At 59.4% G+C, this 57,671-nt stretch carries 49 protein-coding genes, 1 tRNA gene and 1 pseudogene (1 of these 51 running past the window's edge); 27 read left to right on the top strand and 24 right to left on the bottom strand.

Translation table 11 applies throughout. The annotated features are described in order from the left end of the window. The 6 genes from ABRP86_RS07375 to ABRP86_RS07350 all read right to left on the bottom strand — a co-directional run. Window positions 1-516, bottom strand: partial view of a TrmH family RNA methyltransferase gene (locus ABRP86_RS07375; protein ID WP_349863476.1) — the 5' portion only. The gene continues 246 nt to the left of window position 1, outside the view; the window shows 516 of its 762 coding nt (coding positions 1-516); it begins with the start codon at window positions 514-516; the stop codon falls past the left edge of the window. Next, on the bottom strand, window positions 497-1,051 hold the full coding sequence (gene pyrE, locus ABRP86_RS07370; RefSeq protein WP_023024087.1) for an orotate phosphoribosyltransferase: 555 nt from the start codon (window positions 1,049-1,051) through the stop codon (window positions 497-499). The genes ABRP86_RS07375 and pyrE overlap by 20 nt, the downstream gene beginning before the upstream one ends. A gap of 75 nt (window positions 1,052-1,126) precedes the next feature. Further along, window positions 1,127-2,839, bottom strand: a complete 1,713-nt coding sequence (locus ABRP86_RS07365) for a TtfA family protein (protein ID WP_302519122.1) — start codon at window positions 2,837-2,839, stop codon at window positions 1,127-1,129. A gap of 70 nt (window positions 2,840-2,909) precedes the next feature. Then, entirely contained in the window at window positions 2,910-3,767 is an 858-nt protein-coding gene (locus tag ABRP86_RS07360; RefSeq protein WP_239269999.1) for a sulfurtransferase, read from the bottom strand. Between the two features lie 44 nt (window positions 3,768-3,811). Continuing rightward, window positions 3,812-6,367, bottom strand: a complete 2,556-nt coding sequence (gene clpB / locus ABRP86_RS07355) for an ATP-dependent chaperone ClpB (RefSeq protein WP_349863455.1) — start codon at window positions 6,365-6,367, stop codon at window positions 3,812-3,814. Between the two features lie 402 nt (window positions 6,368-6,769). Next, entirely contained in the window at window positions 6,770-8,146 is a 1,377-nt protein-coding gene (locus tag ABRP86_RS07350; RefSeq protein WP_349863452.1) for a sodium/glutamate symporter, read from the bottom strand. A 132-nt stretch (window positions 8,147-8,278) separates the two neighbouring features. Here ABRP86_RS07350 and ABRP86_RS07345 point away from each other — a divergent pair, with 132 nt between their 5' ends. Further along, window positions 8,279-9,439 (top strand): NAD(P)-binding domain-containing protein, encoded by a 1,161-nt coding sequence (locus ABRP86_RS07345; RefSeq protein ID WP_349863450.1) that lies wholly within the window; start codon window positions 8,279-8,281, stop codon window positions 9,437-9,439. Between the two features lie 56 nt (window positions 9,440-9,495). Beyond that, a complete protein-coding gene (locus ABRP86_RS07340; RefSeq protein ID WP_023024099.1) occupies window positions 9,496-10,734 on the top strand; it encodes an FAD-binding oxidoreductase in 1,239 nt (412 codons plus the stop codon). Here ABRP86_RS07340 and ABRP86_RS07335 read toward each other — a convergent pair. After that, window positions 10,731-11,546 carry a carbon-nitrogen hydrolase family protein gene (locus tag ABRP86_RS07335; protein WP_349863448.1) on the bottom strand — a complete coding sequence of 272 codons (816 nt, stop codon included), beginning with the start codon at window positions 11,544-11,546 and terminating at the stop codon, window positions 10,731-10,733. The genes ABRP86_RS07340 and ABRP86_RS07335 overlap by 4 nt on opposite strands. Window positions 11,547-11,637: 91 nt before the next feature. On the opposite strand from ABRP86_RS07335, the gene ABRP86_RS07330 reads away from it, so the two are divergent. Further along, a complete protein-coding gene (locus tag ABRP86_RS07330) occupies window positions 11,638-11,901 on the top strand; it encodes a hypothetical protein (protein ID WP_034659553.1) in 264 nt (87 codons plus the stop codon). After that, the gene (locus tag ABRP86_RS07325; RefSeq protein ID WP_023024105.1) at window positions 11,898-13,076 is read left to right on the top strand and encodes an alpha/beta hydrolase; all 1,179 of its coding nucleotides are present in this window, start codon (window positions 11,898-11,900) and stop codon (window positions 13,074-13,076) included. The genes ABRP86_RS07330 and ABRP86_RS07325 overlap by 4 nt, the downstream gene beginning before the upstream one ends. A gap of 28 nt (window positions 13,077-13,104) precedes the next feature. Here ABRP86_RS07325 and exaC read toward each other — a convergent pair whose 3' ends face one another. The 5 genes from exaC to dnaK all read right to left on the bottom strand — a co-directional run bounded on the left by exaC (window position 13,105) and on the right by dnaK (window position 19,449). Next, a complete protein-coding gene (exaC, locus tag ABRP86_RS07320) occupies window positions 13,105-14,625 on the bottom strand; it encodes an acetaldehyde dehydrogenase ExaC (protein WP_349863445.1) in 1,521 nt (506 codons plus the stop codon). 369 nt (window positions 14,626-14,994) lie between these two features. Then, complete coding sequence (locus tag ABRP86_RS07315) at window positions 14,995-15,540, bottom strand: heat shock protein transcriptional repressor HspR (RefSeq protein WP_304504142.1); 546 nt, start codon at window positions 15,538-15,540, stop codon at window positions 14,995-14,997. A 20-nt stretch (window positions 15,541-15,560) separates the two neighbouring features. Continuing rightward, window positions 15,561-16,766, bottom strand: a complete 1,206-nt coding sequence (gene dnaJ, locus ABRP86_RS07310; RefSeq protein WP_349863443.1) for a molecular chaperone DnaJ — start codon at window positions 16,764-16,766, stop codon at window positions 15,561-15,563. 98 nt (window positions 16,767-16,864) lie between these two features. Then, complete coding sequence (gene grpE / locus ABRP86_RS07305) at window positions 16,865-17,587, bottom strand: nucleotide exchange factor GrpE (RefSeq protein WP_239275825.1); 723 nt, start codon at window positions 17,585-17,587, stop codon at window positions 16,865-16,867. Further along, window positions 17,587-19,449 carry a molecular chaperone DnaK gene (gene dnaK / locus ABRP86_RS07300; protein WP_005279388.1) on the bottom strand — a complete coding sequence of 621 codons (1,863 nt, stop codon included), beginning with the start codon at window positions 19,447-19,449 and terminating at the stop codon, window positions 17,587-17,589. Before dnaK ends, grpE begins: the two co-directional genes overlap by 1 nt. Before the next feature lie 461 nt (window positions 19,450-19,910). On the opposite strand from dnaK, the gene ABRP86_RS07295 reads away from it, so the two are divergent. The 6 genes from ABRP86_RS07295 to ABRP86_RS07270 all read left to right on the top strand — a co-directional run bounded on the left by ABRP86_RS07295 (window position 19,911) and on the right by ABRP86_RS07270 (window position 28,032). Beyond that, window positions 19,911-20,096, top strand: a complete 186-nt coding sequence (locus tag ABRP86_RS07295; protein WP_023024121.1) for a hypothetical protein — start codon at window positions 19,911-19,913, stop codon at window positions 20,094-20,096. Between the two features lie 204 nt (window positions 20,097-20,300). Beyond that, entirely contained in the window at window positions 20,301-21,479 is a 1,179-nt protein-coding gene (locus ABRP86_RS07290; protein WP_349863440.1) for a sensor histidine kinase, read from the top strand. A 91-nt stretch (window positions 21,480-21,570) separates the two neighbouring features. Beyond that, the gene (locus ABRP86_RS07285) at window positions 21,571-21,726 is read left to right on the top strand and encodes a hypothetical protein (RefSeq protein WP_284771664.1); all 156 of its coding nucleotides are present in this window, start codon (window positions 21,571-21,573) and stop codon (window positions 21,724-21,726) included. Continuing rightward, window positions 21,711-22,385 carry a response regulator gene (locus tag ABRP86_RS07280; RefSeq protein ID WP_349853635.1) on the top strand — a complete coding sequence of 225 codons (675 nt, stop codon included), beginning with the start codon at window positions 21,711-21,713 and terminating at the stop codon, window positions 22,383-22,385. Before ABRP86_RS07285 ends, ABRP86_RS07280 begins: the two co-directional genes overlap by 16 nt. Before the next feature lie 602 nt (window positions 22,386-22,987). Next, window positions 22,988-26,428, top strand: coding sequence for a bifunctional proline dehydrogenase/L-glutamate gamma-semialdehyde dehydrogenase (locus ABRP86_RS07275; protein ID WP_349863438.1), 3,441 nt, complete (start codon window positions 22,988-22,990; stop codon window positions 26,426-26,428). 143 nt (window positions 26,429-26,571) lie between these two features. After that, window positions 26,572-28,032 (top strand): AI-2E family transporter, encoded by a 1,461-nt coding sequence (locus tag ABRP86_RS07270; RefSeq protein WP_349863436.1) that lies wholly within the window; start codon window positions 26,572-26,574, stop codon window positions 28,030-28,032. Window positions 28,033-28,089: 57 nt separating this feature from the next. On the opposite strand, the gene ABRP86_RS07265 is transcribed toward ABRP86_RS07270, so the two are convergent. From ABRP86_RS07265 to ABRP86_RS07255, 3 genes are all read right to left on the bottom strand, one after another. Further along, on the bottom strand, window positions 28,090-28,680 hold the full coding sequence (locus tag ABRP86_RS07265; protein ID WP_349863434.1) for a nucleosidase: 591 nt from the start codon (window positions 28,678-28,680) through the stop codon (window positions 28,090-28,092). Window positions 28,681-28,856: 176 nt separating this feature from the next. Next, window positions 28,857-29,111 (bottom strand): hypothetical protein, encoded by a 255-nt coding sequence (locus ABRP86_RS07260; RefSeq protein WP_349863431.1) that lies wholly within the window; start codon window positions 29,109-29,111, stop codon window positions 28,857-28,859. A gap of 334 nt (window positions 29,112-29,445) precedes the next feature. Continuing rightward, complete coding sequence (locus tag ABRP86_RS07255; RefSeq protein ID WP_239269247.1) at window positions 29,446-29,706, bottom strand: hypothetical protein; 261 nt, start codon at window positions 29,704-29,706, stop codon at window positions 29,446-29,448. A 375-nt stretch (window positions 29,707-30,081) separates the two neighbouring features. Here ABRP86_RS07255 and ABRP86_RS07250 point away from each other — a divergent pair, with 375 nt between their 5' ends. The 3 genes from ABRP86_RS07250 (at window position 30,082) to ABRP86_RS07240 (ending at window position 32,694) form a co-directional block, all read left to right on the top strand. Then, the gene (locus ABRP86_RS07250) at window positions 30,082-31,167 is read left to right on the top strand and encodes a hypothetical protein (RefSeq protein ID WP_349863428.1); all 1,086 of its coding nucleotides are present in this window, start codon (window positions 30,082-30,084) and stop codon (window positions 31,165-31,167) included. Window positions 31,168-31,253: 86 nt separating this feature from the next. Continuing rightward, window positions 31,254-31,976, top strand: coding sequence for a hypothetical protein (locus tag ABRP86_RS07245; protein WP_239269250.1), 723 nt, complete (start codon window positions 31,254-31,256; stop codon window positions 31,974-31,976). A 46-nt stretch (window positions 31,977-32,022) separates the two neighbouring features. Next, window positions 32,023-32,694, top strand: a complete 672-nt coding sequence (locus tag ABRP86_RS07240; protein WP_349863425.1) for an LppP/LprE family lipoprotein — start codon at window positions 32,023-32,025, stop codon at window positions 32,692-32,694. 222 nt (window positions 32,695-32,916) lie between these two features. On the opposite strand, the gene ABRP86_RS07235 is transcribed toward ABRP86_RS07240, so the two are convergent. The 3 genes from ABRP86_RS07235 to ABRP86_RS07225 are packed head-to-tail and all read right to left on the bottom strand — an operon-like array spanning window position 32,917 to window position 35,884. Beyond that, window positions 32,917-34,200: a sulfate adenylyltransferase subunit 1 gene (locus tag ABRP86_RS07235; RefSeq protein ID WP_349863422.1), complete on the bottom strand. Its 1,284-nt coding sequence runs from the start codon at window positions 34,198-34,200 to the stop codon at window positions 32,917-32,919. Continuing rightward, a complete protein-coding gene (gene cysD / locus ABRP86_RS07230; protein WP_349863419.1) occupies window positions 34,200-35,099 on the bottom strand; it encodes a sulfate adenylyltransferase subunit CysD in 900 nt (299 codons plus the stop codon). Before cysD ends, ABRP86_RS07235 begins: the two co-directional genes overlap by 1 nt. Continuing rightward, complete coding sequence (locus ABRP86_RS07225; protein ID WP_349863417.1) at window positions 35,099-35,884, bottom strand: phosphoadenylyl-sulfate reductase; 786 nt, start codon at window positions 35,882-35,884, stop codon at window positions 35,099-35,101. Before ABRP86_RS07225 ends, cysD begins: the two co-directional genes overlap by 1 nt. Before the next feature lie 172 nt (window positions 35,885-36,056). Between ABRP86_RS07225 and ABRP86_RS07220 the strand changes: the two genes are divergently transcribed. The 3 genes from ABRP86_RS07220 (at window position 36,057) to ABRP86_RS07210 (ending at window position 40,301) form a co-directional block, all read left to right on the top strand. Continuing rightward, entirely contained in the window at window positions 36,057-36,473 is a 417-nt protein-coding gene (locus ABRP86_RS07220) for a methylenetetrahydrofolate--tRNA-(uracil-5-)-methyltransferase (protein WP_349863414.1), read from the top strand. A gap of 121 nt (window positions 36,474-36,594) precedes the next feature. Then, window positions 36,595-38,337 carry an ABC transporter ATP-binding protein gene (locus ABRP86_RS07215; protein ID WP_349863411.1) on the top strand — a complete coding sequence of 581 codons (1,743 nt, stop codon included), beginning with the start codon at window positions 36,595-36,597 and terminating at the stop codon, window positions 38,335-38,337. Then, complete coding sequence (locus ABRP86_RS07210; RefSeq protein ID WP_349863408.1) at window positions 38,337-40,301, top strand: ABC transporter ATP-binding protein; 1,965 nt, start codon at window positions 38,337-38,339, stop codon at window positions 40,299-40,301. The genes ABRP86_RS07215 and ABRP86_RS07210 overlap by 1 nt, the downstream gene beginning before the upstream one ends. 21 nt (window positions 40,302-40,322) lie before the next feature. Here ABRP86_RS07210 and ABRP86_RS07205 read toward each other — a convergent pair whose 3' ends face one another. The 3 genes from ABRP86_RS07205 to ABRP86_RS07195 form a co-directional block, all read right to left on the bottom strand. Next, on the bottom strand, window positions 40,323-40,850 hold the full coding sequence (locus tag ABRP86_RS07205) for a hypothetical protein (protein ID WP_239269257.1): 528 nt from the start codon (window positions 40,848-40,850) through the stop codon (window positions 40,323-40,325). 98 nt (window positions 40,851-40,948) lie between these two features. Further along, on the bottom strand, window positions 40,949-41,716 hold the full coding sequence (locus ABRP86_RS07200; RefSeq protein WP_349863406.1) for a DUF6114 domain-containing protein: 768 nt from the start codon (window positions 41,714-41,716) through the stop codon (window positions 40,949-40,951). Beyond that, window positions 41,706-42,284, bottom strand: a complete 579-nt coding sequence (locus ABRP86_RS07195; RefSeq protein WP_023024166.1) for a DUF6230 family protein — start codon at window positions 42,282-42,284, stop codon at window positions 41,706-41,708. Before ABRP86_RS07195 ends, ABRP86_RS07200 begins: the two co-directional genes overlap by 11 nt. 410 nt (window positions 42,285-42,694) lie before the next feature. On the opposite strand from ABRP86_RS07195, the gene ABRP86_RS07190 reads away from it, so the two are divergent. The 9 genes from ABRP86_RS07190 (at window position 42,695) to ABRP86_RS07150 (ending at window position 55,026) form a co-directional block, all read left to right on the top strand. Beyond that, window positions 42,695-43,771 (top strand): oxygenase MpaB family protein, encoded by a 1,077-nt coding sequence (locus tag ABRP86_RS07190; RefSeq protein ID WP_023024168.1) that lies wholly within the window; start codon window positions 42,695-42,697, stop codon window positions 43,769-43,771. Window positions 43,772-43,849: 78 nt separating this feature from the next. Continuing rightward, on the top strand, window positions 43,850-45,436 hold the full coding sequence (locus tag ABRP86_RS07185) for a succinic semialdehyde dehydrogenase (RefSeq protein WP_349863403.1): 1,587 nt from the start codon (window positions 43,850-43,852) through the stop codon (window positions 45,434-45,436). Window positions 45,437-45,602: 166 nt separating this feature from the next. After that, window positions 45,603-46,409, top strand: coding sequence for an NAD(P)-binding protein (locus tag ABRP86_RS07180; protein ID WP_023024172.1), 807 nt, complete (start codon window positions 45,603-45,605; stop codon window positions 46,407-46,409). Continuing rightward, window positions 46,409-47,308: an oxygenase MpaB family protein gene (locus tag ABRP86_RS07175; protein ID WP_023024174.1), complete on the top strand. Its 900-nt coding sequence runs from the start codon at window positions 46,409-46,411 to the stop codon at window positions 47,306-47,308. Before ABRP86_RS07180 ends, ABRP86_RS07175 begins: the two co-directional genes overlap by 1 nt. A gap of 106 nt (window positions 47,309-47,414) precedes the next feature. Continuing rightward, complete coding sequence (locus tag ABRP86_RS07170; RefSeq protein ID WP_349863400.1) at window positions 47,415-50,291, top strand: (Fe-S)-binding protein; 2,877 nt, start codon at window positions 47,415-47,417, stop codon at window positions 50,289-50,291. Between the two features lie 34 nt (window positions 50,292-50,325). Beyond that, window positions 50,326-51,633: a cation:proton antiporter gene (locus ABRP86_RS07165; protein ID WP_023024178.1), complete on the top strand. Its 1,308-nt coding sequence runs from the start codon at window positions 50,326-50,328 to the stop codon at window positions 51,631-51,633. 74 nt (window positions 51,634-51,707) lie between these two features. Continuing rightward, window positions 51,708-52,358: a DUF1707 SHOCT-like domain-containing protein gene (locus tag ABRP86_RS07160; protein WP_023024180.1), complete on the top strand. Its 651-nt coding sequence runs from the start codon at window positions 51,708-51,710 to the stop codon at window positions 52,356-52,358. Window positions 52,359-52,413: 55 nt separating this feature from the next. Next, on the top strand, window positions 52,414-53,643 hold the full coding sequence (locus tag ABRP86_RS07155; RefSeq protein ID WP_349863396.1) for a pyridoxal phosphate-dependent aminotransferase: 1,230 nt from the start codon (window positions 52,414-52,416) through the stop codon (window positions 53,641-53,643). A gap of 255 nt (window positions 53,644-53,898) precedes the next feature. Continuing rightward, complete coding sequence (locus tag ABRP86_RS07150; protein ID WP_349863474.1) at window positions 53,899-55,026, top strand: YibE/F family protein; 1,128 nt, start codon at window positions 53,899-53,901, stop codon at window positions 55,024-55,026. Here ABRP86_RS07150 and ABRP86_RS07145 read toward each other — a convergent pair. Continuing rightward, window positions 55,023-56,345, bottom strand: coding sequence for a UDP-glucose dehydrogenase family protein (locus ABRP86_RS07145; protein WP_349863393.1), 1,323 nt, complete (start codon window positions 56,343-56,345; stop codon window positions 55,023-55,025). The genes ABRP86_RS07150 and ABRP86_RS07145 overlap by 4 nt on opposite strands. Before the next feature lie 36 nt (window positions 56,346-56,381). Then, on the bottom strand, window positions 56,382-56,951 hold the full coding sequence (gene dcd, locus ABRP86_RS07140; protein ID WP_349863391.1) for a dCTP deaminase: 570 nt from the start codon (window positions 56,949-56,951) through the stop codon (window positions 56,382-56,384). Window positions 56,952-57,014: 63 nt separating this feature from the next. On the opposite strand from dcd, the gene ABRP86_RS07135 reads away from it, so the two are divergent. Then, window positions 57,015-57,088, top strand: a tRNA-Gly gene (locus ABRP86_RS07135). Between the two features lie 80 nt (window positions 57,089-57,168). Here ABRP86_RS07135 and ABRP86_RS07130 read toward each other — a convergent pair. Beyond that, a pseudogene (locus ABRP86_RS07130) lies at window positions 57,169-57,486 on the bottom strand (IS481 family transposase); the annotation flags it as partial. 60 nt (window positions 57,487-57,546) lie between these two features. Here ABRP86_RS07130 and ABRP86_RS07125 point away from each other — a divergent pair. Further along, a partial coding sequence (locus tag ABRP86_RS07125; RefSeq protein ID WP_349863472.1) for a transposase occupies window positions 57,547-57,671 on the top strand: 125 nt, incomplete at its 3' end.

Here is a 57,671-nt window from a genome sequence, read left to right as displayed (position 1 = left end):
CAGGTCTTCCTCGGCTGCCCAGGCAATGAGCTTATCGACGCTCTCATGATGCCGCAGATGCTGATACCTATCTGTCACCATGGCACCGCGGCGGTTCCACCGGCGCCGCCCCACAATGTGGACGGTATCGACGGCAAAGGCGTTGGCGGTGCGCACGACGGTGCCGATATTGGCGTCATTTTCAAAGTTCTCGATGGCGATATGCAGGCTGTGCCGCCGCTTATCGATATCCCCCTTAATCGCCTCCCTTCGCCAATACCGATACGCGTCGACGACATTGCGCCGGTCGCCCTCGCGCAGGAGCTCCGGATCGTATTTGTCCGCCTCCGGGCCTTCCGGCCAGGGACCTTCCCAGGGCCCCACGCCGTGGCGGCCCTCGTTCCATTCGGTCGGACCCTTCGCCTCCTCGGGCTGCTCTCGCTGCTCCTGCTGCTCTGGTTGCGCAGAACTCTCGGCCTGCCCAACCGGATCCGCCTGGCGTGCCTGGTCCACCTCGTTACGCGAGCCCAAGGTCATCCAAGCCAAGCAAAGAACGGTACTCAAGGCCCTCGGCCGAGATGACGTCCTCGGCGCCGGTAGCGCGGTCAACGACGGTAGCCACACCGACCACCTCTGCTCCAGCCTCGCGCAATGCGGCGACTGCCGTGAGCGGCGAGTTGCCGGTCGTGGTGGTGTCCTCGACCACCAGCACCTTCTTTCCGGTCACATCCGCGCCCTCGATGCGGCGCTGCATGCCGTGCTTTTTAGCTTCCTTGCGTACGACGAAGGCGTCGATATCGCGGCCCTCGGCATGCATGATGGAGGTCGCTACCGGATCCGCGCCAAGGGTTAGTCCTCCCACGGCCGCGAAATCCCAATCGGCGGTGAGCTCGCGGAGCAAGGACCCGATGAGGCGGGAGGCTTCGTGGTGCAAGGTCGCACGGCGCAAATCAACGTAGTAATCGGCCTCTTTGCCCGAGGACAAAGTCACCTTGCCGTGCACAACGGCAAGCTCCTTGACCAGTTCCGCGAGGCGCTTTTTCTTGTCTTCTTGCAGTTGCACTTCAGTCATCGCATTGCTCCTTCTTTAGAGATTTTCGGCACATGAGGAAAGTCCTGGCTATGTGGGCCAACGCAACATTCTAGGCTACTCTCCCTGCTGCGACCCGGAATCGTCATGACGGTCTGTATCCTCTTTCTCCCGTGCAGCGGCCGTGCCACTGGCGTCTTGGGAGCTGCCTCGAGAAGAATTTCTGGTTGAGCCGGTGGACGAGTCTTTGGCCGCATTTTTGTCCGCGTCACCGAGGCCGTCACCAAAAGCATCATCGGAAGCGTCGTCGAAGATGGAAGCCTCCCCGAATTGCTGGCGCGGCAGGCGGGCGGTGCCCGAGTCGGGGGTGGGGCGTTCATTGCCATCGGCAATGGCATCGACTTCGTCCGCCCCAATCGCCGTGTGCTCAACTGGGCCGCGGGTCTCAGAATACGTGCGCGAGGGCATATCCAACGGTTCCTCCGGCCGTTGAATGACCGGCCGGGAAAACTCCGGCTGCCCCGCCGCCGCTGTTCCACCCACCGCGTCGACCACAGGCGCAGCGGGAATCTCCCTGGCCGGGTCCAAGTCCTCAAGGTGGATGGTATGCACGGAGGAGGACCGGGGTGGGAGAACGCGGGAAGCATCGGCAAGTAAAGCCAAGGGCGGGAGCATTGCCTCCCAATCCGCGGTGCGCGAATGCTTGGTGGTTTGTGCCAAAACCCACTCGGTTTCCAGCCACAGCGCCGACACCACCTCCGGCATGCGCTGCAACGCAATTCGCACGCGCTCGTCCACCATCCGCTCCGCCACGCCGCGATCGGAGGAATATACATCAAACCCTTCGATGCTCATGGCCATCAACAGGTCCTCGGACATCTCGGCCTCCTGGCTGCCGAAGCGCTGGAAATCAATGACCACATCCGATGCCGCTCCCGTCCGCATCGCCATCACATTGACGCCGTCAATATCCATCAGCAGCATTTCGTGGCCGTACACGTTGCCGGCAACGATATCTTTCGGCGCGGCGCCGGAGGAGGCCACTCCCCTCGTCCATTCATCGACAAGATACTGGTCCGACTTCATGTACTCAAAGCCCCGGGTTTCCGCCCAGTTCTTGCGCTCCCGACGAATGGTGCCAGGGATTAGCGGCCGCGGCCGCCCTACCGGCTTGGACTTAGCGTGCCCTTCCGATTGCTCTTCAGCTCCCTCCTGGACTGCCTCTTCGGGGGAGTCATCCCCACCCGATTCCGTTTCTGCGTCCGAGTCCGCATCCTGGTTAACGTCAGAATCTGCGCCAATTTCCGACGTCTTTTCAGTGTTGCCTGCAGTGTTGGCGCTACCTTTTACAACGTCATTGTCAGAAAGAGCCTCAGTCTCGCTGGCGCGGGTTTCGGCTCTGCCTCTATCGGCGTTGGCTTTGTCTTTACTTATCTTGTCGTCACCGCTGCCCTTGTCGTCATCGCTGCGGTCTGAATCGTCTGCAGTGCGATGGTGACGGCCTGAAGAGACTGCGGAGGAAGAATCGGATTCAACATCGGGAAACGGCGAGTATTTCGCCACGAAACCGGGGTGGGCCTCAGTACCGCCTTCGCTCTCAGGATCTGTCACTGCTTCGGAGCCTGTGGTGTCTTCCGCGCCCTCTTCAGTTTCGGGGCTTGCGTGGGAAGGCGCATCCTGGTCTTCCCGGGTGTCCCAGTCTTTCGGGTCGTGCTGGGATGCGGTGTCTCGCTGGGCATCGGCTGCGCGCTGCGTGCGATCGTAGTACAGCAAAAAGCCACCGGCGATGCCGAGCACGAGTGCGAAAATCAGGAGTAAAGAAGCCATCATCTCCTGATAATAATAGGTACCGGCACCCCACGGTGCCGGTACCAGTCGGAGTCGGAGCGATTAATTGGAATTAATCGTTAACCGAAGTCCTATCCCCGCGTTCTACCGGGTTGGTCGGGTCTGCCGACCACTGCGACCAGCCGCCGATGTAGTGGCGCAGGCCGGTAAATCCTGCGTTCTCCATCGCCGCGAGTGCAAGAGCGGAGTGGTTGCCCGAACCGGAATAGATGATTGCATCCTTGGTGTTTTCTTGAGTCAATCCGGCAGCGGCCAGCACTTCACGGATTTCATCCGGCGACTTCAACGTGCGCACCCCATCGTTGTGGAAGAGGCGCTCGGGAACATTGACCGCACCGGGGATGTGGCCCGCCTTCAAATCTAGGTTCTCGCGGCGGCCGGCGAAGCGGTTACTCGAGCGGGTATCGATGAGCACGCCATCGTGCTCGCGGACGTCTTCAATCGTGGCGGTAGGCAGCTGGCCGGGAGTGACCTCGAATTTCGAGCCGACCGCGATATTGCCCGGACCCGTGAGGGTTTGGTAACCGTTCGCGAGCCAGTTTTCCAGGCCGCCATCGAGGATGCGCACATCAGTTAGGCCGGCCCAGCGCAGCGTCCACCACGCGCGGCCGGCAAAAAGCCCGCGGCCCTCGTCATAGACCACCACGGGGCGGTCTTCCTGCAGGCCCCAAGAACGGATCCAGGCTTGCAGCTTGTCTTCGTCCGGAAGCGGGTTGCGGCCATTGCGCGAGCCGGGAAGGCCGACGAAGGCCGCACCGGTATCACCGAAAAGTGCGGTGGGGATGTGCTGGGACGCAAAGTCGATGAAACTCTGGCCCGTCTTGGGGTGCCAGTGGGTGCCGAGAAGAGTGAAACGATCGCCGTGGTAGATGGATTCTTTGAGTTCCTGCGGGGAAACTAAAATGCTCATGCCTTCCAGTCTAAAGGCATGAGCATTATTTTTCGCCCGGTAATTTAGCGAGCGGAAATGTCCAGCTCCGCGCCGCCATCGGCGACGTCGACGTGGACGGTATCGCCATCGGCAATATCACCGGCCAAAAGCTTCTTCGCCAGCTTGTCACCGATAGCCTGCTGGATGGTCCGGCGCAGCGGACGGGCGCCGTAGGCGGGGTCATAGCCGCGGTCGGCCAACCAGGACTTGGCGGAATCGGATACCTGCAGCGTCAGGCGGCGGGCCTCCAGGCGTTCGGTGAGACCGCGCAGTTGGATGTCCACGATGCCGCGCAGCAGTTCCTCCGACAGCGGCTCGAACATCACCACGTCATCGAGGCGGTTGATGAACTCCGGCTTAAACGCCCTCTTCACGGCCTCCATCGTCTCGTCCTTCGTACCGCCGGCGCCCAGGTTGGACGTTAGGATGATGACGGTATTGCGGAAGTCGACGGTGCGACCCTGGCCATCGGTAAGCCGCCCCTCATCCAGGACCTGGAGGAGGACGTCGAAGACGTCGGGGTGGGCCTTTTCCACTTCGTCGAAAAGCACGAGCGTATAAGGCCGACGCCGCACGGCCTCGGTGAGCTGGCCGCCGGCTTCGTGGCCGACGTATCCCGGAGGGGCACCGACGAGCCGGGAAACGGAGTGCTTCTCGCCGTACTCGGACATATCGATGCGCACCATGGCGGATTCATCGTCGAAGAGGAAGTCCGCCAGCGCCTTAGCCAGCTCCGTCTTACCCACGCCGGTGGGGCCGAGGAAGAGGAAGGATCCGGTCGGGCGGTTGGGGTCAGCCACGCCCGCGCGGGAGCGGCGCACGGCATCGGAAACAGCGGTCACGGCCTCGCGCTGGCCGACAACCCTCTTGCCCAACACCGATTCCATGTTCAGCAGCTTCTCGGTCTCGCCCTGCAGCATCTTGCCGGCGGGAATGCCGGTCCACGCGGAGACGACCTCCGCGATGGTATCCGGGCTGACCTCCTCATCCAGCATGGTATTGCGCTGGGCGGCGGCCTTTTCCTCGGCTGCTGCCAGGTCCTTTTCCAGCGGCGGGATCTTGCCGTAGTTGATCTCGGAGGCTAGGGCGAGGTCGCCGTCGCGCTCGGCAATTTCTGCTTGGCGGCGGAGATCGTCGAGCTCTTCCTTAATATCCTGCACGTCATCGATGGCCTTCTTCTCGTTGGCCCAGCGCGCCTTGAGCTCGCCGAGCTTTTCGCGCTGGTCCGCGAGCTCGCCTTGCAGGGCGGCCAGGCGGTCCTTGGAGGCGGCGTCGGATTCCTTCTTCAGCGCGAGCTCCTCGATCTCCATGCGGCGAACGATGCGCTCGAGCTCATCGATTTCCTGCGGCGAGGAGTCGATTTCCATGCGTAGGCGGGAGCCGGCTTCATCGACTAGGTCGATGGCCTTGTCCGGCAGGAAGCGGTTGGTGATGTAACGGTTCGATAGCTCCGCCGCAGACACCAAGGCGGAGTCCATGATGCGCACGCCGTGGTGCACCTCGTAGCGCTCCTTGAGCCCGCGCAGGATGCCGATGGTGTCTTCCACGGACGGCTCTGCAGCATAGACCTGCTGGAAACGGCGCTCGAGGGCGGCGTCCTTTTCGATGTACTTGCGGTACTCATCCAGCGTGGTTGCACCGACGAGGCGCAGCTCACCGCGGGCCAGCATGGGCTTAATCATGTTGCCGGCATCCATGGAGCCTTCGCCGGTGGCGCCGGCACCGACGATGGTGTGCAGCTCATCGATGAAGGTGATGATTTCGCCCTCAGATTGCTTGATTTCATCCAGCACAGCCTTAAGGCGCTCTTCGAACTCGCCGCGGAACTTGGCGCCGGCGACCATGGAACCGAGATCCAGGCTGATAAGCGTCTTGCCCTTCAGGGACTCAGGGACGTCGCCAGCCACGATGCGCCGGGCCAGGCCCTCAACGATCGCAGTCTTGCCGACGCCCGGCTCACCAATCAGCACCGGATTGTTCTTCGTCCTGCGCGAAAGCACCTGGACGACGCGCCGGATTTCCTGATCGCGCCCGATGACCGGGTCGATCTTGCCCTCGCGCGCCCGCGCGGTGAGGTCGGTGGCGTACTTTTCCAGCGCCTGGAATTGGTCTTCCGGGTTCTCCGAGGTCACCTTGGCGGCCCCGCGCACGGAGGGGAAGGAGCCCTTGATGGCGTCGTAGGTTGCGCCGCAGCCGGTCAGCAACTCGGCGGCGTCGGTCTTCGAACCGGCGATGGCGGCGAGGAGGACTTCGGTGGACACGAACTCATCGCCAAGCTCGCCCGCCAATTCCTGCGACTTGGTCAGTACGTTTAAGCCATCCCGGTTGAATTGCGGGTTGGACATATTGGCACCCTCGGCGCTGGGATAAGAGTTAACCAGCTCGCGCGCTTCTTTCAGCACGGTATCCGGGTCAACGCCGGTGGCCTTGAGCACTGGCGCGGCGATGCCGCCTTCCTGCCCAAGGATGGCCGCCAGCAGGTGCGCCGGGCGGATATCCGGGTTGCCATTCGCGGAAGCGGTCTGCAGGGCTTCCTGCAGCGCCTCTTGTGTTTTGGTGGTGGGGTTAAAAGAACTCATCTGTACGTTTCTCCTTCTAAGATTTATTCATCCATTTTAAGGATTCACTTGGTATAACGCACATAAAGTTGAGCCTATTCCACTCAACCCAAATTTTTTGAGTCCACCCGGCTCAACTTCGCGCTTTACCCCGCAGATACCTCCTGCTACCTCCTGCGCCCCTACCGCACTGCCACAACAGCCCTATCGAAGTTCGGCCACCCCAGGAGTGAGCGTCCCACGCTAATGAGGACTGGACCCCTCCATGACGCGAAAGACTAGGCCGCGAAACGGGGCGCCCAGCGCTAATGAGGGCTGGGGGTAGACGGGCATCGGCAAGCAAGCGAATTGGCGGTACGCCAAAGCCGGGCCGCCACAGCAGAAGTGTGGGAGCCCGGCTTGCGCAGAGTGGATTTGTGAAGGCTAGGTTTCTTGTTTCTGGCCCACGTGGCCGATGCCCTCTTTGAAAATCGTGCCGCGCGGCGGAAGCAAGCCCATGAATTTGAATGTCAGGTACACGCCGATGGAAATGGCCAGCGAGACGGCACCGAACGCGCCGGTAAATCCGTACATCACGGCCATCGGCGCGATGATGGTCCACGAAATCTCGAACGGGCCGAAGCCGATGTAGGCCATGCCGTATTCGGAAAGCGTGCCGGACTTCAGCTTCGGGTCGACGATCTTGAGCACGGCGATGCCGGTAGCCACGGTGGCCGTCGCCCAACCCCAGCCGAAGATACCGCGCTCGATCCAGCGCTCGCCAAAGAACTCGGCGGGGAACCACATCAAGAAGAAGGTACAGAAGATGGTGCCCAGAATGAACAGAACGAGCAGCGCCTGCCAGTAGGAAGCGATAGCGGCAGGAACGATGGCGGCCACGCCGAAGGCGATGAGGTAATCGGTAGCGGCACCGGAGATGGAGGATACGGAATCCTTATCCAGGTAGTCCTCGGCGCCGACGAAGTTCATGATGGCGCGAAAGAGGAGACCGATAACCATGGACATCGCAAAGAGCGGGACGGAAACGTTTTCCCAAATGCTGGAAATACCCTGATTGACGCCATAAGCCGTCATGACCGTGAGAATGATGAAGCCGAAGTGCAGCGCGAGCGGCTCGATGGAAGAAGGGTTGGTGGTCGCGCGGCCGAGAGAGGGGCGATCATCGAGGTTCTTAATGTAGCCGCGGCGAATCTCCTCAGGCAGTTCCTTGGGCACGTAGGACACCTTGCCCTTGCGGATGCCCCAGTTACCAGCGATGACACCGCCGATAATCGCGGCCAGCGTGCCGACGGTCGCAGACGTAAAGCCCAGGGACGCTGCCGCATCGGCGCCGACGCCCTCCAGCGCGCCACCCACAGCGGCGGCCGTGCCGAAGCCACCGGTAAAGCCAACCGGCAGCATCATGCCGAACCAGTTGGGGGTATCAAAGACTGGGGCGAAGAAGAGCAGGCCGAGCACGATGAAAAGGCCCCACTGGCCGGTAAACATCATGGTGGAATAGCCCCACATATGGCGCGCGCCCTTGCCCATGTTGCCGCCAACCTCCATGGAATACGCCATCGAGGCAAAGACCACGGCGATGAGGATGGAGGTGTAATCGCCGAGGTTATCGGAGAAGTTGATCCAACCCAGCACGTTGGGCCCGACCAGCAGACCAAGCAGGCCGGCGGTGATGGGGGCAGGCAGCAATAAGTCCTGGAAGATGAACTTCACTTGGTGGCGCAAAATATTGCCGATGACCATGAGTAAGGAAATCCAACCCACGTCCAGCATGAGCGTATAAGCGGAAAAATCTTCCATGGGAATCCTTTCTAGCTGTGCAATTATGGCAGGCTGCTCACGAGTAGCGAGCGCGCAGATAAAAAGTACATTACCTATCATGTAGTGAGCCACAACATAAGGCGGATTTTTCACCCCCGCTACAATGGCACGGTGGAGCACTACCTCAGCATCATCATCGGCGCGGGCCAGGCAGGCTTGGCAACTGCCCAGCAGCTCACTTCCCGCGGCCTTATCCCCGCCCAAGACTTTTTGCTTATCGATGCCAACCCCGCCCCCGGCGGCGCCTGGCGTCACCGGTGGGATTCCCTGACACTGGGCAAGGCCCATAACATCGCGGATCTGCCGGGCATGCCCGCCCCGCTTGCCGATGCCTCCTCCCCCGCCTCCCACGTAGTCGCCGCCTACTACGGCGCCTACGAGGACAAGTTCCAACTCCGTCCCTACCGCCCGGCGCGCGTCCGCAGCGTCCGTGCCCTGCCCAGCGCGCACGGCACACACGGCGCGCGCAATCCCCGCGGCACACGCGGCGCATTCCTCGTGACGTTGGAGTCCGGCGAGCAGTTTTCCGCGGACACCATCGTTAACGCCACCGGCACGTGGGATAGGCCGTATATTCCTTATATTCCGGCCATCAGCAGTTTCGGCGGGCGCCAACTGCACACTAAGGATTATTCGGCGGCGGAGGATTTTGCAGGCCAGCACGTGTTGGTCGTTGGCGGTGGGCTATCCGCGGTGCAGTTCTTATTGGAGCTTGAAGGCATCGCGCAAACCACTTGGGCCACGCGGCGAGCACCGGATTTTACGGATACGGAGTTTGATAAGCAGTGGGGCTTGGATGTGGAAAAGAAGGTCCGCGAGCGGGTCTTTAGCGGAAATCCTCCAGCCTCGGTGGTCTCGACCACCGGGATTCCGCCCTGGCAGGAATACCTGGATGCGGTCGAACGCGGCGTTCTGGTCTCGCGCGGCATGTTCGAAGCCATCGATGCGACCGGCGTGCGGTTTGGCGAGTCTGCGAGCGGTGAGGTGGCGGGGGCATCGGAAAGCGTGGCGGCATGGCAGCCGTATCCGGCGGGCATGCACTTGGCGGTGGACGTCATCTTTTGGAATACCGGTTTCCGCCCGGTGCTGGACCACCTGACGCCGTTGCGATTGCGCTCACGCAAGGGCGGGATTGTCATGCGCAACGAGGTCTCACCTGTCGCGAACCCGCGGGTTTTCCTCGCCGGATATGGATCGACCGCTTCGACGGTGGGGGCGACGCGCGCGGGGCGCTTGGCGGCGCGCGAGGTTATCAAGGTGCTGGGACTGTAGCGCGGGGCGATAATGCGCACGCTAAAAGGCAGGCAAGCACACTAGGATGGGAAAACATGTGGGAATTGGGCGAGCACTTCCGGAAGTACGCAGACGACTACCGCGATGCGGTGCATGAGCAGTTTTTCCTCATGGTGCCGGAGGCGCGGCAGGTCTTTTCCCTCTCTATGCAGGACACCCACCGGTCCATGGTGCACGCACTAGCATGGGTGATTGAACACGCAGAGCCCAGCAGCGCCGGCGCGAAGGCAGGGTCCGGGGTTGGGGCTGCGCTGCCCGAGGACGTACGGGAGAAGATCGCGCAGCTTGGCCGCGATCACCGCAGGCACGGCTTCCCGGCCGAGGTGTACGCGCGGTTCGAGGAGGCGCTCATCAAAGGCCTGCGGGTATTGGCGCTGACGCGGTACCAATACGACTTCGCTTGTGCCGTCATCCACCAGGTTTGCGAGGAAATGGCCAGTGCGGCGCGCGAGGCGGACCTGGCTGGGGAGGCGCCGGCGTATTCGGGGCAGGTGGTCGCGGTGGAGCGGCCGACGCGCGAAACCGCGGTCATTCGCGTCGTGGCGGGCATGCCCGCCACCTTTGAGCCGGGGCAGTATTTCCCCGTCACCACCCAGTACCTTCCCGGCCAGTGGCGCATGCTCACCCCAGCCCAGCCAAGCGATGCCACCGGCCAGCTGGTCTTCCACGTCGCCGCGGTGGGCGAGGCTTCGCGGTCGCTTGCGCATACCAAGCCGGGTGATTGGTGGACTTTGGGCCGGCCCACCGGGTCCATCTGGCAGGACCTGCGCGCGTTGCGCGGGGGCAGGCTGGTCATCGTGGCCTATGGCACCGGTTGGGCGGCGGCGCGGTGCTTGGCGCTGGCGGCCCGCCAGGCCGCGGATGCGGGCGAGGAGGGACTCGCGAAGAACCTGGACCTGCAGATTTTTGCCGTTGCGGATAGCCCCGGCGCGCACTATGACACGCATTTCCAGCAGAACCTTGCGGCCCTCTACCCCGATCTCAACCTGCGCCGCATCATCCGGCAGGAAAACGACCCGTGGTTGCTGGGGGCACGGCCGCTTGCCGATGCCGCCACCCACACCCTCTCCCCCGACCCGACCGATGTAGTAGTCAACGAGGTCGAGTTATCCACAGGCACACCCACTTACTTCGCCCTCTTCGGCAGCGCCGAGGAGGTAGCGGAAGGAAGGAGGGGGTTGGAGAAAAGGGGCATCGGCAAGCAGTGGATCTTAAGCCACAGCTGGGGCCGCGACCGGGAGTGGCTGCCGAAGGATTATGCGGCGCAGTCTTAGTCGTTAAGTTCTAGCACCGGCAGGGAGCGGCGCGTCTTCGCTACTTCTTGCGGGTCGATATCGGCGTAGAGGATTTCGTCTTCGTAGCCGGCCTCGGCCACGCGCACGCCGTTGGGATCGACGATGGTGGAGTGCCCGATGCCGGTCGGGCCCGAGGGGGATCCGGCCTCCGCGTTGCCGCCTGGCCGGGATTGGCCCGCGGCGAGGATATAGCTGGTGGAATCCAGCGCCCGCGCGGCCGTGAGCAGGCGCCACTGCTCTAGCTTGCCGGGGCCATCCGCCCAGCTGGTGGGGACAACGATGAGCTGCGCGCCCTCGCGCGCCAAGTCCTTGAACTGCTCTGGGAAACGGATATCGTAGCAGACCACGACGCCGACGGTAAGGTCATCAACGTCGAAGGTCACCAAGGATTCCCCGGGCTGCACCGTATCGGATTCGCGGTAGTCAAAGGCATCGTAGGTGTGGATTTTCTCGTAGCCGCCCAGCACGCCTGGGCCTGCGACGAGCGCGGTATTGGATACGCGGTTGATGGTCTTTTCCTCGCGCTCGATGGTATCGGCTGGGCAGAACATGCCGACGACCACGGTGACCTCCAATTCCTCCGCCGCTTCCTGTATCGCGGTGGCGAACGGGCCTTCGAGGTTCTGCGCCTGCTCGTCTAGGCGGCCCGAGCGGAAGTTCTGCGAGGTGGCCTCGGGCAGCACGATAAGGCGTGCGCCCGCCGCCGCGGCCTCGCGGATTTTATCCAGGGCGAGTTCTTGGTTTTCCTCGATGCTGCCGGTGGAGGTCAATTGCACTGCTGCTACTTTCATAAATCCCAACTTAGTGCAGCGTCACCTAGTTATCCACAGGTTGGCGGTTTTGCCCTCGCGGCCACAGCCCGCAGCGGCCACGCTTAAGGCCATGAGTTATGTAGATATTCCTGAATACCTTCCCGCACATGTACGCACGTTGAGGGCGCGGCCGGCGGCGGCTATGCCGGGGGCACGCTTAAGCGTGGCTTCCCGGACGTCTGCCGCCCTGCAGCGCGCGGTGGCGCAGTGGTCTGAGACGCAGCAGCTTAGCGATGCCACCGTTTCCGAGCGCCTGCGCAGCCTCCACGTCTTCCTGGACCGCAGCGGCGCGCTCGATTCCTCGCTCGCTGCGAGCTTGAGGAGGGCGCGATGAATTTATCGACTGCCCTGCGCCACAGCGCCGCGCAGCTCGCCGCGGATCGCTCTGGCCTGCACACTCACTATGTGGACTCGCACCACGATTGGCACTCGCTATCGCTGGGTGGGCCCGCGGGCGTGGCGGCGCGATCCGGGTTAGCGGAGGCGACCGAGTGGCTGAGTAGCCCCCTTGGGCAGATGGAGCAGGTCATCGAGGTGCTTGACCGGCACGCGGACCTGCAGGCCTGGCGCGAGGGGGTGGAGGCGCGGATCATTTCCTTTTTGGGCAAGGTCGATGAGTTTTCTGGGCCCGCCGCACTGGCCGGCGGCGTGCTACTGCGGGAGGTACGTGCGCTTGGCGATGCCCTCGATTGGCTCTGCTCCCAAGAAATCGACGCCCTCTGCACGCCCGCCGGGGTGGAACCGCCGCGGCGGCTCGAGGATTTTGCCGATCTCCCCCTCGATACCATCCACGAAATCAACCTCGCCCAGGCCAGCGACCGCGTGGCCCAGCTGGCCGCAAATAACCCCGATATGCGCATCGTGGAGACAAGCCCCGGCCGGCTGGTGGCGTTGGTGGATCCGGCGGGTTTTCGCACCGAGCCTGCGTCTGTGACCACGTTTGTTGAAGGCGTACATTCCTCCGACCCCACCACCTGGCAGCGCGCCGTGGACCGCGGCCGCAATATCGCCACCGCGAGCGGTGGACCGGCCGCCGTGTGGTTGGGCTACCAGGCGCCATCGAGCCTGCCGCGCGCCGTGCACGCCGATCCCGCGCGTGCGGCGGGGCAGAAGTTGGTGCGGTTTCAGCGGGGCATCGGCAAGCGGTATCCAGGTGCAAAGCGAACGGTGGTGGGTTATTCCTATGGCTCCGTCGTGACTGGATACGCGGCGCGCGAGGAGGAAATCGCCTCCGATATTGTGCTGGTGGGAAGCCCCGGTACGAGTGCTCAGCATGCCCGCGAGCTGCACGGCACCGTGTGGGCGGCGACCAATGACAATGACCCCATCGCTATCGCGACGGGGCCACTGAGCGGGATCCACGGACCGGATCCCACCGTCCAGTCCTTTGGTGCCACTCCCCTCCCCGGCGCGGATGGCCTGCCCGGGGACCACGGGTCCTATTGGGAGGACCCACAGTTCCTGCACGGGCTGGGCACGGTGGCTGCTGGGGAATCGAGGACGGATTAGCGCAGGTTGGGGAACGCCAGTTGTGGGTTTAGAACAGGCCTGCGGGGGCGTCCGAATACGAGACCAGCATGTTCTTGGTTTCCTGATAGTGGCCAAGCATCATCAAGTGATTCTCGCGGCCCAAGCCTGATTCCTTGTAGCCACCGAAGGCGCTGTGTGCTGGGTAGTCGTGGTAGTGGTTGACCCACACGCGGCCGGCCTGAATATCGCGCCCGGCGCGGTAGCAGATGTTTTGCTGGCGCGACCACACGCCGGCGCCGAGGCCGAAGTTGGTGGTATTCGCGATCTCGATGGCCTCATCGTAGTCCTTGAAGGTTGCCACTGAGAGCACGGGCCCGAAGATTTCCTCTTGGAAGATGCGCATCTCGTTGCTGCCCTTAAATACCGTGGGCTCGATGTAGTAACCGTTTTCGAGACCCTCCACCTTGTTCACGTGGCCGCCGATGAGCGTTTCCGCGCCTTCTTCCGGGCCGATCTTGAGGTACTCGGTAATCTTGTCCATCTGCTCCTGGGAGGCCTGGGCACCCATCATGGTTTCGGTATCCAACGGGTGGCCAATCTTGATCTTCTTGACGCGCTCGATGGCAAGCTCCAAGAACTTATCGGCAATATCCTCATGGACCAACGCACGCGATGGACAGGTGCAGACCTCGCCCTGGTTAAGGGCGAACATGACGAAGCCTTCGACGCACTTTTCCAGGTAAGAGTCATCTTCATCCATGATGTCCTTAAAGAAGATGGACGGCGATTTACCGCCGAGCTCCAGGGTGACCGGGATGACCTTGTCCGCGGCGGCCTTATTGATGAGCTTGCCCACCGGGGTGGAACCGGTAAATGCGATTTTGGCAATGCGGTCCGAACCCGACAGTGCCGCACCGGCCTCCTCGCCCACGCCGTTGACGATATTGAGTACGCCATCTGGGAGGAGGTCTCCGATGATGTCCATGAGCAAGAGGATGGATGCTGGCGTTTGCTCCGCAGGCTTGAGCACGATGCAGTTACCCGCAGCCAGGGCCGGTGCAATCTTCCAAGAGGCCATGAGCAGCGGGAAGTTCCACGGGATGATTTGGCCAACCACGCCGAGCGGCTCGTGGAAGTGGTAGGCCACGGTGTCTTCGTTGATCTGGGACAGACGGCCCTCTTGTGCGCGGATGGCGCCCGCGAAGTAGCGGAAGTGGTCAACGGCCAGCGGGATATCGGCGGCCAAGGTCTCGCGGACGGCCTTGCCGTTTTCCCAGGTCTCCGCCACAGCGATCTTTTCGAGGTTTTCTTCAATCCGGTCCGCGATGCGGTGCAGCAAGAGCGCGCGCTCTGCTGGCGTGGTCTTGCCAAAGGTAGCAAACGCCTTTTCCGCGGCGTCGATGGCCGCATTGACATCGGCTTCCTTGCCGCGGGCCACCTGACAAAATACTTCACCGGTCACGGGGCTGATGTTGTCCATGTATTCGCCATCGACTGGCGGGACCCACTTACCGCCAATGTAGTTGTCATAGCGGTCGCGGTAGTTAACGATAGCCCCTTCGGTTCCGGGCGCTGCGTACAAAGTCATGATGGTGGTGTCCTCTCGTGTAGAAATTCTGACTGTGGCTCTTGCCAGGTATGGCCCTTGCCGGTTATGGCTCGGACCACTGCAGGCGCTCTACTGTGGTGTACCTCACCTGCTTTCCGGCCATAGTAATGCAATTTTTCGCATCTCGCACAAAATAGGGGTGGGGAATTAACATTTCTTCACAGGCCAAAGTCCGGTTATGCGGGTGTGGCATTGCCAGGGTGAGGGACTTTTGGGCAGAGATAAACCCTCCATACCTGTGCGGGCGCTACGCCGTGAAAGGTATGGAGGGTTTAAGTTGAGGTTTCTCGTCCGCAGGACGAATTAGGCGGTTTAGCCGGTTTAGCCGGTTTAGCCGGTTTAGCCGGTTTAGCCGCCGTTGTTTCGGCGATTGCGTTTGCGATCGCGCGCGGTGCGCGGGCTCCACATCACCACAGAGGTAGACCGCGGAACGTGGACGAGCTCGCCGCTGCGTTGGGAGCGCACCGGGACCTGCGAGCCTTGTGGGCCTTGTGGACCTTGCGGGCCTTGTGCGCCGCGGGTGTGCTGCCCCTGGGCTTGGGGGTGCTGCGATCCGGAGCGCTGCCCGGCGGCGAGTTGGTCGCGGAGGGCACGGACTTCATCGGCAAGCGCATCGCGTTCGGCTTCGAGCCGATCGCGTTCTTCGGTTAGCTCGATAATGGATTTGATGCCGGCGAGATTGACGCCATCGTCTTGCGACAGCGCCTGAATCTTGCGGAGCAATTCAATATCGCGATCCGAATAACGGCGGCCGCCACCCCGGGTGCGGGCCGGGGAAACCAAACCCATGCGGTCATAGGTGCGCAGGGTTTGGGCGTGCATCCCGGAAAGCTCGGCGGCCACGGAAATAACGTAGACCGCAGTGGCGGAGCCTTCTGCCTTTCCAGTACTCATTGTGCAATGCACCTCCTGCCTTAATTGCTCTCCGCGCCGGCCCAGCCTGCGCGGGGATTAAAGCCAGAGTCCTTTTCGGCTTGTGCATAGGTACGCAGGGCGCTGGAGGCCGCAGCATCGAGCTTGGAAGGCACGGTGACCTGCACGCTCACCAAGAGGTCGCCGTCCTTGCCGGCGCGCTTGGCAATGCCGCGCCCACGCACGCGCAAGGTGCGGCCATCCGGGGTACCGGCGGGGATCTTCACGCGGACCGGGCTGTCCAAGGTGGGAACCGTGATGGTGTCACCAAGGGCGAGCTCGGCAAACGAGACGGGGACGGTGATGTGGATATCGTCGCCGTCACGGGTGAAGACCTTGTCAGGCTTCACGGTGACCGCAACGAAGAGGTCACCGGCCGGGGTGCCATTCGGGCCTGCCTCGCCTTGGCCGGCGATACGGACCTTTTGGCCGTCGATGACGCCGGCGGGGATGCGGACCGTGATGTTCCGGGTGCGGTGCACCGTTCCGGTGCCGTTGCAGTCTGGGCACGGATCTGTGATGCGGCGGCCCGTGCCATCGCAATCCTTGCATGGGGCGGAAAAGCCGAACGCACCGCGGTTTTCCGAGGTGTATCCGGAGCCATTGCAGGTCCCGCACGTTGAGGTCTTGCCGGAGGAAGAACCCGAGCCATGGCACGTGGTGCACGGCGCGTTACCGCTTAAGGCCAGCGGGATGGTGGTCCCCTTGGCGGCCTCGCGGAAATCGAGGGTTATTTCCGTTTCGACGTCGGCCCCCCGCGACGGTTTAGCTGAGTGGCCAGCACTACCGCTGCGGTTGAAAACGCTACCGAAGATATCCCCAAAACCGCCGCCTTGAGACGATCCTCCAGTGGCGCCTCCGAAGAGGTCCGAGAGGTCGAAGTCTTGCGCACCTTGTCCACCCATGTTCGTGGATCGAAACCCGCCGGGAAAGCCGGCGCCTCCGTTCCGTCCGAAGCCACCGCCATTGCGCAGCATGGCCTTGAACTGGTCGTATTCTTTGCGTTCGGAGGCATCAGAAAGCACATCGTATGCTTCCGCAACCCGCTTGAACCGGTCCGCTGCCGCAGGGTCATCGGGGTGGGTATCGGGGTGGTTTTCGCGGGCAAGCTTGCGGTACGCGCGCTTGATCTCGCTTTGGTCTGCGGACGAGGAGACCCCCAGATCCGCGTAATAATCTTTGTCTGCCCATTCGGGTTTAGCGCTCACTGGGCATCTCCTCCTTTCAAGAAGAATCGGTTGTAATTAGTAAAAAGGGCGCCGGGGGAAGTTGAATCAGTCAGTTCCCAAGGCGCCCTTTTCCCGGATTAATCGGCTTGTTCGGTGCCTTCCGAACTGCCGGAATCCTCACCGGGGTCCGCGATGATGACCAGCGCGTTGCGCACCAGCCTCTCGCCTACGCGGTAGCCCTGGCGCAGCACGGTGCCGAGCACCTGCTCATCGCCGGAGGACAAATCCTGCACGGCCTCGTGCATCTCTGGGTCGAAGGGTTCGCCCTCTTCACCAAAGGCGGTGAGGTTGTGCTGCTCTAGGCCCTTGCGGAGCTTATCCGCAACCGCCTTGAGCGGGCCCTCCAGGTCACCGTGCTGCTTGGCCAAATCGAGGTCATCGAGGACCGGCAGCAAGTCACTAATGACCTTTGCCTTCGCGGTTTCGATAACGGATTGGCGGTCACGCTCGGTGCGGCGGCGGTAGTTGGTGTATTCCGCATTCAGACGCTGCAGGTCTTCGGTGCGTTCTGCCAACTGCGCCTCCACATCGTTGGTGGCAGCGCCGGTGGAGGTGGGCTCATCGCCCTCCTCCTCGGCCTCGACCTCATCGGCGTTGACATCAGCCAGCGCGTCTTCGAGGTCAGCATCAAGGGTGGGATCCAATTTGGCTTCTTCGGAGGCATCAGCCTGTGCGTCGTTGGCAGCCTGTGCTTCCTCGGCCTTTTCGGCGGCAGCCTCAGCGCGGTCAGCCGAGGTAGCCTCCGGATCCGTGTTTTCCGGGTCGCCTGGGTTTTGCGGCATTCCGCTGTCCTGAGTCATTACTTGTCGCCGTCCTTGTTGTCGTCGGAGTTCTCGTCTTCGTCCACAACTTCAGCGTCGACCACGTTTGGGTCGCCCTGTGCGGCGCCGGCATCGCCAGCACCCTCGGCGCCGCCCTCTGCAGCCTGTGCCTCGTAGATCTGCTTGCCCATCTCCTGGGATTCGGTGGACAGCTTCTCTACTGCGGACTTGATGGCATCGAGGTCATCGCCCTTCAGTGCCTCGTCCACGGCGTCAGCAGCCTCGGTGACCTTGGTCTTGGTGTCCTCAGAGACCTTGTCCTCGTTATCCTCCAAGAACTTGCGGGTCTGGTAGGAGGTGGACTCTGCGTTATTGCGCAGCTCCTGTTCCTCGCGACGCTTCTTATCTTCCTCAGCGTGCTGCTCGGCGTCCTTGACCATGCGGTCGATCTCTTCCTGGGAAAGGCCAGAACCTTCCTGGATCTTGATGGTGTTTTCCTTGCCGGTGCCCTTGTCCTTGGCGGTCACGTGGACGATGCCGTTGGCGTCGATGTCGAAGGTGACCTCAATCTGGGGCACGCCGCGAGGTGCCGGTGCGATGCCGCCGAGCTCGAAGGAACCCAGCAGCTTGTTGGCGGTAGCCATCTCGCGCTCACCCTGGAAAACCTGAATCTGCACGGAAGGCTGGTTGTCTTCTGCGGTGGTGAAGGTCTCGGACTTCTTGGTCGGGATGGTGGTGTTGCGCTCGATGAGCTTGGTCATCACGCCGCCTTTGGTTTCAATGCCGAGGGAGAGCGGGGTGACATCGAGAAGCAGCACGTCCTTAACCTCACCGCGCAGCACACCTGCCTGGAGTGCAGCACCCACTGCAACGACCTCATCCGGGTTAACGCCCTTGTTCGGGTCCTTGCTCGTCAGCTCCTTGACCAGGTCAGATACGGCCGGCATACGGGTGGAACCGCCGACCAGCACAACGTGGTCGATATCGCCGACGGAAAGGTCAGCATCCTTGATGACCTGGTTGAACGGAGCCTTGGTGCGGTCCAGCAGATCCTGGGTGATCTTCTGGAACTCGGTACGGGTCAGGGTCTCGTCCAAGAACAATGGGTTCTTGTCGGAGTCAACGGTGATATAAGGCAGGTTGATGTTGGCCTGCTGGGAAGAGGACAGCTCAATCTTGGCCTTCTCTGCAGCCTCGCGCAGACGCTGTACGGCGCGCTTGTCCTTGGTCAGGTCAACGCCCTGGGAGCTCTTGAAGCGGTCCACCAGCCAGTCAACGATGCGCTGGTCCCAGTCATCGCCGCCCAAGGTGTTGTCACCTGCGGTAGCCATAACCTCAACGACGCCATCGCCGATTTCCAGCAGGGACACGTCGAAGGTGCCGCCGCCCAAGTCGAAGACCAGGATGGTCTGCTCTTGCTCGCCCTTTTCTAGGCCGTACGCAAGTGCTGCCGCGGTGGGCTCGTTGACAATGCGCAGGACGTTCAGGCCGGCAATCTGGCCGGCTTCCTTGGTGGCCTGGCGCTGTGCGTCCTCGAAGTATGCAGGGACGGTAATAACGGCGTCCGTAACATCCTCACCCAAGTAGGACTCTGCATCGCGCTTCAGCTTCATCAGCGTGCGAGCGGAAATCTCCTGGGAGGTGTAGTCCTTGTCATCAATGTTGACGGTCCAGTCAGTACCAATGTGGCGCTTGACGGAGCGGATGGTGCGGTCCACGTTGGTCACGGCCTGGTTCTTGGCGGACTGGCCAACCAGGATTTCGCCGTTCTTAGCAAACGCTACAACGGAAGGCGTGGTGCGAGAGCCTTCGGAGTTAGCGATAACGGTGGACTCGCCACCTTCCAGTACGGAAACGACGGAGTTCGTCGTACCAAGGTCAATACCTACTGCGCGTCCCATGATTCATTCTCCTTTTTGTCGAGTGCAGTTAATAAAGTTGATTGTGAGTGACTCAACTTCTCGTTGCGTCCGAGCGCTACTCTAACAGAAGTTGCGAACTCGTTCATAAATTCTTGAGCCTGTGTCACTCAATCTTTATAACCTCCCACACTCAAATCTTATTCCCGCCGGCTCGACCCTCCTCAAAAATTGTTCCATTTTCCCAGCTCTTAGCCTCAAACTCCGCTCCCTCCTACTGCTTCAAACAGGAGTGAACTACCTTTTAAAACAAACTCTTCCACACCCAAAAGCTCCCCAAAGGGCCGTAAAAAGGTGGCCAAAAGTTACCTCACAAAGGATCCAAAAGAGGCTTGGCAGGCGTATTTAACTCGCACATACTGGAAACCACAGCAGCCACTGGTTGCTACCCAGAGAGAGATTGATTTGTAGTTTCACTCCGCCAACTCGAAAGGAAACGTCCAATGCTCGACACCCTCGTAAACCTCAGCTCCTCCCTCGATTTCGAGGCAATCTTCAAGGCCATCAAGGGCGCTGCTGAGCTGTCCTCCGAGTCCAACTCCGACTCCGTGGACCTGTCCTCCGTAATCGAGGGCCTGTCCTCCAAGGACAACGCTGACGCTGCTACCGAAACCGCAGCTAACGCTTAAGTAAACCTTCGCGTTTACACTCCTTCATGAAGACCGACTAAACCCCCGCACTTTTCCACGCAGGTTTTAAACCTCGCACCGGAAGGTGCGGGGTTTAGTTGTTTTCATTTGCTGGTTTCACGCTTCCAGGCCTTAAGCTAGGTGCGAGACGCCACAAGCTTTTCACAACTATTCAGCCTGAGCACCAAAGAAGCGCATTCCACCGTGACTTTCACCCCGCCACTACCATTTCGCCACCGCCTTCGGGCGGCGATGACCCTACAGCGCACCGCAGCGCTGATCGCCATCATTTGCTTGGCCCTTACCCTTTTCGCCGCATTTCTCACCCCAACTAAACACCAACTTTCAGCGGCAATCGTCGGGTTAATTTTGACGGCCATCACTACATCTGCCTATCGATACCCGAAGACCATGGCAGTGGGGTTTCTGGCAATTTGGATTATTGCCATCCTTACCGTGGGAATCCCCTACGCCAGTTCCGTTTTCTTAGCCCCGGTATTCCTTGCCGTATTCGCTTTTCGCAGTACCAAGTGGCAGTCGATTCTTCTCTGCGTAGTGTTTTGGCTGGTAGGACTGGTAGATCCTAGTACGTTGCGGCTAGTCCTCAATCCAACACCGGCACTGGTCTGGGGAATTTTCTTGGTCATTAGCACCTTCATCGGCAGCTCACTCGCCCATTCCGCACGGCGCTATAAAACCGCCATGGTGGAGTGGAATAACGATGTCAAGCGCCGACAGTCCGACCTAGCTGAAACCCTGCATAACTCGGTAATTTCCAGCCTTACCGTCAATACCATGCAGTTAGAAGCGCTCAGTTTGGAATACGCCACCACACCGGAGCTCAGCCGCCGCCTCGATGAATTAAGCGATGCGATGCGCTCGTCGATGTCTGAAATACGCGCTTTAACTAAAGTCTTGCGTTCCAATATTGACGGCATCAACGACGAATTTAGTTTTAATCAAGCACCACGCCCTACAAGCCTTGCACAGGTACTGGCCTGGGAAGAAGAACAGCTACCAAAGCTCAACCGCACGCCAATCATTAAGGTAAGCGGAGAAGATTTTTGCCCCCAGTTTTCTCCTTCTGTTCTTGACTCGGTCGCAGCCATCACCAGGGAGGCTTGCCTCAACGCCGTCAAGTACTCGCCGCCTGGGGCGGAAATTAGCGTATCGGCACAACCACATTTGGGATGGACGATTCTTACTATCCGCAACCCTATTGCCAAGCCAACGAGCACCACGCCGGAGACTTCCTCCGGCATAGGAATTAATTCGATGACGCGCCTTGCGGCAACTATCGATGCTCGGCTGGAGGCAGGTCGTGTCGATGAATACTGGGAGCTCACGCTCGCGCTGCCCCCGTCTGCGCATGAAGAACGTTAGTTCAGCCACCTTCGCTGGCAGCGCCACCATTCCTTTACTACACTTACGTATGTTTCTTATAAATCCGGTTTTTATATAAAGGAGTCGTGCAATGCAGGCTGCCCTCGCTAGCTTTCTCGCGCCCCTCATGCTGTCCGCCTCTCTCTTTGGCGCAGACCTCACCCCTGGCGACCTCCCGCAAAACAATAAATACGAGTCCTCGGCAGAGCTCGTCTTCGGCTGCCCAGCCCCATGGTGCTTCAAGTAAAAACTTCGCTGCTCCTAGTCGATGATGACCCACTAGTCATCGAGGCACTCGGCCACTATTTCGCTGCGGCCGAAGATATGGAAATCAGCGCCGTCGCAGAAAATGGGAAAGCCGCATTACAGCAGCTAGAACAACACGATGTCGATGCCGTCATCGCGGATATTCATATGCCGGAGATGGACGGCACAGCACTGCTGCGCGAGCTTAATGAGCTGCCTAATCCACCGGTATTCATTGCTATGACCGCAATGGATAATGACGACACCCTAAGGGAAGTCCTGTCCAATAAGGCGGCAGCCTATATCCTCAAAAGCTCGAAGCCGGCCTATATTTTGGATACGGTGCGCGAGGCCGTCCGCGGTGGCACGGTCGTGGCTCCCCAACCTTTAACGCGCTTATTCCAACAAATGCCTGGCTGGAGCGAAAACGATGCTCAATCTACGTCTGCGGTTTCCGCCCCTGAGCACCATATTTCGCCTGCTCAAGCTCAGATCCTCGATTTAGTATGCGAGGGAAAATCCAACGAAGAGATCGCAAAAAGCACTCACTATGCTCCGGGAACGGTAAAGAAATATGTTTCTAGCCTGTTAACCGAATTTCACGCCAAGTCTCGTCTCGAGCTAGCGGTCAAGGCGCTAAAAGCGGGGTACGGCAAATAGCTGCATAGGCGCGAATAGCGCTCACCCCTAATCGTGGCCCCACCCCCTTAAAACCCCACATGCTGGGGTTTTCTTTTTTACCTTTATACCCCCACTGCCGATTTTGCTAACGAGACTAGCATCACTATATCGACAACCCTATAATTGATTTCACACACAACTACATAGCATTTCCCGCGCATCATTCGGCGTCATTCGGCCACTGATGCCTGTGCTAGGACCGGATTAGGAAACCACTACTGGGCTTTCATTCCTGCCCCCTAGCTCCACATCGCCACAGTGTAGAAAGCAGGTGAGTGTTGAACACCAACTTGGCACGCGTCCGCCGCCATAGCGACAGGCCCCCGGTCCCCCACTACCGGTAGCACTATGGCTTGTTGATTCGCTTGGTTTAAACCTCCGAGCAGCGGCGCGCGCATCCCGCGTGTTCCACTCATTGCCAGGTATGCGGAGACCTAATCGCCGCATGCTTTCTAACTTTCATAGACTTACCAGCCACTTTCTGCCCCCGGCGCTAAAAGTCACAGAACAAAGGCCACACCGCGGTGTGGGTTGGCCACCAACCTGGAAGTACACGTTTCGAAAAAGAGGTTGAATTTCACATGACTTCTCCCGCATACACCCGCACGCCACTATCTGATGATGTTGAGGCCGTACTGCCTGCCGCCATTAAGCGCGCACAAGGCTGGCTCGATTCCACCGCGGATGAAAAGGATAAGGCCACCGAGCAGCTCGCGGAGCTGTTACGCGATGACAATGGCGTGAAGTTCACCATGGACTTCGTTGACCGCGTCATGCGCCCAGAGGATGACAAGGTTGCGGCCAAGGCACTGAAGGACATTTCTTCCCAGTACGATCCTTCCTTCTTGGGCAGCATCAATGGCGCGCTCGTCGGTGCCGGCGGTTTCTTCGGCCCGATCCTGCCTAACCTGGTCATGCCGGTAGCGCGCCTGTACATGCGCAAGATGGTTGGCCACTTGGTGCTGGACGCGGAATCGGATGCACTCAATGACACCCTGGAAAAGGCCGCCGCTTCCGGTGAACAACTGAACCTCAACCTCCTGGGTGAGGCCGTCCTTGGTGAAGAGGAAGCACAGTCCCGCGCGCGCCGCACGCTGGACCTCATCAAAAACCCGCGCGTGACCTACGTATCCGTCAAGGCGTCCTCGATGGTGGCGCAGCTGAACAACTGGGACATCGGCAGTTCCGTGGAGCGTTTGAAGGACCGCCTGCGCCCGCTCTACCAGGAGGCCGCTCGCCGCAACCCACAGGCCTTTATCAACATGGACATGGAGGAATACCACGACCTCCACCTGACGCTGCGCCTTTTCAAGAGCCTTTTGAGCGAGCCGGAGTTCAAGAACCTGGAATCCGGCATCGTGTTGCAGGCCTACCTGCCCGATACCTTCGACGCCCTCCAGGACATCGCGGAATTTGCCAAGCAGCGCGTGGCAGAGGGCGGCGCCAAGGTCAAGGTGCGCATTGTAAAGGGCGCCAACCTGTCCATGGAGACCGTAGAGAGCGAAGTCCACGACTGGCCGCTGGCTACCTACACCAACAAGCTGGACGTTGACGCTAACTACTACCGCCTGCTGGATTACATCCTCCAGGAGGAATTCGCGGACTGCATCCGCATTGGTGTGGCCAGCCACAACCTGTACACCGCCGCCATGGCTTATGAGCTGGGTGTAAAGCGCGGTGTGCTGCACATGCTGGATTCTGAGATGCTGCAGGGCATGTCCCCGGCGCAGCAGGCAGCGGTGCGCAAGGTCTACGAGGGCCGCCAGATCCTCTACACCCCGGTGGTCCACGCAGATGACTTTGACGTCGCCGTGTCCTACCTGGTGCGCCGCTTGGAGGAGAACTCCGCGCCGCAGAACTTCCTCTACGCCCTCTTTGCCCCGGGCGAAGAACCGCTGGCAAGCCAGGAAGAGACGTTCCGCAAGGCCGTTGCCAAGCGCTGGGATACCTTCGCTGGATCGCGCCGCACCCAAAACCGCCTCGAGGATTCCGGGCGCCAGGCACCGGATTCCGGACGCTTCAGGAACGAGCCCGATACGGACCCGGCAATTACCCCGAACCGCACCTGGGCCAAGCGCGCGCTTGCGAATGACCCTGGTGAGCACGGCGTCCAAGAGGTCACCGACCCCACCGCTGTTGAAAGCTACGTCGCCCGCGCCAAGGAATTGGGCACCGAATGGGGTAAGCGCCCCGCCGCAGAGCGCGCCGCTGCCCTAGACGCCGTTGCGGACCAGCTGGCCGCCAAGCGCGGAGACTTCATCTCCGTGGCAGCCTACGAGGCAAATAAGACGGTCACCCAGACTGACCCGGAGGTCTCGGAAGCCATTGACTTCTGCACCTACTACGGCCAGTCCGCCCGCTTCTTGGAAGAGGCACACTCCGAGTTCCACCCGCACACCGTCACCGTGGTGACCCCGCCGTGGAACTTCCCCATCGCCATTCCTACCGGCGGCATTGCTGCTTCCTTGGCGGCGGGCTCGGCGGTCATCGTCAAGCCTGCTCCCCAGGTGGTCCACTGCGGCAAGATGGTGGTTGAGGCCTTCCGCACCGCACTCGAAGCAGAAGGCTTGGACCCGGATCTGGTGCAGCTGGTGCTTACTGATGAAGGCGATGCCGGCAAGGCCCTGCTTTCCCACGATGACGTGGACAACATCATCTTGACCGGTGCGTCCGATACCGGCGCGCTCTTCCGTTCCTGGAAGCCCAAGATGAACCTGATGGCGGAGACCTCCGGTAAGAACGCGCTGGTCATCACCCCGGCCGCCGACCCGGACCTGGCCATCCAGGACCTGTACAACTCCGCCTTTGGCCACTCCGGCCAGAAGTGTTCGGCCGCCTCGCTGGTGATTTTCGTTGGCGCTGCGGGCAAGTCCAAGCGTCTGCGCGAGCAGCTGCTGGATTCCGTCAAGACCTTGAAGCCTGGCCCGGGCTATGACATCACCACCACGATGAATGGCCTGGCTGAAAAGCCGAGTGAGAAGCTGCTGCGCGGCCTGACCCAGCTGGAGCCGGGCGAGAAGTGGCTGCTGAAGCCGGAAAAGCTCAACGAAGAAGGCACCCTGTGGTCCCCGGGCATTCGCGATAATGTCCAACCGGGCTCTTGGTACCACAAGAACGAGTGCTTCGGCCCCATCCTTGGCATCATGTACGCCGATACCTTGGAAGAGGCCATCGCTTGGCAAAACAGCACCGGCTATGGCCTGACCGGCGGCATCCACTCCCTGGATGACAAGGAAATCGAGTACTGGATCGACAACGTTGAGGTGGGCAACGCCTACGTCAACCGCGGCATTACCGGCGCGATTGTCCAGCGCCAGTCCTTCGGTGGCTGGAAGAAATCCGTCATGGGACCGGGCGCCAAGGCCGGCGGCCCGAACTACGTAGCCCAGATGGGTACTTGGACCGATGGCGAACTCAAGCCGCGCGACGTGGATATCGCCCCAGCCAGCGTAAAGATTCTGCAGCGCCTGCGCGATGAGCTTTCTGATGAGCTCAGCCAGGACGATCTGGAATGGCTCTGGCGCGCCGCCGAGCTGGACCGGATTGCGTGGCTCGAGGAATTCGGCCGCACCCACGACCGCACCGCGCTGGTCGCTGAAGCCAACCGCTTCCGCTACCGCCCGCTGCTCACCAAGCTGCGCATCCGCGTGGGCGAGGACTACAAGCTGCGCGATGTTGCCCGCCAGGTACTGGCTTCCGGGATTACCGGCACCGAGACGGAAATCTCCGCCGCCCCAGAGGTTGCCGCCCAGCTGCAGGAGCGCGGCTTCGACGTGAAGTCCATTTCTGATGGTTCCTTCGCTGCCGCCGTGGCCAATGACGAGTCCTCCCGCGTGCGTGCCCTGGGCACCGTACCGGATTCCGTCTACGAGGCAGCGGTGCGCTCCAACTCCGTGGTACTGGACCAGCCCGTGCTTGCCGATGGCCGCCGTGAGCTCATGCCTTACCTCCTCGAGCAGGCAGTCTCCGTGACCATGCACCGCTTCGGCATCATCCGCAACGTGGGCAACCTGCGCGACTAATACGCCGATTGCTGCCCGCCGCGGCACAGTGACTAAGCGCCCCACCTTCTCCCGCTTTCTTGCTGGGAGTTGGGTGGGGCGCTATCTTTTTCTCTGCTTTTCGTGCGCTATCTCTAGGTGGTTTCGTATGGCATAGTAGATGAATGACTACGCCAGATAACCACTCTTCCAGCGGCACCGGGCAGCGCTCGGGCCAGGACTCGGCGCAGGGCGCGCAGTACCCGTCAGCGCTCGAGCAAAACTCCGTCAACCGCAAGGCTGACGCGAAGAACCCCTTTGTCGCGCCGCTGGTCTCCCCCGATGAATCCCAATTGGGCGCTGAGGTAGCCACCGCCGATCCCGCCGATCGCGATAATAAATCCGCCGTGCTGGCCAAGGACTTCCGCAGCATGGCCAAGATTTCGGTGTGCTTTATCCTCATCGTCGCAGGATTGGGCCTGGCGGGTTTCCTGCTGCGCTTTATTTGGGTGGGCCTGCTGCCGGTTATCCTCGCCATCTTGGTCTCGACGGTGCTTTATCCAGTGAGCGCCTGGCTGCGCTCCAAGGGCTTGCCCCGCACCCTGGCAGCGGTCACGACGCTTTTGGGTTTGGTGGTTATTTTCGGCGGCATCTTTGCCGCCATGGCGCCCATGGTCACCGCACAGTCCAAGGTGCTTATTAATGAGGCCGAAGCCGGCATTATGCAACTGACCAAGATGGTCAATGATTCCCCACTGGATATTGAGGTGGACCAACTGCAGTCGGTCCTCGAGGACATCGTGTCCTTTGCCAAGGGCCAGGCCTCCACCATCGCCACCGGCGTGCTTTCTGGTTTCTCCATGGCCAGCTCCATTGCGGTAGCCACCGTCATCATGCTCTTTATCACCTTCTTCATCATTAAAGACGGCGATAGGTTCCTGCCCTGGTTGCGCAAATACACCGGTAACTCCGCCGCCTGGCACATCACGGAACTTACTTCCCGCGTCTGGAAGACGCTGTCTGGCTTCATTCAGGCCCAAGCCCTAGTCGCGCTTGTCGATGCCGTCTTTATCGGCCTCGGCCTCTGGGTTCTCCAGGTCCCACTGGCACTGGCCATCGCCGTCATCACATTCTTCGCGGGCTTTATCCCCATCATCGGTGCCGTCACCGCTGGCGCCTTAGCCGTCATTATCGCCTTGGTATCCAACGGCCTGACCAATGCGCTGCTCGCACTGGCGCTCATCATCATTGTCCAGCAGGTAGAAAGCAACGTCCTCCAGCCCATCCTGCAATCCAAGGCCATGGGCCTGCACGCGGCCATCGTCTTGCTCTCCATCACCGTGGGCTCCACTCTGGCCGGCATCGTCGGTGCTTTCCTCGCCGTGCCAGTCGCCGCCACCATTACCGTTGTCCTGCGCTACCACGCAGAGATGGCCGCCCTGCGCGCCGGTGAGGTCTCCCCCGATGACATTGAAATCGTCACCGGTTCCAAGTCCACGTCCAAAGACGAAGAAGCTGAGGACGCGGACAATACAGACCCCGAGGACAAGCGCACCGGCGAAGAAGGCGACAGCGACAGCCCCCTCGAAGAGTCTCCTCGCGAAAAGGTAAAGCAGCTTTTCGCGGCCATGAGCCCGCTAACCTAAAAAGCCCCGCTCTTCCTCCGCCGTGCGAAACGGCGAGGAAGGCGACGGAGGCATCGGCTAGCGCAAGAAGCCTAAATCGGCTGCGGCAGCGGCCAGCTGGCGGGCGCTGCGGTCCAAGACGCCAGCCCAGGTGCCCATCGATTCCTCATTAGCGGAATCGGAGACCTGCTTCAGCAGTGTGCAGGGCACACCAAAGCGCTGGCAGGCAGCGGCAATAGAATAGCCCTCCATATCGCATAGCTGGGATTTTTTCACCAGCTCATTGCGCAATGCGGTAGTAGAGACAAACATGTCACCGGTGGCCAGCCCGCGCGCCGGAAGCTCGCCGGAGGTCTCCAGCTCGATGAATTCTGGGAGGAGGTAACGGCTGATATCGGTCAGCACTTCTAGCTTAAAATCGTGCTTGGTCACTTTATTGATCTCGAAGACGCCATCCATGCCATCGACAAGCGCGCCTGCCGTACCAATATTGACCACGCGTTCAGGCAAAGCATCGTTTGCGCGAGCCTCTGCCAATACCTCCGTCAGGGAAATCGCGGCTGGAACCGTGCCGATTCCGGTAATGAGCAGCGCTTCGCCGTCTGGAATGTGCGCAGCTTCGGCGTCCACGGCGGCGACGAAAAGTGTGCGTCCGTTGAGATTCTCCATGTCTGCGAGAATACCTGCTCGCCCTAATCAAAGTTCAACGTGTGGTTCCTTTGGTGCAGGCGAATCGTAATATTTTTATGCCCGGCGCCCACGGCGATGATTCGGCCAGTAAGCGTACTTGCGACGGCGAGGTCTTCCTCCGTCGTCGCCTCCGCCGCCTCCCGTGCCGTGGGCAACTAAGCACCACCCGGATCTGGGCTGTCAAGGTGAATGAAGCGTTCGCGATCCACATCTATCAAATACCTTTCCGTGACCTTGAAACGACCGTGGCTCTCGTCGAAGGAATCGCGGCGCCAACTGCCCTCGGCCACGCGGCAGACAAAGGGGCAATAGCCAAAGCACGAGAGCACGATATAGCGCGTCTGCGGGCTCACGTGCCACTGGCCGCGCACGGAACTCCAGACTTGGCGGTAGGTTGCGGCCAGGCTCATCCCCAGCCGCAACCCTTGCTGTCAGTTCTCATCCAACCCGGCACCTTCTACCTGAGTGTTTAGCTCTCCGAGCCGCGTCGCATTGGCCACGTACATCCCCAGCCACACCTCCTCCGGCAATGGTGTAGGGACTGGTGATATCGCAATGGAAAACGACTCTGGGAATGCCCTTTCCACATCCTTGGGAAGGCGCTGACGTCCGGCAAGGTCCACAGGCGAACGCCCCACGCGATACCCGCACCACAGTCGCACGCAGCTGGCGGTCATAAGTCTCCTAATGCGTAGCCCCCGCACTGATTCGCCCCAGCAGCTTCTTGGCGTAGTCTCTCTCCACCTACTGCTCCACTCCCGGCGCGATCTCCATTTCCGGCAGCTGACATAGCAAGATGAGGTCAATAACGTCACCCAAATCAAAGACTTTGCTCAATTCTGATTGGGCATCTGGTCCGAAAGCTTCGATTGCGCCATAGGCCAACGCACCGCCTAATCGCCTGATAAGGTCTCGGGGCACGCTCACTCGTTTGCGAGCTGTGTGAAATTCGGACGCATTGCGATTTCGCTCCAGTGCCACAGGTGCTTCTTTCTCGTTCCTCATAGAGGATTCAAATTTAGGTCACACTTGGGGTTAAGCTGGCCAGGAAGGAGCCGGCTTACTATTCCCGACTGCAAGTCCCTCGTTTGCTCAAGCTCTCGCACTAAAGCACAGCCTTCAGCTGTTGCTAGGCCCTTTTATTCAACGGTTTTGGGGGCGACTTACTCCCTCTAGCTTCAACTCTTGACCGCACAGATGTCGTACTTATGTCGTTCGTTTTATGCGAAAGTAACTTGAATGGAGCTAAATGCCTAGATTAAAGTTTAATTGAAACAATTTCTGCAAATTGTATGTCACTAGTACATCATGGATTAATCGTTAGATTGTCCAATCTCTCTCGTATTCCGCTCTTAAATTGCTTATGGAGGAGTCCAGCTTTTGAACGACAACAATGCTTGGGGCCAGCCGGATCACCCCTCCTCGGATCCCTCTACTGAAGGTATGCGCCCCTTGCCACGCAAGGAACAAGCTTGGGGCACGCCCTCACCTAATTCCTCTACAGCCTCGACTACTGCAGCATCATCTTCAGACGAGAACTTTGAACACCCTAAGTCCTCCAGTAAAAATAGACGCATCGTGTTCCTAGTCATCTCTGTGCTAGCGGTTCTCGCTCTGGTTGGCGGTCTAGCTTGGGCATTCGTTGATAGGAACGATACAAATGATGCAGATGATCCAAATGAACCTGCATTGGCGACTAGCTCTGAGGCTAAAGATGACTCCCACTCTGAGAAGGGAGCCGAGTCCGACAAACATGAGGATAATTCCAAAAAAGGACGAGGAAAAGAATCCCCCAGAGAAGAAAATGATGCTAAAGCACAAGAGCTGACCAAATACGAGAAGTGCAATAATTACGCAGACGACAAACTTAGCGATTTGCGCTCCCCAGTAAAGATGTACTGCGATGACTCTTGGCTTTTTGCAGGTGAAGACGGCACCGGGAACCTCGCCTTGTTCTATTGGACCGACAATGCGTGGCACATTTACAAAACAGATGGATCGGTGCCGCAATCCGATATGGGATGCTACGACCAGTCCAAACTTGAAGACGCTGGTGCCCCACGCCGCTTGCTTGATGAGGTTTTGCTGTGCGACGACAATGCTAACGCCAAAGCCGAAAGCGCTAAGGAAACCACCAACAGATCCGGGGCCGAAGATGAATTCGCCTGGGCCGGAGATTGGGACGGAAAGTGCGACGGCCGATACATCCTCATCGCTGAGTCCGTGCTCATCTCAAGTGGCGAACCGTTTAGCGAGACCTCCCGCGTACAGGACAAGTACCCGGGATCGAAAATTCTTTACGGCGGCGCTTGCAGCTCTCTTCGTAGTCAAGTAAACGGCAACGACGTCTATGCTATCTACTTCGACGCAGGCCATAGCGTGGAGAAAGTGTGCGAGCTAAAAGCGCAATACGGTGGCAATGCTCGTTCACTGAATAATAACGCCGACTTCTCCGACCCCTGCTAGTTCCCTCTTTACGTAAATACTCTCTTCCTGATCTCTCACTCTCTTCTCCGTACAACCCTGGATCTAACACTAGAAAGGAACTCTCTATGCCCCACTACAACCTCTACGACTCTCTCTCCCTCGATGCTTCGGCCGATTCCACCGATCTCATCGCAGAGATTGACAACAAGCTTGCCCACGTAGATCCTGCGGACACTGCAGCACGCGACGAACTGAATACTGCGCGACAAATCTTTTCCGCGGACAACCGGCGCAAGCAATACGATAACGAGTTGGCTGATGCCACTGGGGCCGAAGTAGATATCGCGCGCATCCGCTACATCGCTGCTCTCCCGTCCGACACTGCACCGCAAGAGAATCCTGCTTCCAATTCCCCGGTGCCTGGATACGCTCCTCAACACTCGGCGCAACAACAAGACTGGAAGCCGCAGGCAACGAATCATCAATCCAGCAGCAATTCAAGCTTCAACGTCGCTAATAAACAATTCACCGTCGACTTTAGTAATGTAGCGTTCTCTGTCGAGCCAGACCGCCAACGTTGTCAATCCATCATGTGGTGCGTGCTATGGGGCATACTGCTCCTCATGTGGCTTATTGCCGGAATCCGAGGCTTGTCCCTTGCCGGCGAAGCTAGTGACGTCACCGCCCTGGACCTCGTCTTTGATTCCTCGGAGCTGGAGTCTAAGACCGCAGGCTTCAGCGCCTCACTGATCAAAACGCTCGTAACCACTCCGCTCATGTTGATTCTTTGGGAGTTCGTGTGGTCGATTCGCAAGACTATGGGACGACGGGCAATTGAGAATGCCTAACTCGCATAGGCCTTTCCATGGCCGAGTACTGGCCATCGGAGCAGCAATGATCCTCGCAAACGTGTGCCTTGCTCTGGCTGGCTGTGACGATAATTCCACCAACGCTGATGGTCAACACCTCCAGTATGAGACTGCTTCGAGGTCCACCTCACCAGAAAAAGATGACGACGCAGAGCAGGAAACCTCGAGGAAAGATTCTTCCCCAAGAGAAGAAACTACTTCCAAGCCAGTGCCGCCCAACGTAGTGATGGATGAAGAAGAGGAAAGCCAAGCGTCCCAACTAGGTGACGAGAATTCTTCTGCAAGCAAATCCGACCAAACCTGCGGTACGCAAAGCGCCCAGACAGCGTTCCAAGACAGCGTTTCCCAAGTTGCGCCGTGGTACACCATCGGTTGGGAGCTAATCGATTCCTCAGGCTACGACCCTTGCGCTTCCCTATCGTGGGAAACCCTGATGATCGAGGGAGGAACAAGTTCTTCTCCCTACCACATCATGCTGTTCAACCACGGTGAGTACTTAGGGACCGCAACAGCAGAACCCTACGGCTTCGCTCCCACGGTTGAACGCGTAAACGATTCCGAAATCGCGGTGACCTATCACTGGCCTCGCAAAGGTGAAAGCAATGCCAACCGCTCGGGTACAACCAATGCGGGATTCCGCTGGGATGAGAGCGAGCAGAAGGTCATCATGTCGGGTGATGTTCCACCAACACGATAGGTCAATGTAAAACAAGCACGTTTCGCTGAATTTTCAACCGTTTTGTGGCAAATCTTGCTAGGTTCGCGCTGGTGGCTGCACTCCCCTGCTACGTGCACCTAGCCATCGAAGGGCCCGCTGTGCTGGGCCCAACTTCGCCGCTGTTGCTCGGTGCACAGGCCTCAATATGACGCGCAGCGACATGAGCGACAGCGGCTAAAGTGAGAGTGGCGCGAAAAACGACTAGCGCAGTCGGTGGCCTACGAAGCCGGCGGCCAGGGTATTGCCGGAGGATTGGTCAATGAGCAGGAAGTTTCCCACGGCGCCGCGGGCGGCGTAATCCTCCACGGGCAGTTCGGCCTGGGTCTGGATGGTGATGCGGGCGATATCGTTCATGACAACGGCCTCGGGATCATCCACGTCAGATACGCCATCGAGATCCAAGGTGCGGGCAAGGGCAGCGATGCGGGCCTTGACCAAGGAGGATCCGTAGCGCAGCTTTACCATCTGGCCAGGTTTCAGGTCTTTTTCGGTAAGTCCTACCACCGTGGCATCGAATTCCCGGGTGGCCGGGGGACGCTGAGCGCCGGCGAGGAGATCGCCGCGGGTGAGATCGACGTCATCGGCAAGCAGCAGCGTCACAGAATCACCGGCGGCGGCCAAGGAGGCAGGACCATCGGCGGTATCGATCTGGGTGACGGTGCTGGTGCGGCCTTCGGGGAGGTGCACCTCGTCGCCCACGGCGACGGACCCGGCTTTCACGCGGCCAGCGTAGCCGCGGTAATCGGTGGCGTGCTCGCGGATGACGTACTGGATGGGAAAGCGAAAGTCCAGCTCATCGGCGCGGCCAGTAGCGACGGGAATGGTCTCAAGGACCTCGAGGACCGTGGGGCCGGTGTACCAGTCCATGGTGGTAGAGCGCTCGACCACGTTATCGCCCTTGAGCGCGGAAATGGGCACGACGGTGGTATCAGTAATGTCCAGGCGCTGCGCAATCTTATGGAATTCGGCCTCGATATCGCGGAAGACCTGCTCGTCATAGTCCACGAGGTCGATCTTGTTGACCGCGAGGACAACGTGGCGCACGCCCAAAAGCGCGGCCACGTTGAGGTGGCGGCGGGTTTGTTCGACAACGCCGTGGCGGGCATCGATAAGCAGCACCACTACCTGCGAGGTGGACATACCGGTGACCGTATTGCGGGTGTACTGCACGTGGCCTGGGGTATCGGCGAGGATGAAGGTGCGCTTATCGGTGGCGAAGTAGCGGTAGGCCACGTCGATGGTGATGCCTTGCTCGCGCTCGGCACGCAGGCCATCGACAAGCAGGGAAAGATCCATGCCATCGAAACCGCGATCGGAGGAAGAGCGCTCCATGGACTCGACCTGGTCCGCGAGCACGGACTTGGTGTCATAGAGCAGGCGGCCGACGAAGGTGGATTTGCCGTCATCAACGGAGCCAGCGGTGCATAAGCGCAGGGTATCGCGCTGTTTGAGGGCGCCGACATTCGGCTCGAGGGTAGTCGTCATCAGAAGTAGCCTTCCTTCTTGCGGTCTTCCATGGCGGATTCGGAAAGTTTGTCATCGGCGCGGGTGGCGCCGCGCTCAGACAGGGTGGAAATGGAGATTTCCGCGAGCACCTCATCGGGGCTGGATGCGGTGGAGTCGACGGCACCGGTGCAGGACATATCGCCGACGGTGCGGTAGCGCACGGTGCGGGTCTCTAGCTGCTCATCGCCTTTCGGCCCGCCCCATTCACCTGGCGAAAGCCACATGCCGCCGCGGTTGAAGACCTCGCGCTGGTGCGAGTAATAAATGGGCGGCAGCTCGAGCCCGCGCGCGCCGATGTATTCCCAAATATCGGATTCGGTCCAGTTAGAAATGGGAAAGACGCGCACGTTTTCGCCGGCCATCTTGCCGCCGTTGTACAGGTCCCACAGCTCGGGGCGCTGGCGGCGCGGGTCCCAGCCACCGAAGGAATCGCGGATGGAAAAGATGCGTTCCTTGGCGCGGGCGCGCTCCTCATCGCGGCGGGCCCCACCCAGCACGGCGTCGTACTCGCGCTTGGCGATGGTCTCTACCAGCGGCACCGACTGCAGCGGGTTGCGCGTTCCATCGGGCCGTTCCTGCAGTTCGCCGCTATCGATCCAGTCTTGAACGTGGGCGACGTGGAGGCGGGCACCGGATTCTGCGACCAAGTCATCGCGGAATTTGATGACCTCGGGGAAGTTATGGCCGGTATCCACGTGGAGCAATTCAAATGGCACCGTGGCCGGGGCGAAGGCGCGGCGGGCCAGTTCGAAGACGACGACGGAGTCCTTGCCGCCGGAAAAGAGGATGCCTACCTTATCGAATTGCCCGGCCACCTCGCGCAGGATGTGGATGGATTCATTTTCTAAGTCTTGTAGGTGTGGGGAAAGTGTGCTCATTATTCGTGTAACCCGCATTCTGTCTTGCCATCTGCAAATACTCGCCCGGAGCGGGCGTCCTCACCGTCGCCGACTGGGAAGGTCAACGGCGCATCGCCGATGGACCGGTATCCCTCCAGGGTCAGCGGGTGGATGATGAGGTCATTTTCTGCAATGTACTGATCGGTATCGTCCAAGTTCCAGGTAATAATCGGCGAAATCTTTAACCGCCCAGTGCGGTCCAGGCTGAGCGCCGGGGCGTGGGCGCGGTGCTCGGAATCGGCCCGGCGCAGGCCCGTGACCCACCCTGCATAAGAATCCATGGCCATGTTCAGCGGCTCCACCTTGCGCATGCGGTTATAGGCGGAAGTATCGCGCGCGTAGAGGCGCGGGCCGTACACCTCGTCTTGTTCTTCGGGGCTCAGCAGCGGCAGCACGCGGACAAGGGGGAGATCCGGGTAGCGCTTTTCCACCTCTTCGGCCACCTGAAGGGTCTCAGGGAAGTGCCAGCCGGTATCGATGAAGAGCAGATCCGCTGCGAGCCCGGCGCGGTGGGAGAGCTCTGCCAGCACGGTATTTTCCATGGACATGGTGACCGCAAGCCGGCCAGGGGCGTGCTCGGCGGCCCACTCGGTGATGTTTTCTGCGGATTCGTAGGCGAGCTTATCCGCCCACTTTTCCACTAGCTGTTCATTGCGCGCGGCCACGTCAGTGGAAAGCGGCGCGGTATCGCGCGTGCCTTCGGGCGAGATGTGGGGATCGCGGAAGGGCTTTCCGCCATCCAGCAAGTTCGTCGTTGGGTTCATGAGCTCACACACTAGGCAACCCCGGTAGCTCACGCAGCACGTTTTTCCGGAAACGGCGCTGAGCTTGGCCGAAGGAAAGAATAAAATGTTTTATTTCTGGACCAAGCTGACTAGATTTATAGACAATGTAGTCTATCTCGGACCGACTGGATTCGCCCGGGGAGGAACTTTTATGCAGCGTGTTGCCATCATTGGAGAAGGTCCTGCCGCCTTATCCGCCACGGAAAGGCTCCTGAGCGCCGGCATGTGCGTAGACCTCATCTCAGAAAAAACTGCACCGTTCGGTCTACTTCGTCGGTTTGCGGGGCTTGCCGGGGTGCTCGAGGAGGCCGTGCCGCACGAGTGCGCACCTGGTACTACTCCGCGGCTGCGCCTGCTGGGAAACGTGCGCGTGGGAGTAGACGGCGATATCACCCATAACGAGGTCCACCAGTTGGCCGCCCACGGTGACCGCGAGCTCATCGTCATGGAATTAAAAGCCCGCGGCATTCCCGTCACCACGTGGGAGGGACTGTGCACGCCAATCACGGAATTTGAGGACTGGACCAGCGTCATCGCCCAGGCACAGCTGGCACACGTCTTGGTCTAGATTCGGCCTTGCGGGCAGGTACCAAACGGGCAGGTGCCAAAAAATATCGTTCGCCCCGCGTGCGCCAACCAGATATACTTGTGCGGTTACCCCCTATTAGTCCCGAAAGAAGCGCAGGTTTATGGATCTAGTCCGAATCCTCTTCACCCGCTCGGCGCCTTATACGCTCTACGTCATAGCGGTACTTATCCTGCAGGCGCTGTCCACCGCGGCGACCCTGTATCTGCCCTCCTTGAACGCCAAGGTCATTGATGAAGGCGTATCTAAAGGCGATATCGACTATATCTGGCGCACCGGCGGAATCATGCTCATCGTGGCCTTTGTCCAAGTCATTACCGCCATCGGCGCGGTGTGGTGCGGCAGCCGCACCGCCATGGGTGTGGGCCGGGATCTGCGCAGCGAGGTCTTCCGCAGGGTCACCACCTTCTCCGCAGAAGATATGAGCGAGTTCGGCACGCCCACGCTTATTACCCGCGGCACCAATGACGTGCAGCAGGTGCAGATGGTCTACATGATGATGCTGAACTTCATGGTTACAGCACCCATTATGTCCATCGGCGGCATCATCATGGCTATCCGCGAGGACGCCGGACTATCCTGGTTGGTCTGGGTTTCTGTCGCGGTGCTGCTGGGCACCATCTCCGGCCTCATCGCGCGGCTTATGCCGCTTTTTCGTTCTATGCAGGACAAATTGGACACCATCAACGGCACCTTGCGCGAGCAAATCACCGGCATCCGCGTCGTGCGCGCCTTTGTGCGCGAGGCCTATGAAGCTGAGCGCTTTACCAAGGCCAATAAGGATATTACCCGGCTTTCGCTGAAAATCGGCCAGCTTTTTGTCCTCATGTTCCCGATTATCACCGTCATCTTGAACGTGGCCACGGGCGCAGTGCTGTGGTTTGGTGGCCAGCGCGTGGATGCCGGGCTTGTCGATGTCGGCGGGCTCACCGCCTTCCTCCAATACCTGCTGCAAATCCTCGCTGCCGTCATGATGGGCACGTTTATGGCGATGATGCTCCCACGCGCCCTCGTCTGTGCCCGCCGCATCACCGGGGTCTTAAGTCACGAGCCGTCCATTACCCCGCCGCAAGATACCGTCACCCCGGCGACCAATTCCGGCACCGTGGAGTTTCGCAATGTCAGCTTCTCCTATGCCGGCGCGGATGCCCCAGTGCTAGAGGATATTTCCTTTACCGCCACTCCCGGCACCACCACCGCGATCATCGGTTCTACCGGCGCGGGCAAGACCACGCTGTTGTCACTCATCCCGCGCCTGTATGTCCCGAGCGAGGGCGAGGTGCTTATCGATGCCACCCCCACAACCTCCCTCTCCCGCGCGGACATCGTCAGCCGCGTCTCGCTGGTGCCGCAAAAGGCCTACCTGTTTAGCGGCACGGTGGCCTCCAACCTGCGGTTGGGTCGCCCCGCGGCCACCGACGATGAATTATGGGAGGCGCTGCGCGTCGCGCAGGCGGACTTCGTCGATGACTTAGACATGCCCATCGCGCAGGGCGGAACCAATGTATCGGGCGGGCAACGCCAGCGGCTATCCATCGCCCGCATGCTCGTGGCCCAGCCGCGCATTTACCTTTTCGATGACTCCTTCTCCGCGCTGGATGTAGTCACGGATGCCAATGTGCGCGCCGCCATGCATCAGTCCTTTGCCGAGCGCGGCGAGGCCGTGACCACCATCATCGTGGCCCAGCGCGTGGCCTCCATCCAGGATGCCGATCAGATTTTGGTCATCGATGCCGGGCGCATCGTCGCCCGCGGCACCCACGCGGAACTGCTGAAATCTTCGGGCGTGTACCAGGAAATCGTTGAATCCCAAGAAACCGCTGGAGTAACTGGAGGCGAGCACTAATGGCCAAGGACACCACCCACCACTCCTCCGCTGAGGACGCTGAGCTCCAAGAGCTTGAGGCCAAGCTCGCCGCCGATGAATGGTCCGGTTCCGCACCCCGCCAGGCCAAGAATTTCTGGCCTTCTGCCAAGCGCTTGCTGCTGCTGCTCATGCCCTATAAGCGCCTGCTGGCGGTAGTGGCGGCGATGAACATAGTCTGCGTCTTCCTCGCGGTCTTCGCACCCAAGGTCTTGGGCGATGCCATGGACGTCATTTTCTCCGGCGTTATCTCTCGCGAGCTGCCGACTGACATCTCGGCGCAGCAAGCCATCGACGGCATGCGTGCCCAGGGCCAGGATCAGGTGGCCGATATGGCCTCAGGCATGGATTTCACTCCCGGCGAGGGCATCGACTTTACCCGCTTGGGCACGCTTATCATCGCGGTGATCGCGATGTACATCGTCTCTGCCGGCTTCCAGCTCTGGCAGGGGCTCATCTTAAACCGCCTGACCATCGACACGGTCTACGAGCTGCGCCAGCGCGTGGAGGCCAAGGTGCATGCGCTGCCGTTGAATTACTTCGATTCCCACCAGCGCGGCGATATCCTCTCGCGCACCACCAATGACATCGACAATGTGCAACAGGCCCTCCAGCAGGCGCTCTCCCAGCTGTTTTATAACATCCTGATGATCCTGGGCATCACCGTGATGATGTTTAGCATCTCTTGGCAGCTCGCCCTAGTGGCGCTCTTGGCGCTGCCACTAACTGGACTGATCATCGGGGTCATCGGCGGGCGCTCGCAGCGCCAATTCAAAACCCAGTGGCGCGCTACCGGCCAGCTCAATGGCCAGGTAGAAGAGTCCTTCTCCGGCCACGATCTGGGCATCGTCTTTGGCCGCACGGAGGATATGACGCGCCAATTTGATGAGCGCAATGACGAGCTTTTCCGCTCCTCCGCGCTGGCGCAATTCCTCTCCGGCATCATAATGCCCATCATGCAATTCGTGTCCTACTTGTCTTACGTGGCCATCGCCGTCCTGGGCGGCCTGCGCGTGGCCAACGGGCAGATGACCCTGGGCCAGGCCACCGCCTTTATCCAGTACTCCCGCGAATTTAACCAGCCGCTGGGCCAATTGGGCGGCATGATGCAACAGGTGCAATCCGGCGTGGCCTCAGCCGAGCGCGTCTTCGAGTTCCTCGACGCCGAAGAGCAATCGTTGGAGAACACCAGCGATGAGCTAGCCGGCCGCGCCCGCGGCCGCGTGGAGTTCCAGGACGTTGACTTTTCCTATTCGCCGGAAAAGGAACTTATTACCGGGCTCAACCTGCGCGTGGAGCCGGGGCAAACCGCGGCGATCGTAGGCCCTACCGGCGCGGGCAAGACCACCATGGTCAATCTGCTCATGCGCTTTTATGACATCGATTCTGGGCGCATTCTTATCGATGGCCACGATACCGCTCACATGCCCCGCACCGCCCTGCGCTCCCAAGTGGGCATGGTGCTACAAGATGCCGTCCTCTTTGAGGGCACCATCATGGACAATATCCGCTACGGCCGGCTCGATGCCACGGACGATGAGGTCATCGCTGCGGCCAAGGCCACCTACGTCGATCGCTTCGTGCACTCCCTGCCGGAGGGCTATGACACCGTCATCGACCAAGATGGAGGCGCCATCTCCGCCGGTGAGCGCCAGCTGATTACCATCGCCCGCGCTTTCTTGGCCCAGCCTGCGCTGCTCATCTTGGATGAAGCCACCTCGTCCGTGGATACCCGCACGGAGGTGCTTGTCCAAGAGGCCATGAATGCCCTGCGCGCAGAGCGCACCTCCTTCGTCATCGCCCACCGCTTGTCCACCATCCGGGATGCGGATCTGATCTTGGTGATGGAAAACGGGGGCATCGTCGAGCAAGGCTCGCACGAAGAACTGCTGCGCGCCCAAGGCGCTTATTGGCGTCTGCACCAATCGCAGTTCAAAAAGGCTTAAAGGCAGGGAGCCGCTGCGTGGTTACTGCACGTTGAGCTGGACCTGCGGGGCGTGCAAATTAGCGCCCTGCAGGTTGACCAGCTCCATAGTGACATCTTGCAGCGAAATGTGCTCCATCAGAACGTTCGGGATAGGAGCATCGGGCACCACGTGCGGGTCAGGAACGCCCAATTGATCAAGTACCGCGTTGAGATCGCCGTTGGATAAATCGACGTTTACCGGAATGGTGGGGTGATCCACCACCGCGGGCGTTGTCTGCAGTCCAGTGGTCAGCACGGTGACCGGACCGTCCGTGACGGTGGTCTCCACATCACCGGTAGTTAGCTTGCCCTGTCCCATAGCGGCGGGCAGGGTCAACGCGAGGTTTCGCGCGGCCAACTTATCACCTACGAGTTTCAGCGCTCGTTGTTCACCCTGTGCGGTAGGCACAGTAATGAGCGAGGCGCTTACGTTTCCAGTCAGGGTGACGTTATCAGCAGTCACCGTGCTGAGTTCAGATTGCGCTAAGGCCAAGCCTTCCTGCGCACGGGTCTCCTCAGGTTGGTTCACCGCACACACCGCTGTAAAAGCGCAGAGCACCCCGAGCGCACTACTTTTTACCACACGAGCGGAGCGACGACGCGGTAGTGAGCTCAGCCTGAATAGCTTCATGCTGAAACCGCCAGTTCTTTGGCCTGGGACTTTTTCTTCTTCTTGTGCTTCTTAGGAGACTTCTGGCGATCCTGTGGCTGCCAAGCAAATGAGAGCGCACCACCGATAATGCCCAAAAGACTGCCGATCACGAAGCCGCCCAGGTTCGTGGTGGGAAGCGCGATGATCGCCACCAAAATGGCTAAAACACCCAGGTAAGACGAAGTCTCCTGCCTAAACCAAGATCCAAGGCCGAACATGATAAGTGCCGCACCAATAAGGAGCGTCGAAACGCCCGAGACCGTGGAAATCATGACCAGCAGATCAGAAATGCGCACAGTAATATAAGCCGGCGCGGCGATGGCGATGCCGGACAAGATAAGCAACAAGCCACCCGCGAACGGGCGACGCTTGCGCCAGTGTTTGAACCGCTTCCACCAGCTCTCTTTGGGGGCCACTCGGGTCACGGCTTTATCATTTTTGTTCTTCGCTGCGGAGTCCTGCGATTCACCAGCGCTTTTGACCGCATCCGCGACCGACTGCGATGTATTGTCTCCATCGCTTTCCGCCGCGGCCATGGCTGCAGCACCAACAGCAGCGGTGCCGTCGGCCTTCGTCTCCGCAGCACTAGCGTGATCGGTGCCAGCGGCGGCCTCGCCAGCGGTTTTCTCGGCTGGCTCATGGGCGGAATCTTGGGCGCTGCGTGCAGCTTCGCCGTTATCGGTACCGGTTTCGTTCACTGCAGGCATGCGCAAAGTCTCATCATCAGAAGACTTAGCAGCCATTGTTGTTGCTTCCCCTCTTCACCGTCACATTCACACCAGAGGCAGCGAGCCTTTCTGCTCCCACCGAGGTCGTACGAATATCGTCCGCGCTCAGGGTCACCTTCTGCGCGTACAATCCCCACGAACCTGGATCTGCTTTGTCATTGACCTGGCTGGCGTCAACACCCACGTTGGCGTTCGTCAGATCCAGCTGACCCTTAATGTCGGTAGCACCAACCAAGAGGTTTTCTACCTCCACACTGTCATCACCATTCGCACGGAGGGCGAAGGTGGTCTCGCCAATCCCTGGGACATCAGGAAGATTGGCGGACAGGCACAAGTTGGAAGCCACTGCGTGCTCAAACTTCAAGCGCGCGGCGGGGATGGTTTCTTCTCCCATCTTGTCCCTATCAACGAAGATCGACAATCCTTCGCCCTCTAGGTGGCTCATGTTCACCTTAAAGAAGGTTCCTGAAAGTGCGATATTAGCGGTCAAGCCACCTTGGGCTACCGCAAAACCTGTTACACCAAAAGCTGCAAGCCCGGCAACCAGTGCGGTTGCAAACTTTGGAATACTAATCCTGCCCATGAAGGAACCTTTCTGTGGAATTGAAAAGGCGGGGTAGCTGCCTGTTTTAGCGGCATCCCCCGTCTACTGTGAATTTTCAGCCCACTCTTTACCGCGGCCAGAGATATACAAGCCGACGATGAGAAATAGACCTACGCAATCCACTGATTGAATGAGCTTGAACACACGTTAACACTACCTGAGACACGTCACACAAATAGGGGTGCAATTAAATACGCCCGCAACGGTGTAGCCCAAGTCATATGTTTAATGAAGATTATCGCACCCCCTGCCGTTGTCAACTTCCGATCCCCCACTAAACCTGCAGCGCACATCGTTGCACCCCCAAATTTGTGCGCCATGTAATAGGTGCGCACCGGTGTGTGTTACGCTACACAACCATCAGATTTTATCGACTAAGGAGGGTCGAATTGTCCAACTCACTGAAACCCGAAAATGCACAGGCAAACGAAGAAAATACCCACATTGATTCCTCTCAGTCCGGTGCAGAAGAAGTAAACGCTCAGGACAAGAAGGAAGAAAAGCGCGAACTGCGGCGCGCTCCTTTGGGCCCGGATTCCCTGTTGTGGAAGTGGGGCTCGGACAACCGCCTGCAGCTACTACGCGGTTACACCGGCATTTTGCAGAATATGCACCCAGCGATTGGTCAGTCCCTTTTGGACCACTCGAAGTTCTTCGACGAACCTTTCGCCCGTCTGCAGCGCTCTACGCCGCAGATTATTGAGTCCATCTACGATGATGGGGACATCGGTGAGCGCATCCGCGACTACCACGTCACCATTAAGGGCACGCTGCAAAATGGCGAGCGTTACCACTCCCTGAACCCGGAGACCTACTACTGGGCACACGCCACCTTCGTTTACCGCGTTATCTACGCCCAAGATCTCTTCGGTACCCCGTTCACCAAGGAAGAGCGCGACCAAATCGTTCGCGAGGGCGTGACTTGGTGGGATAAGTACGGCATGTCTGAGCGTCCGGTCATCGATAACTACGATGACTTGATCAAGTACATGGATGACATGGCAGATACCGTGCTCGAGCGCAACCAGACCGTTGATTTCGCCCTGCGCACCGCACGCGTAGAGCCGGTCAAGGCTCCGGAAGGCGTTCCAGAGGCAGTATGGAAGGTTATCTGGAAGCCCATTATGCGCAGCGCCATCTGGTTGACTGTGGCCACCCTGCCGCAGAAGTACCGCGACATCTTGGAGCTGAAGTGGACCAAGCGCGACCAGAAGCGCTTCGACCGCATCGCCAAGTCCGTTCGCTTCATCATGGACCACCTCCCTGAGGACAAGCGCTACATGGAGCCTGGTCGTTCCTTGATGATCAAGAACGGCATGATCGAGGGCAAGTACAAGGAGCCGAAGAAGATCCAAGGCTACAACGCCGCCCAGGCTAAGGACTCTGCTGCCACCGCGGAATCTACCGACAAGCCGGATTCCGATGATGCAGTAGCCGCACGCCGGGCAGCCGGCTGCCCGTTCTAAATCACACCGGCTTCCTTATTGTTCGTGAGCTTTTTAGCTCACGAACCTTTTCATTGATCTTTCTGGAGCGTGCATTACATGTCTTTACCACGCCGTCTACAAGAACGGCCCTTGCCACAGCAATTACTAACTGAGCTACAACATCTCACCACTAACTACTCCACCGGTTCGCTGGATAAAGGCGAACGCAAAGCGGTCCACTCCCCCTTATTTGAAGAAGAATTAGGCTGGGTTGGAGTAGGCTCCGAAGAAGACGTAGATGAGGCTTTCCGCCGTTCGCGTCAGGCCCAAAAGGCCTGGGCCGATACCGACGTTAAACAGCGCGTAAAGGTAATGAAGCGCTTCCACCACCTCGTGGCTAAACACCGCGAGCTGCTTGCGGATTTCATCCAATTGGAAACCGGCAAAGACCGCACGGCCGCCTTTGATGAGGTACTCGACGTACTAAATAACGCGCGTTATTACTCAAATAATGCGCCAAAGCTATTGGCCACCCAGAAGCAGCCGGGCGCATTTCCGCTCATCACCAAAACGCACTTGCAGCGAGTTCCTAAGGGCGTTGTGGGGCAAATCAGCCCGTGGAACTATCCATTAGCATTGGGCATTTCCGATGCCGTTGCGGCACTGCTTGCCGGCAATGGCGTTGTGGCCAAGCCCGATGGATCCACCCCGTTTTCTAACCTGATTTCCCTCTACCTCTTGAAGGAAGCAGGACTGCCGAAGGATTTGCTGCAGATCATTACCGGCTCCGGTCGAGTCGTTGGCTCAGCCATCTCCGAACGCTGCGATTACCTGATGTTTACCGGTTCCACCAAGACCGGCAAGATTTTGGGTGCCACCGTAGGCGAGCGCCTCGTCGGATACTCCGCAGAACTGGGTGGTAAGAACCCGATGATCATCGCGCCGGATGCGGACATCGACAAGCATATTGACACCATCGCTACCGCTTGCTTTTCCAATTCGGGCCAGCTGTGCGTGTCGATTGAACGCATCTACGTCCCCGATGCCATCTTCGATGAATTTATCATCGCATTCCGCCGGGCAACCGAGTCCATCAAGCTTGGTTCCGGTTTGAACTGGGACTACACGATGGGTTCACTCATCGGCCAAAACCAACTAGATGTGGTGCAGCACTTTGTCGACGATGCGGTGGATAAGGGCGCCACCGTTATTACCGGCGGCAAGCCCCGCCCGGATATTGGCCCCTACCACTTTGAGCCCACGGTTCTCACTGATTTGGGAGAAGGCACCGAGCTTGCAGAGCAAGAGGTCTTTGGCCCCGTGGTCTATGTGCAACGCGTGCGCGATGTCGAAGAGGCCATCGAGCAGGCAAATAAATTGCCCTACGGCCTGAACTCCTCTGTATTCGGACAGCCCGAGACCGCACAGGGCATCGCTGAGAAAATTGAAGCAGGCAGCGTGACCATCAATGACGGTTACGCCTCTACGTGGGCCTCGATTTCTACCCCGCTGGGTGGTGTCAAGGAGTCCGGTGTTGGCCGCCGCCATGGCCACGAGGGTCTGACCAAATATACGGAAGCGAAGAATATCTCCTCGCAAAGGATCATGCCGATGCGTGGGCCAAGCTGGCTTCCCAATAAGTACTACGGCACCCTGCTGAGCTCTGCATTGCGCTTAGGAAAGGCCTTGCGTTTCCTCCCCTAAGTACTGCGCAGCATAAGCAGTCACCGCTTAAATTCAGTAACTCACTTCACATTTAGCAGGCATGTGTGTAAGATCACAACATATTCAGAAATGTGTTCTGCTGAATACATAAATTGCACAACACACAGCGGCCAGTAAGCGCCCTGTGAAACTCGAAAGGAACAGTATGTTCAAGCCATACCGCCGACCGACTGTCGCAGTGGTTGGTGCCGGAGTAGCCGGATGCGCCGCGGCTTCTGAATGCGCATTCTCTGGATTCGACACCGTTCTTTTTGAACAAGAACCGCACATCGGTGGTCACTTCAATTCCGCTGAGGCCACTGAGGTTTCCCGGAAGTACCACTTCCGTACCCCGTACCTCCGTCTCACTAAAACTGATGGCTCGCCAGCTTCTGTAGTACGCCACCTTGAAGAGGCTGTTGCTGCCAGTGGCGCCGAGTTCCGCGGTTCCACCGCCGTTACTGGTGCCGAGTTCGACCGAGCAGAAGGCAAATGGGAAATCTCCTACCTCGGTGATTCTGGTCAGGAAACCCAAGCTTTCGATGTGTTGATTCGCGCCACCGGCGAGGAGTCCCCGTGGATTTCCGTTCCAGGACGGTCAAAGGCCAGCGTCGATGACATGTACCTCCACCACGGCGTAGAGGTATTCGGGCTGCCTAATGCCCTCTTTGTTGACGGCCCCACCCCGCGCGACTCTTACCTCAAGCGTCGCCCACTGGCTGTCATCGAAGCCCGCGCCGATCACTGCCGCCGTTACGTCCGCCAGCTCGAGATTCGTGGACCAGGCGAACTAACCGTCAAGCACGATAAGTGGTTGGTTCAGCCCGGTACCGTACGCGGAATCCGCGAAGTGCTCGCAGGGTTCGATGCACCGGCCCATGATTTCAAGCGAGCATCCAACTACGCCCCTGAGTCCGCCTCGTCCGAACGCCAGAAACAACAAAAGTCCGCTACTGCCCTTAAGGAGGCATAATGACTACTCTGAGCAATCCTGAAAGCACTGTAAACGACAAGCACACCCAGACTGCAGATAATAACACCGATAACCTGCCTGAGCTGGGCCCGGATTCCATCCTGTGGCAGCGCTTTGGTGACTGGCGCTCCGCATTCGTCGCACTGTCTGCTGGTCTTTTGCAGATTGCCCAGCGTGACGTCAGCCGGTCCTTGGTGCAGCACTCCAACGTTTTTGATAACGAGGTTGCACGCTTGGTTCGCTCCGCCTTCCCGATCATCCGCACGATCTATGAAGGCCCAGAAGTTGGCGTCATGATTCGTGACTTCCACAAGGACATCAAGGGCACCCACCCAGATGGAAGCCGCTACCACCCGCTGAACCCGGATGTTTACTACTGGGCACACGCTACCTTCGCTGCTATGCCGTACCAGTTGGCCGGCAACTTCATGGATCCTTTGACCCCAGAGGAGCGCGAGCAGCTCTTCCAGGAGACCCGTACCTGGTACACCTTCTACGAGGTTGCAGAGCCCGACGATGCGCCAAAGACGTACGCTGAGTTTGAAGAGTACGTGGACAACATGATCGATACCCTCGATATCAGCGAAACCATCGAGCGCTCTCGCATCATCAACGGCCTTACCCTCGACAGCCCGGATCCGAAGGTGCCCAACTGGCTGTGGAAGCCCATTGCACCTTACGCATCCCGCCTGCTGTTGTGGGTTGCAATCGGCATGATTCCGGACAAGCTGCGCAACAAGCTTGGCTGGGAGTGGACCAAGAAGGATGAGCGCAAGCTCAAGATCTTCTCCCGCGCCGTCCGTGGCGTCTTCTCCGTCCTCCCGCGTAAGGCACGCATGGTTCCTATTGCTACCCGCGCCTTTGAGAAGGCGGAAGCTGAAGGCGGCTTCCACTACTAAGGCCTTTACCCCTTCACTCATAGTTACTGAATACTGACTCCCACGATTGCACCTTGAGGCCTTAAGGTAGATAACAACGTGGAGCATTAGTAGTGAAGGAGCACGAATGACAACCGTGTCCGGTTGGATTGCTATAGCCACATCGATTCCGGTGTGGCTATACTTTTTCGCCCGCATAGGCGCGCTCATTAAGTTCATCCGCTCCGGCGGACCAACCCAACTAGAGCGCACCAATAGCCCCGTAAAGCGCGTCGGGCGCGTGCTGGCAGAGGTCTTCGGCCACACCCACTTCAAGGGAAAACCATTGGTCAATGCCGCCCACTGGGCGGTCATGGTGGGCTTCTTATTCGGCATCCTGGTGTGGTTTGAGGCCTATATTCAAACTTTCGCCCCGGATAAAGGGTGGCCGGGCTTAAGCACCTGGCCGGTGTATCACTTCGTGGAAGAAGTGCTCGGCATCGGCACGGTGCTGGGCATTTGCTTCCTCATCGGCGTGCGCCTAAAACTGGGCGATACCGAGCGCGGCAGCCGCTTTTTCAACTCCCAAACGGCAGCGGCCCGCTGGGTGGAGGCCATCGTTTTCATCGAGGGCCTCAGCATGCTCTTGGTCAAAGCTTCCAAGATCGCGGCCTTTGGTGGCGGTTCCGCAGTCGCGGATTTCTTGACTATTCACTTAGCTAAGGCACTGCCTGAGTCCCCGGCACTGGTCAGCTTCTTTGCCTTGGTCAAGCTGCTGTCCGGGCTCCTTTTCATCTTCTTCATTTCCCGCAAATTCCAGTGGGGTGTCATGTGGCACCGCTTCATGGCGTTTTTCAATATCTTTTTCCAGCGCAATACCTCTGGAGAAAAGGCGCTCAAATCCCTGCCTACCCCGGACTTGGAAGAAGACATCACCCCTGGCAGCTGGAAACTGCTGCTGGATTCGACCGCGTGCACCGAGTGCGGCCGCTGCCAGGAGCTGTGCCCGGCTTGGAATACCGATAAGCCGCTGAGCCCCAAAAAGGTCATGATGGACTTGCGCCAGGGCGCGCTGGATAACTACAACCCACACGAGGGCCTCGATGTGCTCTCGATGGCTGGCGTTATCGATGACGATGTCCTGTGGTCCTGCACCAACTGCGGTGCCTGCGTGGATCAGTGCCCCACCGATATCGAGCACATTGACCATATTGCGGACCTGCGCCGCTTCAAGGTCTTGGCAGAATCCGATTTCCCATCGGAGCTGACCGGACTATTTAAAAACATGGAGACCAAGGGCAACCCTTGGGGCCGCAATAATTCCGAGCGCCGCGCCTGGATTGATGAGGCACGTGCCGATGGCATCGAGGTGCCCATCATTGGTGAGGACGCCGCCGATTTCTCCGATATGGAATACCTCCTCTGGGTAGGCTGCGCCGGCGCTTATGATGACAATGGCCGCCGCACCACCCGCGCCGTGGTGGATCTTCTCCACACCGCCGGCGTGAAATTCGGTGTGCTTTCTACTGGTGAGACCTGCACCGGCGATCCCGCCCGCCGCGCCGGCAATGAGTTCTTGTTCCAAATGATGGCGCAGCAAAACGTTGAAACACTTAACAACGCTTTCGAGGGCGTGCCGGAAGGCCAGCGGAAAATCATCACGACCTGCCCGCACTGCTTTAATACCATCCGCAATGAGTACCCGGACTTCGACGGGCATTTCGATGTCTTCCACCACACGCAGCTGCTCAACCGCCTGGTGCGCGAGAAGCTGCTGCAGCCGGTCCCACGTACCCCGGAAAACCGCAAACCGATCACCTACCATGATCCGTGCTTTTTGGGCCGGCACAATAAGGTCTTCGATCCCCCGCGCGAGCTTCTCGAGGCCACGGGCGTGGAGTTGCGCGAGATGGACAAGTCCCGCGATGAAGCCTTTTGCTGCGGCGCCGGTGGCGCGCGCATGTTCATGGAAGAAAAGCTGGGCTCTCGAATCAATGAGTTCCGCACGGAGCAAGCGCTAGAGACCGGCGCCGAGGAAATCGCCACCGGCTGCCCGTTCTGCAATGTCATGATGACCGGCGGTGTGAAATCTTTGGCCGCCGAGTCCACCCCCACCACTCAGGTCAACGACGTGGCCACCATGCTGCGCAATTCCATTTCCCTGGATGACAAGGGCACCCTTCCAGAGCCTCGCCCCAAGGCCTTCTTGGGCACCCCAGTGCGCCACCGTGCGGCTTCAGCTACCGCCACCGCTGAATCCCCCAAGGCGCCCGCGCCTGCCGATGCCCCCTCCTCCACCAATACCCCCACGGCTACCGCGCCACCTGCTACGCCCGCCGCGCCTTCGGCACCGGCGGCCCCCAATGCTGCGGCCCCATCCGCGCCAAAGGCTCCTTCTACCCCGGCGGCCCCCAATGCTCCTTCGGCACCCCACGCACCCAACGCACCGAGTGCCCCGAAATCCACTAATGCCCCGTCGGCGCCTACTCCGCCTGCCGAACCGAGTGCCCCCTCCGCGCCCAGCGCGCCAACCCCACCGGGTGCTGCCACGCAGCCAAAGGCTCCCAAGGCCCCTGCTGCTCCTGCCGCTCCAGGTTCTTCTTCGGCACCTAGCGCCCCGGCGGCTCCGAAGGCTCCGGCAGCGCCAAGTGCCCCGACAGCTCCAGGTGCCCCGACTCCGCCGGCTGCTCCAGATGCGAAAGCACCCGCGGCGCCCCAACCGCCTAGTGCCCCACAGCCACCCGCTGCATCGCAAGCACCAGCTACGCCACAACCACCTGCAGCTCCACAGTCGCCCCAGACTCCGCAAGCTGCCAAGGCGCCACAGGCTCCAGCAGCGCCAAAGCCACCGCAGACTGACAAGAAACCCGAGGCAGCGGCGCCACCAGCTCCGCCGGCATCGTCCGCGCCGTCCACTCCGCCGGCACCACCGGCGCCATCGGCAAGCACGGAGGCTCCCAAGGCCCCCAAGCCACCGGAACCGCCGAAGCCACCCACACCGCCGAAGGACACGAATACCGAGTAGGCATGCGCACGGATGAGTGCGTACGCTGTGATTCATGCATTTAGATGTGGGATGGGCTGCGGATACTTTTGTTCTCGCAGCGGGTGCGACGGAAAACACCACTAGCCTCGTTTCCTTTGCCTGGATCATGCTCGCGGCGCTGTTGGCGCCCATAGTGTCGTTCATGTTGGGCAACCGGTTGCCGGCCGTTGCCCTTCTCATCATCTTTGGCATGGTCATCGGCCCATCGCTTTTGGATGTCGCCCATGAGGATGCCGGCATCAGCATGCTGAAAGAGCTGGGTGTTGGTGCACTCTTCTTGCTCGCCGGTTTTGAAATCGAGATTTCTACGCTCAAAACCAAAGAGGCGGGAACTGCACTGTCCACCTGGCTTATCTGCCTCGTGGCCTGCGGCGTCGGCGCGTACTTCTTGGTCGATAATGTCCCTGGTGCCATCGTGGTGGCGCTGGCACTGACATCCACGGCACTGGGCACGCTTCAGCCCATGTTGAAACAGGACCGTGTGCTCGAGACCAAAGTGGGCAAATCAGTCATGATTCACGGCGCTATTGGTGAGGTCGCCCCCATTACCGCGATGGCGCTGCTGCTCAGCACGCGCTCCACGTGGACCACGCTGCTGATTATGCTTGCGTTCATCGGCATCGCCGTGGCCGTCGCCATCATGCCGGCTGCCATTGCAACGACGATTCCGTGGGTTAAAGCGGCGTTTATCTCCGGTGCAGGGTCCACCAACCAGACCATTCTGCGCCTTATCATCCTTATTCTTGCCACCCTCATGGCCGTCACGGCGGTCTTTGAGCTAGACATCGTGCTGGGTGCCTTCGCCGCCGGCATCATCTTGAACCGCATCATCCCGGATGAGTTCCATCGCCGCTTGGAACACCGCCTCGATGTGGTCTTCCACTCCATGCTCATCCCCGTCTTCTTCGTAGTCTCTGGCATGACGATTAACTGGGATACCATCGCTAATAACCCGGGGAAAGTACTGGGCATCCCGGCGCTTATTCTTGTCACCCGCGGCCTGCCGGTATTCCTGCGCGAGAATGTGGGCCACACCGGCTCCGAAATTGAAACGGTGCGCGAACGCCTCCAGGTCAGCTTGTACACGGCGACCGGCCTGCCGATCATCGTTGCCGTGACGTCGCTGGCCGTTAATTCGGAATTGATGAAGCAAGAAACCGCGTCCATCTTCGTTGCCGGTGGCGCGCTGACCGTTGCCATCTTCCCATTCCTGGCCAACCTGGTGGGAAGGAAGAACTCCAAGACAGTTGATGAATCCGATCCAAAGAAGAAGTCCGATTCCACCGAGGACGATAAGGAAGAAGAGTCGCAAGAACTCTAATCTTTTACCCCGCACTAGAAGCTATGCCCTGCCACCACGGCAGGGCATATTCTTTTTGAATCAGGTTGTCTATTATGGTGGCTGTGACTAATAGCTACGGATCCTCCCCCTATGACCGGACCCTGCGTCTATCCGATTCAGAGCGCAACGATGCCCTGACGGATCTAGCCCGCGCAGTGGGCGAAGGTCGCTTATCTATGACCGAGTTTGAGGAGCGCTCCGATAGCGTCATGCAGGCCGTCACCCACAAGGACCTGGCGCCAATTTTCAGCGATATCCCTGCGACCGGATCACAAGAGGTAAAGATCTATTCCCAAGGCGATGTGGACCGCGCCTTTAATGCCGCGAAGAAGCCCCGCGTCGCTACCGCGCTGGCCAGCTCGGTAGTTCTACTCGCGGCATCGCCTACCCTTGTCATGCTCAGCGCCACCATGAATAGCCCCTGGTTGCTTGCCGGCGGCGCCGTAGCCGCAGCGCTCATTCCTATCGTGTGGATCCTCTTGTACGTGGCCAAGGTGGGCCCGCAATCGTGGCATGCCCCGTCGGTGCGGCAGATTGAGCGCCAACAGCAGCGCGAGATCCGTGCGCTGACGGCACACGAGCGGGCGCACCAAAAAGAATTAGAAAAGAAAATGTGGGCCGAACGCCGCCAACAGGCCGGTGAACTTACTGGTCAGGCTATGGAAATGGCGAAGAAGCAAATCAACAAGTGGAATAATAAATAGCGCTGAGGTGCGCTGCAATATTTCTTAACGCTGTGAAAGATGGCACAATATGGCCATGACTTCTCCCAAACCCCGCATCTTTGACCAGTCCGAAAAATTAAAGGGCATCGCTTACGATATTCGCGGTGAGGTCTCGGCGGAAGCGGAGAGAATGGAGCTAGATGGCCACACCATCTTAAAGCTCAATACCGGCAACCCTGCCGTATTTGGTTTCGATGCACCCGATGTCATCATGCGCGATATGATCAGCGCCTTACCCACCTCCCAGGGCTATTCCACGTCCAAAGGCATTAGCTCGGCCCGCCGGTCCATCGTCACGCGCTATGAGCTCGAGGACTTCCCACCTTTTGATATTAACGATGTCTTCTTGGGCAATGGCGTATCCGAGCTCATCACCATGACCACCCAGGCGTTGCTCAATAATGGCGATGAGATTCTCATCCCGGCGCCGGATTACCCGCTGTGGACGGCAGCAACCTCGCTGGCCGGTGGCACCCCAGTGCACTACCTCTGCGACGAGGAAGATGAATGGAATCCGTCTATCGAGGATATTAAGTCCAAGGTCACCGAAAAGACCAAGGCCATCGTGGTCATCAACCCGAATAACCCAACCGGTGCGGTGTACTCGCGCGAGGTCCTGCAACAAATCGTGGATATCGCGCGCGAGCACAACCTGCTCATCTTGGCCGATGAGATTTATGACCGCATCCTCTATGACGATGCGAAGCATATCTCCATCGCCTCGCTGGCCCCAGATCTCTTGACCTTTACCTTTAATGGCCTGTCCAAGGCCTACCGAGTATGCGGCTACCGCGCGGGCTGGATGGTCATTACGGGTCCGAAGCATCATGCGTACGGGCTCATTGAGGGGCTCGAATTGCTGGCAGGTACCCGCCTGTGCCCGAATGTTCCCGCGCAACATGCCATCCAAGTGGCGCTGGGCGGCCGCCAATCCATCTTCGAGCTCACCGGGGCTGGGGGACGATTGCTGCGCCAGCGCGATATCGCCTATGACAAGATCAATGAGATCCCCGGTGTGTCCGCGGTAAAGCCCAAGGGCGCGTTGTATCTCTTCCCGCGCTTGGATCCCAATGTCTATGACATTCACGATGATTCCAAACTCATGTTGGACATCCTCAAGGCGGAAAAGATCCTCATGGTCCAAGGCACCGGCTTCAACTGGCCGCACCCGGATCACTTCCGCGTGGTCACGCTGCCTTGGGCCTCCCAGTTAGAAAACGCCATCGAACGCTTGGGCAATTTCTTAGTCAGCTACCGCCAATAGAGCCCAGCAGCCGATTGGTAATTGCAGTAATAATCGTTGACAATACACCGTATGGGACGACATTCCTCGGTTTCTAATTCCACTAGGGGCGCCGCTTCGCGGCATCGGCAAGCGCAGGGTCGATCGGAGTCCAGCGGGCACGCGCAGGGCCGGTCGAGGTTACAACGCCTAAAGCCACGTCAGTTGGCGCACTCGGTATCCGGTCACCCGTGGCGCATTGGGCTAGTAACCGCCATCGGTGCGGTCCTTATCGCCATGCTGGTCGGCCTCGTCCTGCTCTGGCCCACTAGTGCTGCCTCTGAGCACACCTCGGAGGAGTTCGAGTCCACCTACGCGTTGAACCACCCGCAGGTGGAAGGCACCGTGGAGAAGACCGATCATTCGGCGTGCCAATCGGAGCAGACCGGCTTGGCCTTTGATACCCCGCCGCTTATTCCGGAAAAGGAAGAAGTGGACTGTGACCGGGCGCTGGTGAAGATCACCTCCGGCGAGGACGAGGGAAAGATGACCCAATTGGTCACCTTCGGCAACGCGGGCGACCCAGAATTGCAGCCAGGCGATAAAATCGTGCTCTCGAAGGCCACCGATCCCACCGGATCCGTATCGTATGCCTTTGCCGATTATCAGCGCAGCAATAGCCTCCTCCTCTGGGGCGTGGTCATCGCGATTGTCATCATCGCTTTCGCGGCCTGGCATGGGGTGCGCGCGATCGTCGGCCTGGGGTTAAGCCTTGGCATCGTCTTTAGCTTCCTCATCCCAGCGCTCATCGCAGGCACCAATCCCCTGTGGGTAGCGCTCGCCGCCTGTACCGCCATCATTCTCCTTGCCGTTCCCCTCGTCCACGGCGTGAATTGGAAATCCGCCTCCGCGGTGGGCGGTTCCCTGACCGCGCTTGCCATCGCCGCGTTCCTTGCGTGGGCGGCCATCGATAGTTCGCAGCTGCAAGGCTATAGCTCCGAAGATAACCTCAAGCTGCTGCTGTATATGCCCAATGTTTCCATCCTGGGCGTGCTGCTGTGCGGCTTCGTCGTGGGTGCGTTGGGCAGCCTTGCCGATGTCGCCATTGCCCAAGCCTCCACCATCACCGAGCTGCACGAATCCGATCCCGCTGCCTCACCGCTCGAGCTTTTCTTATCCGCCATGCGGGTCGGCCGCGACCACATTGCCTCGATGGTCTATACCCTCATTTTGACCTATACCGGCGCCGCATTGCCCCTACTTCTGCTCATCACCGCCGCCGAACGCCCCGCGGGGCAAATCCTCAGCAGCGATCTCGTCGCCACCGAGCTCCTGCGCTCCGGCGTCGGCGCCATGGCGCTGACCCTAGCGGTACCGATTACCACGCTGATTGCCGCGTTTACGGTCCCGTCGCGCCGCCGTTAAAGCGTGCGGCCCAGCGCCTGAATCTTCCAGCCGGCGTTGGCCCAAGCCGCAACGTCGAGCACATTGCGGCCATCGATAATGTGCTTATTATCCACGAGCTCGCCGGCCTCGTTCGGGTCCAGCTCCTTAAATTGCTGCCACTCGGTGGCTAGGATGACCAATTCCGCCTCCCGCAAAGCAGATTCCGTATCGGCGGCATAGTCCAAGGTGGGAAAAACCTTCTTGGCGTTGTCCATGCCCTCGGGGTCAAAGACAGTCACCGCAGCACCCGCCAAGGACAAGGACCCAGCGACCGAAAGCGCCGGCGAATCACGCACATCGTCCGAATTCGGCTTAAAGGCACAGCCCAGCACGGTAACGCGGTGGCCCAATAGGGAGCCATTGAAGGCTTCTTTAGACAGATCCACCATACGGTCGCGCCGGCGCATATTAATCGCATCCACCTCGCGCAGGAAGGTCAGCGCTTGATCGGCGCCGAGCTCACCGGCGCGCGCCATAAAGGCACGAATATCCTTAGGCAGGCAACCACCGCCAAAGCCCAGGCCCGCGCCCAGGAACTTGCGGCCGATGCGCTTGTCTATGCCAATGGCATCCGCCAGCGCCACCACATCAGCACCCGCGATCTCACAAATCTCAGAGACCGCATTGATGAAAGAAATCTTGGTGGCCAAAAAGGCGTTGGCGGAGACTTTTACTAACTCTGCGGTCTGCAGGTCGGTCGCGATGAAGGGCGTATCCTGTGCTAGCGGCTGTGCGTAGATCTCGCGGGCAAGCTCCTCCGCGCGCGATTCTGATTCACGGGTACCAATCACGATGCGGTCTGGGGTGATGGTGTCGTGCACTGCATAACCCTCGCGCAAAAATTCCGGATTCCACGCGATTTCCACGCGGGTTCCCTCGGGCGCCAAACCATCCGCCAGTTCTTGTAGTTCCGCCGCCGTGCCTACCGGAACGGTGGATTTACCAAAGATGACGTGCTCCCCACGCAGCTTGGGCACCAAGTCCGTGATAACGGCCTTAACGTAGGTCATATCCGCTGCATAAGAACCGCGGCGCTGCGGGGTTCCCACGCCGAGAAAGTGCACGTTGGCGAATTGCGCGGCCTCGTCATAATCCGTGCTAAACCCTAAGCGCCCAGCATCAATATTGCGCTCGAGCACCTCCGGCAGCCCCGGTTCAAAAAAGGGAACCTTGCCCGATTGCAAGACGGAGATTTTATCCTCGTCTACATCGACGCCTAATACTTCATGCCCCAATTCCGCCATGCAGGCGGCGTGGGTGGCTCCCAGGTAACCGGTGCCAATAACAGTCATCCGCATAAAACCTCATCCTAGAGATTTTATGTAAATACCAGATTAATCCCTGCGGAAGTTCAGGTAAGACTTTGATGGCGTTGGGCCGCGCTGGCCTTGGTACTTCGATCCCAATTCCCCCGTGCCATAGGGGCTTTCCGCCCGCGAGGTCATCTTAAAAATGGCCAGCTGCCCCACCTTCATCCCCGGCCACAGCGCAATGGGTAGGTTCGCGGTATTGGAAAGCTCCAGGGTGATGTGCCCGGAAAAGCCGGGATCGATAAAGCCCGCGGTGGAGTGGGTTAAAAGTCCCAGCCGTCCCAGCGAGGACTTGCCCTCCAACCGCCCGGCCAAATCAGCCGGGAGGGTGAATTTCTCCAGCGTGGCACCAAGGACGAACTCGCCGGGGTGGAGAATAAAAGATTGCTCGTCTTCTACCTCCACCAAGGTGGTAAGCTCCGGCATCTCCGCTTTGGGGTCAATGTGCGTATAGCGGGAGTTATTGAATACCCGGAAGTACTTATCCAAGCGCACGTCAACGGAAGAAGGCTGGATAAGCTCACTATCAAAGGGGTCGATGCCCAGCTCTCCGGAATCAATGGCGGAACGAATATCACGATCTGAAAGAAGCACGGACCCGATTCTACTCAATCGCCTGCCCTAGGTGTATAGTAGGGAAAGCGCATTTAGCGCAGTGCCGACGTAGTTTAATGGTAGAACTGCAGCTTCCCAAGCTGCTGGCGCGGGTTCGATTCCCGTCGTCGGCTCCACTGTCATGAGTCGCGACATCGTTGGCAAACCGGCATCTCAGTTGTTTTTGTTCTGGGGTGCCGGTTTTCGTGTTTTGGATCTAGGGGTGGGTCGCCTTTTTCCAGTAGGGCTTTTGATAGTCGCGGGCTGTGTCGATGTAGTGTTCGGTGATGACTTCGCCGGTTTCGGCTAGTGATGTGATGACGTGGTTGTCGGCGATGACCATGAGGATTTTCTGTCTTTTCCATTTGCGGCCGATGCCTAGGTGGAAGAGTTTGCCGGCGTAGCGCACGGTGGTTTTGCCGTTGTCCCAGACGACGTCGTTTCTTGTGCGCCATTCTTGTGTCGGGTTGTGGGCTGGGTTGGCTTTGGTGCCGGTGGTGTAGGCCTGGTGTGGGGTGCGTCGGCCTAGGGCTTTTGAGGTTACCCTCGTTTAGTGGACACCCGATTAGTGCGGATTTTGTGTCCGTAAGAGAGGATGTTCATTGTGAGTCAACAACGCCAGAAATACACGCCTGAGTACCGGCGTGAAGCCGCAAACCTAGTAATCGAATCGCAGCGCCCAATTGCTCATGTAGCCAAAGAAATTGGTGTCGCACCTGG

This window comes from Corynebacterium sp. KPL3927, assembly GCF_040225835.1.
Taxonomy (GTDB): Bacteria; Actinomycetota; Actinomycetes; order Mycobacteriales; family Mycobacteriaceae; genus Corynebacterium.
This window is presented reverse-complemented; position numbering and strand designations above follow the sequence as displayed.

What these genes read in the sequence shown, in the direction of transcription:
- ABRP86_RS07350 (WP_349863452.1), bottom strand. Translation starts at nt 8,146, where the DNA reads ATGGAAGATTTTTCCGCTTATACGCTCATGCTGGACGTGGGTTGGATT.
- ABRP86_RS07155 (WP_349863396.1), top strand. Translation starts at nt 52,414, where the DNA reads ATGACTTCTCCCAAACCCCGCATCTTTGACCAGTCCGAAAAATTAAAG.
- grpE (WP_239275825.1), bottom strand. Translation starts at nt 17,587, where the DNA reads ATGACTCAGGACAGCGGAATGCCGCAAAACCCAGGCGACCCGGAAAAC.
- ABRP86_RS07210 (WP_349863408.1), top strand. Translation starts at nt 38,337, where the DNA reads ATGGCCAAGGACACCACCCACCACTCCTCCGCTGAGGACGCTGAGCTC.
- ABRP86_RS07180 (WP_023024172.1), top strand. Translation starts at nt 45,603, where the DNA reads ATGTTCAAGCCATACCGCCGACCGACTGTCGCAGTGGTTGGTGCCGGA.
- ABRP86_RS07360 (WP_239269999.1), bottom strand. Translation starts at nt 3,767, where the DNA reads ATGAGCATTTTAGTTTCCCCGCAGGAACTCAAAGAATCCATCTACCAC.
- ABRP86_RS07260 (WP_349863431.1), bottom strand. Translation starts at nt 29,111, where the DNA reads ATGAGCCTGGCCGCAACCTACCGCCAAGTCTGGAGTTCCGTGCGCGGC.
- ABRP86_RS07340 (WP_023024099.1), top strand. Translation starts at nt 9,496, where the DNA reads ATGTGGGAATTGGGCGAGCACTTCCGGAAGTACGCAGACGACTACCGC.
- ABRP86_RS07160 (WP_023024180.1), top strand. Translation starts at nt 51,708, where the DNA reads ATGGTGGCTGTGACTAATAGCTACGGATCCTCCCCCTATGACCGGACC.
- ABRP86_RS07280 (WP_349853635.1), top strand. Translation starts at nt 21,711, where the DNA reads ATGGTGCTTCAAGTAAAAACTTCGCTGCTCCTAGTCGATGATGACCCA.
- ABRP86_RS07145 (WP_349863393.1), bottom strand. Translation starts at nt 56,345, where the DNA reads ATGCGGATGACTGTTATTGGCACCGGTTACCTGGGAGCCACCCACGCC.
- clpB (WP_349863455.1), bottom strand. Translation starts at nt 6,367, where the DNA reads ATGAGTTCTTTTAACCCCACCACCAAAACACAAGAGGCGCTGCAGGAA.
- ABRP86_RS07275 (WP_349863438.1), top strand. Translation starts at nt 22,988, where the DNA reads ATGACTTCTCCCGCATACACCCGCACGCCACTATCTGATGATGTTGAG.
- ABRP86_RS07295 (WP_023024121.1), top strand. Translation starts at nt 19,911, where the DNA reads ATGCTCGACACCCTCGTAAACCTCAGCTCCTCCCTCGATTTCGAGGCA.
- ABRP86_RS07240 (WP_349863425.1), top strand. Translation starts at nt 32,023, where the DNA reads ATGATCCTCGCAAACGTGTGCCTTGCTCTGGCTGGCTGTGACGATAAT.
- ABRP86_RS07365 (WP_302519122.1), bottom strand. Translation starts at nt 2,839, where the DNA reads ATGATGGCTTCTTTACTCCTGATTTTCGCACTCGTGCTCGGCATCGCC.
- dnaK (WP_005279388.1), bottom strand. Translation starts at nt 19,449, where the DNA reads ATGGGACGCGCAGTAGGTATTGACCTTGGTACGACGAACTCCGTCGTT.
- ABRP86_RS07270 (WP_349863436.1), top strand. Translation starts at nt 26,572, where the DNA reads ATGACTACGCCAGATAACCACTCTTCCAGCGGCACCGGGCAGCGCTCG.
- ABRP86_RS07175 (WP_023024174.1), top strand. Translation starts at nt 46,409, where the DNA reads ATGACTACTCTGAGCAATCCTGAAAGCACTGTAAACGACAAGCACACC.
- ABRP86_RS07330 (WP_034659553.1), top strand. Translation starts at nt 11,638, where the DNA reads ATGAGTTATGTAGATATTCCTGAATACCTTCCCGCACATGTACGCACG.
- cysD (WP_349863419.1), bottom strand. Translation starts at nt 35,099, where the DNA reads ATGAGCACACTTTCCCCACACCTACAAGACTTAGAAAATGAATCCATC.
- ABRP86_RS07195 (WP_023024166.1), bottom strand. Translation starts at nt 42,284, where the DNA reads ATGGGCAGGATTAGTATTCCAAAGTTTGCAACCGCACTGGTTGCCGGG.
- ABRP86_RS07185 (WP_349863403.1), top strand. Translation starts at nt 43,850, where the DNA reads ATGTCTTTACCACGCCGTCTACAAGAACGGCCCTTGCCACAGCAATTA.
- pyrE (WP_023024087.1), bottom strand. Translation starts at nt 1,051, where the DNA reads ATGACTGAAGTGCAACTGCAAGAAGACAAGAAAAAGCGCCTCGCGGAA.
- ABRP86_RS07165 (WP_023024178.1), top strand. Translation starts at nt 50,326, where the DNA reads ATGCATTTAGATGTGGGATGGGCTGCGGATACTTTTGTTCTCGCAGCG.
- ABRP86_RS07215 (WP_349863411.1), top strand. Translation starts at nt 36,595, where the DNA reads ATGGATCTAGTCCGAATCCTCTTCACCCGCTCGGCGCCTTATACGCTC.
- ABRP86_RS07245 (WP_239269250.1), top strand. Translation starts at nt 31,254, where the DNA reads ATGCCCCACTACAACCTCTACGACTCTCTCTCCCTCGATGCTTCGGCC.
- ABRP86_RS07225 (WP_349863417.1), bottom strand. Translation starts at nt 35,884, where the DNA reads ATGAACCCAACGACGAACTTGCTGGATGGCGGAAAGCCCTTCCGCGAT.
- ABRP86_RS07265 (WP_349863434.1), bottom strand. Translation starts at nt 28,680, where the DNA reads ATGGAGAATCTCAACGGACGCACACTTTTCGTCGCCGCCGTGGACGCC.
- ABRP86_RS07325 (WP_023024105.1), top strand. Translation starts at nt 11,898, where the DNA reads ATGAATTTATCGACTGCCCTGCGCCACAGCGCCGCGCAGCTCGCCGCG.
- ABRP86_RS07220 (WP_349863414.1), top strand. Translation starts at nt 36,057, where the DNA reads ATGCAGCGTGTTGCCATCATTGGAGAAGGTCCTGCCGCCTTATCCGCC.
- ABRP86_RS07255 (WP_239269247.1), bottom strand. Translation starts at nt 29,706, where the DNA reads ATGAGGAACGAGAAAGAAGCACCTGTGGCACTGGAGCGAAATCGCAAT.
- ABRP86_RS07285 (WP_284771664.1), top strand. Translation starts at nt 21,571, where the DNA reads ATGCAGGCTGCCCTCGCTAGCTTTCTCGCGCCCCTCATGCTGTCCGCC.
- ABRP86_RS07150 (WP_349863474.1), top strand. Translation starts at nt 53,899, where the DNA reads ATGCTGGTCGGCCTCGTCCTGCTCTGGCCCACTAGTGCTGCCTCTGAG.
- ABRP86_RS07235 (WP_349863422.1), bottom strand. Translation starts at nt 34,200, where the DNA reads ATGACGACTACCCTCGAGCCGAATGTCGGCGCCCTCAAACAGCGCGAT.
- ABRP86_RS07315 (WP_304504142.1), bottom strand. Translation starts at nt 15,540, where the DNA reads ATGAGTACTGGAAAGGCAGAAGGCTCCGCCACTGCGGTCTACGTTATT.
- ABRP86_RS07200 (WP_349863406.1), bottom strand. Translation starts at nt 41,716, where the DNA reads ATGGCTGCTAAGTCTTCTGATGATGAGACTTTGCGCATGCCTGCAGTG.
- exaC (WP_349863445.1), bottom strand. Translation starts at nt 14,625, where the DNA reads ATGACTTTGTACGCAGCGCCCGGAACCGAAGGGGCTATCGTTAACTAC.
- ABRP86_RS07170 (WP_349863400.1), top strand. Translation starts at nt 47,415, where the DNA reads ATGACAACCGTGTCCGGTTGGATTGCTATAGCCACATCGATTCCGGTG.
- ABRP86_RS07335 (WP_349863448.1), bottom strand. Translation starts at nt 11,546, where the DNA reads ATGAAAGTAGCAGCAGTGCAATTGACCTCCACCGGCAGCATCGAGGAA.